The 57,671-nt window shown below is 43.3% G+C and carries 30 protein-coding genes, 5 pseudogenes and 2 riboswitches (1 of these 37 running past the window's edge); of the genes and pseudogenes, 10 read left to right on the top strand and 25 right to left on the bottom strand.

Features of this window, described 5'->3' with window-relative positions; translation table 11 throughout:
- The 4 genes and pseudogenes from J5A55_RS08460 to J5A55_RS08450 all read right to left on the bottom strand — a co-directional run.
- Positions 1-521 carry the 5' portion of a hypothetical protein gene (locus J5A55_RS08460; RefSeq protein WP_004384688.1) on the bottom strand. Its footprint begins 172 nt before the window's first position, so the window shows 521 of its 693 coding nt (coding positions 1-521); the start codon lies at positions 519-521; its stop codon lies beyond the left edge, outside the window.
- 195 nt (positions 522-716) lie between these two features.
- A riboswitch (FMN riboswitch) is annotated at positions 717-840 on the bottom strand.
- Between the two features lie 64 nt (positions 841-904).
- A riboswitch (FMN riboswitch) is annotated at positions 905-1,028 on the bottom strand.
- Positions 1,029-1,307: 279 nt separating this feature from the next.
- Positions 1,308-1,959: pseudogene (locus J5A55_RS08455) on the bottom strand (transposase family protein); the annotation flags it as partial.
- Between the two features lie 134 nt (positions 1,960-2,093).
- Positions 2,094-2,402: pseudogene (locus J5A55_RS12355) on the bottom strand (radical SAM protein); the annotation flags it as partial.
- Positions 2,403-2,467: 65 nt separating this feature from the next.
- Positions 2,468-2,923, bottom strand: coding sequence for a T9SS type A sorting domain-containing protein (locus tag J5A55_RS08450; RefSeq protein ID WP_004384683.1), 456 nt, complete (start codon positions 2,921-2,923; stop codon positions 2,468-2,470).
- A 269-nt stretch (positions 2,924-3,192) separates the two neighbouring features.
- On the opposite strand from J5A55_RS08450, the gene J5A55_RS08445 reads away from it, so the two are divergent.
- The 9 genes and pseudogenes from J5A55_RS08445 to J5A55_RS08405 all read left to right on the top strand — a co-directional run bounded on the left by J5A55_RS08445 (position 3,193) and on the right by J5A55_RS08405 (position 16,449).
- Positions 3,193-4,596, top strand: a complete 1,404-nt coding sequence (locus J5A55_RS08445) for a DUF3945 domain-containing protein (protein WP_004384682.1) — start codon at positions 3,193-3,195, stop codon at positions 4,594-4,596.
- Between the two features lie 21 nt (positions 4,597-4,617).
- A complete protein-coding gene (locus J5A55_RS08440; protein ID WP_004384681.1) occupies positions 4,618-6,699 on the top strand; it encodes a type IA DNA topoisomerase in 2,082 nt (693 codons plus the stop codon).
- Between the two features lie 93 nt (positions 6,700-6,792).
- Positions 6,793-11,337, top strand: a complete 4,545-nt coding sequence (locus tag J5A55_RS08435) for a DUF2958 domain-containing protein (RefSeq protein WP_004384680.1) — start codon at positions 6,793-6,795, stop codon at positions 11,335-11,337.
- Between the two features lie 257 nt (positions 11,338-11,594).
- On the top strand, positions 11,595-12,848 hold the full coding sequence (locus tag J5A55_RS08430; RefSeq protein ID WP_004384679.1) for a site-specific integrase: 1,254 nt from the start codon (positions 11,595-11,597) through the stop codon (positions 12,846-12,848).
- 13 nt (positions 12,849-12,861) lie between these two features.
- A complete protein-coding gene (locus J5A55_RS08425; protein ID WP_039851611.1) occupies positions 12,862-14,181 on the top strand; it encodes a site-specific integrase in 1,320 nt (439 codons plus the stop codon).
- Between the two features lie 14 nt (positions 14,182-14,195).
- Positions 14,196-14,681 (top strand): annotated as a pseudogene (locus J5A55_RS08420) (DUF1896 domain-containing protein).
- A gap of 666 nt (positions 14,682-15,347) precedes the next feature.
- Positions 15,348-15,617 carry a helix-turn-helix domain-containing protein gene (locus J5A55_RS08415; protein ID WP_004384674.1) on the top strand — a complete coding sequence of 90 codons (270 nt, stop codon included), beginning with the start codon at positions 15,348-15,350 and terminating at the stop codon, positions 15,615-15,617.
- A 20-nt stretch (positions 15,618-15,637) separates the two neighbouring features.
- Positions 15,638-15,952 (top strand): annotated as a pseudogene (locus J5A55_RS08410) (helix-turn-helix domain-containing protein).
- Positions 15,940-16,449, top strand: a complete 510-nt coding sequence (locus J5A55_RS08405) for a DUF3408 domain-containing protein (RefSeq protein ID WP_004384671.1) — start codon at positions 15,940-15,942, stop codon at positions 16,447-16,449. Before J5A55_RS08410 ends, J5A55_RS08405 begins: the two are co-directional and overlap by 13 nt.
- A gap of 572 nt (positions 16,450-17,021) precedes the next feature.
- Here the strand turns inward: J5A55_RS08405 and J5A55_RS08400 are convergent.
- The 9 genes and pseudogenes from J5A55_RS08400 to J5A55_RS08360 all read right to left on the bottom strand — a co-directional run bounded on the left by J5A55_RS08400 (position 17,022) and on the right by J5A55_RS08360 (position 37,253).
- Complete coding sequence (locus J5A55_RS08400; protein WP_004384668.1) at positions 17,022-17,417, bottom strand: lysozyme; 396 nt, start codon at positions 17,415-17,417, stop codon at positions 17,022-17,024.
- Between the two features lie 33 nt (positions 17,418-17,450).
- Positions 17,451-18,427 (bottom strand): annotated as a pseudogene (locus J5A55_RS08395) (RHS repeat domain-containing protein); the annotation flags it as partial.
- A gap of 134 nt (positions 18,428-18,561) precedes the next feature.
- Positions 18,562-19,119 carry a hypothetical protein gene (locus J5A55_RS08390; protein ID WP_004384665.1) on the bottom strand — a complete coding sequence of 186 codons (558 nt, stop codon included), beginning with the start codon at positions 19,117-19,119 and terminating at the stop codon, positions 18,562-18,564.
- 10 nt (positions 19,120-19,129) lie between these two features.
- Positions 19,130-22,504: an RHS repeat-associated core domain-containing protein gene (locus J5A55_RS08385; RefSeq protein ID WP_249118614.1), complete on the bottom strand. Its 3,375-nt coding sequence runs from the start codon at positions 22,502-22,504 to the stop codon at positions 19,130-19,132.
- Between the two features lie 1,527 nt (positions 22,505-24,031).
- Complete coding sequence (locus tag J5A55_RS08380) at positions 24,032-24,394, bottom strand: hypothetical protein (protein ID WP_004381947.1); 363 nt, start codon at positions 24,392-24,394, stop codon at positions 24,032-24,034.
- A 7-nt stretch (positions 24,395-24,401) separates the two neighbouring features.
- Positions 24,402-33,629: a SpvB/TcaC N-terminal domain-containing protein gene (locus J5A55_RS08375; RefSeq protein ID WP_211802949.1), complete on the bottom strand. Its 9,228-nt coding sequence runs from the start codon at positions 33,627-33,629 to the stop codon at positions 24,402-24,404.
- Positions 33,630-33,715: 86 nt separating this feature from the next.
- A complete protein-coding gene (locus J5A55_RS08370; protein ID WP_004381949.1) occupies positions 33,716-35,275 on the bottom strand; it encodes a T9SS type A sorting domain-containing protein in 1,560 nt (519 codons plus the stop codon).
- 35 nt (positions 35,276-35,310) lie between these two features.
- The gene (locus tag J5A55_RS08365) at positions 35,311-36,513 is read right to left on the bottom strand and encodes a porin family protein (protein WP_004381950.1); all 1,203 of its coding nucleotides are present in this window, start codon (positions 36,511-36,513) and stop codon (positions 35,311-35,313) included.
- A gap of 17 nt (positions 36,514-36,530) precedes the next feature.
- Positions 36,531-37,253, bottom strand: a complete 723-nt coding sequence (locus J5A55_RS08360) for an outer membrane beta-barrel protein (protein WP_082239084.1) — start codon at positions 37,251-37,253, stop codon at positions 36,531-36,533.
- Between the two features lie 412 nt (positions 37,254-37,665).
- Here J5A55_RS08360 and J5A55_RS08355 point away from each other — a divergent pair, with 412 nt between their 5' ends.
- Positions 37,666-39,264, top strand: coding sequence for a helicase C-terminal domain-containing protein (locus J5A55_RS08355; RefSeq protein WP_004381953.1), 1,599 nt, complete (start codon positions 37,666-37,668; stop codon positions 39,262-39,264).
- A 129-nt stretch (positions 39,265-39,393) separates the two neighbouring features.
- On the opposite strand, the gene J5A55_RS08350 is transcribed toward J5A55_RS08355, so the two are convergent.
- From J5A55_RS08350 to J5A55_RS08295, 12 genes are all read right to left on the bottom strand, one after another.
- The gene (locus J5A55_RS08350) at positions 39,394-40,320 is read right to left on the bottom strand and encodes an Abi family protein (protein WP_004381954.1); all 927 of its coding nucleotides are present in this window, start codon (positions 40,318-40,320) and stop codon (positions 39,394-39,396) included.
- Positions 40,321-40,484: 164 nt separating this feature from the next.
- On the bottom strand, positions 40,485-40,793 hold the full coding sequence (locus J5A55_RS08345; RefSeq protein ID WP_004381955.1) for a helix-turn-helix domain-containing protein: 309 nt from the start codon (positions 40,791-40,793) through the stop codon (positions 40,485-40,487).
- A complete protein-coding gene (locus tag J5A55_RS08340) occupies positions 40,781-42,844 on the bottom strand; it encodes a bifunctional DNA primase/helicase (RefSeq protein ID WP_004381956.1) in 2,064 nt (687 codons plus the stop codon). The genes J5A55_RS08345 and J5A55_RS08340 overlap by 13 nt, the downstream gene beginning before the upstream one ends.
- On the bottom strand, positions 42,841-43,239 hold the full coding sequence (locus J5A55_RS08335) for a hypothetical protein (RefSeq protein WP_004381957.1): 399 nt from the start codon (positions 43,237-43,239) through the stop codon (positions 42,841-42,843). The genes J5A55_RS08340 and J5A55_RS08335 overlap by 4 nt, the downstream gene beginning before the upstream one ends.
- 51 nt (positions 43,240-43,290) lie before the next feature.
- Complete coding sequence (locus J5A55_RS08330) at positions 43,291-43,707, bottom strand: hypothetical protein (protein ID WP_004381958.1); 417 nt, start codon at positions 43,705-43,707, stop codon at positions 43,291-43,293.
- Positions 43,708-44,322: 615 nt separating this feature from the next.
- Positions 44,323-45,735, bottom strand: a complete 1,413-nt coding sequence (locus J5A55_RS08325) for a site-specific integrase (RefSeq protein WP_211802948.1) — start codon at positions 45,733-45,735, stop codon at positions 44,323-44,325.
- A 51-nt stretch (positions 45,736-45,786) separates the two neighbouring features.
- Positions 45,787-47,016, bottom strand: a complete 1,230-nt coding sequence (locus tag J5A55_RS08320) for a site-specific integrase (protein WP_004381960.1) — start codon at positions 47,014-47,016, stop codon at positions 45,787-45,789.
- A gap of 478 nt (positions 47,017-47,494) precedes the next feature.
- Positions 47,495-48,919 (bottom strand): sialate O-acetylesterase, encoded by a 1,425-nt coding sequence (locus J5A55_RS08315; protein ID WP_004381961.1) that lies wholly within the window; start codon positions 48,917-48,919, stop codon positions 47,495-47,497.
- A gap of 86 nt (positions 48,920-49,005) precedes the next feature.
- Positions 49,006-50,679: a glycoside hydrolase family 26 protein gene (locus tag J5A55_RS08310; protein WP_004381966.1), complete on the bottom strand. Its 1,674-nt coding sequence runs from the start codon at positions 50,677-50,679 to the stop codon at positions 49,006-49,008.
- Between the two features lie 93 nt (positions 50,680-50,772).
- On the bottom strand, positions 50,773-52,059 hold the full coding sequence (locus J5A55_RS08305; RefSeq protein WP_004381967.1) for a glycan-binding surface protein: 1,287 nt from the start codon (positions 52,057-52,059) through the stop codon (positions 50,773-50,775).
- Between the two features lie 34 nt (positions 52,060-52,093).
- Positions 52,094-53,854 (bottom strand): RagB/SusD family nutrient uptake outer membrane protein, encoded by a 1,761-nt coding sequence (locus J5A55_RS08300; RefSeq protein WP_004381968.1) that lies wholly within the window; start codon positions 53,852-53,854, stop codon positions 52,094-52,096.
- A gap of 18 nt (positions 53,855-53,872) precedes the next feature.
- Positions 53,873-57,157 carry a SusC/RagA family TonB-linked outer membrane protein gene (locus J5A55_RS08295; RefSeq protein ID WP_004381969.1) on the bottom strand — a complete coding sequence of 1,095 codons (3,285 nt, stop codon included), beginning with the start codon at positions 57,155-57,157 and terminating at the stop codon, positions 53,873-53,875.
- Positions 57,158-57,671 lie beyond the last annotated feature (514 nt).

Raw genomic sequence — 57,671 nt, 5'->3', positions numbered from 1 at the left:
ATTTTATCCGTTCCAACCTTCAAAGTAGCAGATACAAAAAAGGGGGTTATATCAGAATCTAAATGTAAGTTTACCCATAGAGAAAGTACCAATCTTAAAATAGAAGAAATGTTATTTTTCTGCCTCTGTTCAGGAGCAACCGTCCAAGATGAGTCGTAAAGAATATCGTTCCCATGTTCCAAAAGTTTTTTAGCTGATTTTTGAATTTCTGAAGATAGAACATGGTTTCCACCTGTCATCGTTAATTCTATGGGTGGAAACGATATTTTGAATTCTTTACAAGTACTATACCGTAATGTTTCAAACATTGCTATTGGGTTCAAGTCCCCATTCGACTCTTTAGTACATATAGCAATGTGATCGCTAAGAAAATCATATGCGCCTATAGGCATAATGGAATTACCATATTCATGTTGGTATCCCATAATTTTCAACTTGATCAGCTTGTTAAACATTCCATAGACTTTTGAGTCATTGATGTTTAAAACTGGGTTTTTAATCTCAACTACTTGATAATCCATCTTATTTCTTTGTATTTGTATTATTTAATTCAAGTATTATATACTTACACATAAGCAATATCTTAATTCCAAGAAATGGAAAAGGCTTATTTTTTTAATATTTGTCAATTGCCATTTTACAACAAATTTATAAAAGGGCTTCATAGAGAGGGTATATGCGAATATATCAGCAAACATAAAAATGTTTGCATTAGATAATTCTTCATACCATCCAGACTATAACTGTCGGTTTTGGAATTTCACCAAATCAGTTCTATTAAAAATAGAAGTCGCGGACTATACCGCCGGTAAGGAATTTCACCCTGCCCCTGAAGAATCCAATTATTTTTTTAATAAAACATAGGGAAAGATACAAGAAAATACATGGCAAGAATTGCAATGTATAAAACCTCGTACCATCCAGACTATAACTGTCGGTTTTGGAATTTCACCAAATCAGTTCTATTAAAAATAGAAGTCGCGGACTATACCGCCGATAGGGAATTTCACCCTGCCCCCGAAGTTCTTTGCAAAGATATATATAAAGTATAATACCACCAAAAAAAACGCATAAATTTTACACTACCCTCAAATCCGTAACTAAGCCCTTGAACGTCCTTATTGCGTTTACACGTCCTCTCATTACTGAATTTGCAGATAATTTGAACTTGAAGCACCCACTTCTGCCTACAATATCCCCTTACCCCACAATGTGACTTGAGGCAATACACAATATCATTCCCATAAGTTGTAGGCATTATCCAAAATCAGTCTGGAAAACATCTGCGTAAGCATTATTACAGGTATATCAGCTCTGAAGCGATTGATAGTGAGCCCATTCTGTTCAAATCTCTCAAAGAACCTCTTCAGCGTGTCCTTCTGATGGAAACGAACATTTGTGTTACCATCGCTATTCTCTATACCGACTATCAAATCGCCAATAACCGCCACGCCCGGTCGATAACCAAGGAACTTCTTGTATGTAGGCTTTGCATCATACTTCTCTGTCTCTATGAACTGATGGTCGAAATCAACATCATACATCTCACCCTCTTTCAGTTGGCCAGATGCAAATATACAATTGAGCAATAAAGTATTGAGAGTGTCAGCCGTATTGAAATCGTAGGTCTTGCCCATATCTGATGTGTATGAAATGTTTTCTCGCGTCAACTCCTTTATCGCTCTGAGGATAGTATCAGAGCTACAAGTGCGAAGTGTCGGATGAAGCGAGAGGTGGTTCATCAAATGAGTAGTGACATCCTGGGGTACATGAACCACCACAGAAGTAGATACTCATGAGAGAACGGATGATTTCGCTGTACTGATAACCGAACGATCTACACCTTAGACCGAGGGTTGAGTCGATTACAGATGATAATCTGGAGTCAAATTGCTCCATGATTGAAAATAATCCCCCAAAAGGAGTGAGTCTCTCAGATTTAATTTGTATCTTCGCCATGTCTATCGTCAGATTCTCTTGTTTTTTTTGCAACACTAATATAAGTGAAAATTCTGACATGGCAGAATCCTGAGCAACTTTTTGTTGCTCAGGTACTTAAAAAGTTTAATTTATAATAGTGTTGCGGAATTAAGGTTCTTATGGTTTTCATGAAACCAGTTTAGTATAGCATCTGCTTCTGGATGTAATATAAATTCTCCTCCTTCCAAATCTATAGTTGTCCTTTTCGTCACACATTTGCTTGACATTATCCTAATAATATCATTTAATGACAAATGTTCTACAGGTCTCTTTTTCCAAATAGAACAGTGTTTACAACGAGACTGACAAAGTGGAGTTGAATAAATCATAAGCGATGTCAATTCCTTGTGATGTGTGCAAGTTATATTTTTGAGGAATGTTATTCCGTTTAAAAGGTAATCTTTTATGTTATACTTTGAAATTAATGTGTGAATACAAAGCAGGAGGGCATTTAGAAAATGCCCTCCTGCTTAACTGTTGAATTAATTTAGTCCTTTATAATCTGCTTTGAATCATAAACTTTCCCAGAGACAATGAGAGACGCGATGTGTAGTCCAGAGTTCAATGGAGATAAATCTACTTGAATAGAGGACTGATTGTATGGTATCTCAATCCGTTTTTCTTGAACACCTGATAAATTGCAAATGACAAGATATACATCAGATTTATTCTCTTCCACACTAATCGTAAAAGTCATCATTCCTTTTGTGGGATTTGGAGTGTAATTCAAAATCCGATTCCTTTTTGCTTTTTTAGCTAAAAAAGAAATATCTGTAGTATTTTCATTCATACTTAATTCTGCAATTAAAGATTTTTGCTCTTCTATTTGTAATGTTAAATCTTGTACGGATTGAACTAAAAGAGGAATAAGGACAGTATAATTAATCATTTTATGTCCCTCTTCATCAGTCTTTACAGCATCAGGTATAAAACCTTTTTTCATCGTACATCAACTTTTATTAGTTTCATAATAGGGTTCTTAGTTTTGCAAAATAGCCTATTTCTTTTGAACTTGCAAAAAATCTGCTAAAAAAAATGATAAAACCACTTTTTTTTATTCCTGCGGGGTGATTTCTGTAAATTAAAGTTCATATTGCAATAAATTTCTGTCTTTATCTTAGTATATCCTGATTTATCCCTCATAGTTAATTAGGAAGATTTTTCACTATAATTTTGTTGTTCGAAACTAAATACATATAAAAGTAACAAATTATGGAATCGAACAGCAATGACAATTATGTGCTGGTCTTGGAAGACCGCACGGAAGTGAAGAATGCTAACGAAACGGGAAAACTCTCCGTAGTTTCAGGTATTGACGACAAAGGAAAGCTCCAAACAACGGAAGCCAAGGATGTGCATCAGGCTGCCTTCTTGAAGTTCAATAACAAAGATGGCTTGCTGAAGAACTTCATGACTAATTTCCTCAAGCAGTTCAACGAGCCCACTCGTTTCGGACTCTACAAGGTAGTGGCTAACAATGTGGAGCAAGGTGTGGCATCGCTCCATACCATGCTTCAGAACCGTGAGAAGCCGGAGAACAAGCAGCAGTTGGCAGATAGTCAGGTGCGCTTTGACGACTTCCTACCCAAGCAGAAGAATGCCACCGCCATTGACGAGTCGAAGATTGATTGGAAGCAGCTCGACAACCTCGGACTTACCCGTGAGCGATTGGAGCAGAGTGGAGAGTTGGCAAAAATGCTCAACTGGCAGAAGAGCAATCTTGTAACCATCGCCATCCCGATGGGTGATACTACCATCTATACCGATGCCCGTTTGGCATTTCGTACCGATGGCGAGGGTAATATTGGCTTGGCAGTTCACCCGCTTCGCAAAGAGCCACAGCTCGACTTTCCCTACATGGGACACAAGTTCTCTCCAGAGGAGAAAGAACAGCTCCTTGCAACAGGCAACCTTGGCAAGACCATCGAGATTACGCCCAAGAATGGTGAGCCGTTCGCAGCCTACGTATCCATCGATCCGCAGACCAACGAGCTCATCGCCCTTCGTGCCGACCGTGTGAACATTCCTAGGGAAATCAAAGGTATTACCCTTTCCGATGCACAGTACAAAAGCCTCGTGGAAGGTAAGGCTGTGAAAGTGGAGAGCATGACCGCCAAGAGTGGCAAAACATTTAATGCTGTATTGCAAGTCAATGCAGAGAAGAAAGGCATTGAATTTATCTTTGACAATAATCGTGGATTTAAGGAGCACCAGCAGCAGACACTGCAGCAAGGCGTCCCACATAAGCTTTGCGGCTTAGAGTTATCAGATAAACAGCGTGAAGCATTGGATAGCGGTCGCACACTATATTTAAAGAATATGGTGGATAAACAGGGACAACCTTTCAACGCATACGTCCGCATGGATAAGGAACAGAATAGACCACGTTTTTACAAGTGGAATCCCGATAAGAAGCAGGAAACTGGCAAAGAAAAGGTGGTTGCCGTAGCCGAAGAACACAAAACACAGGTAGCCGTGAATAACCACGGTAAGACTAACGAAGCCACCAAGGATGTGAAAGAGCCACTCAAAACGGGACAGACACAACCTACTGCCGAGCAGAGGCAAAAGAAGGACGAAAACAAGCAGAAGAAGTCCCGTGGACGTAAGATGTAACCCTTAATTCTATTATCGACTATGACAACTTGTATTATCGCCGAGAAACCCTCGGTAGCCAGAGATATTGCCCGCATCGTTGGGGCAAACAGCAAGCAGGACGGATACATGGATGGCAACGGTTACCTCGTTACGTGGGCAATGGGACACCTCATCGCCCTTGCCATGCCCGAAACCTACGGTTTTTCTGCCTACAAAGCCGAGGACTTGCCCATCCGTCCCAATCCATTTCAGTTAATGGTACGACAAGTACACAAGGACAAGGAGTATATATCAGACCCTGCAGCATTGAAGCAACTCAAGGTGTTACGTTCCTGCTTTGACAAGGCAGACCGTATCATCGTTGCCACAGATGCAGGGCGTGAAGGTGAACTCATCTTCCGCTATATCTATCAATATCTTGATTGCAGAAAACCTTTTGACCGCCTTTGGATAAGTTCTCTCACAAACAAAGCTATCCGTGAGGGACTTTCCAATCTCAAACTAGGAAGCCATTACGACAACCTCTATCATTCTGCCAAGGCAAGAAGCGAAGCCGACTGGCTCGTGGGTATTAATGCCAGCCGAGCCCTTTCCATTGCCCGCAGGGGTGGCTATTCCTTGGGACGGGTACAGACCCCGATACTTGCTATGGTCTGCCGTCGGTACATAGAGAACCGTGATTTTTCTTCCGTACCCTATTGGAAATTATCCGTTCACACAGAGAAAGAGGGCGTGCCGCTGAAAACCGTTGGCTGTAAAGACTATGAGAGTGAAGCATCGGCACAGACTGCTCTCGCTGTACTTCGCAGTCAGAGCCAGCTTACAGTGGAATCGGTCGTAAGAAAGGTGGCTGGTACACCGCCACCACTCTTGTACGACCTTACTGCCTTGCAAAAAGATGCCAACAGACGCCACGGCTTTTCTGCAGACAAAACCCTCTCAATAGCCCAAAGCCTCTATGAGAAGAAAATCACGACCTATCCCCGCACAGGCAGCCGATACATCAGCGAGGATATTTTCGAGGAAGTACCCGCCCTGCTGCGCAAGATAGGCAAGACACTTTCAAATCCACTTAACCGCCATTCGGTGGACAACGCAAAAGTAACCGACCACCACGCCATCATCCCCACGGGGGAGACGCCAACGGGCTTATCTACGGACGAAGCAAACATATATAATATGGTAGTAACTCGCTTTTCCGAAGCCTTTTCTTCTGATTCCGAGGAAGAGCGTATGCAGGTGCGGTTTACGGACGGCACCAACACCTTTACTTGGAAAGCATGTAGGCAGATTTCCTTGGGTTGGAAAGCCGTACAGAAAAGTAAAGAAGCGGAAGCAGATAAGAAAGAAGATGGTGATGAACATATTTTGTCTTCATTGCCGAACTTAACAGAAGGTGAAGTCCTGCCACTTGTCAATGCAGACATCACCGAGCATAAGACCAAACCTAAACCTCTCTACGCAGAAGCGACACTGCTTTCTGCTATGGAGAACGCTGGAAAAGAGGTTGAAGATGCTGAAAGTAAGAAAGCGATGGCAGAATGTGGTATCGGCACACCAGCCACCCGTGCCAACATCATCGAGACGCTTATTCTCCGTGATTATATCCGAAGGGACAAGAAAGCCATCATTCCTACCGAGAAAGGCCTGGCTGTCTATGAGATTGTCAAGGACAAGAAAATTGCCAATGCGGAGATGACAGGCAGTTGGGAACTTGCCCTTGCCGCTATTGAAGCAGGAAAGATACCATCTAAAAGGTTCGCGCAGGGCATTAATTCATACGTGGGGACTATTTGCGAGGAACTCCTCTCGCTTTCTTCAGAGCAGAAGTCCTATCCTGTCTACCGCTGTCCAAAGTGTGGACAGCAGAGTGTCGGCATATATGCCAAGGTAGCTAAGTGCAGGCATGAAACCTGTGGATTTCACGTGTTTCGTGAAGTCTGCGGCATACTTCTCTCTGAAGATAATATCCGTGACTTGATAAGCTCTGGTCGTACGCCTATCCTTAAAGGGCTGACCAGCAAGGCAGGAAAGAAATTCAATGCCCGACTTGTTCTGGGTGAAGACTACGCCACTTCCTTTGAATTTGAGAACAAGAAAGGAAAACAAAGAGGGAGATAATTCCGACAGAAACAGAGAGGAGCAGATATAGGTCGGGAGATACAAGTATTACCTCCCGACCTTTTTACCTCCACTTTATTAAAAGAAAACACTATGGCATACAATAAGAAAGAAGTCCTGCAAGCCAATACGGAAGCTATCCGTGTGGTCTTGCGATTAGAAAAAGAACGCCGCGAAGCCACCGAAGCTGAGAAAAGTATCTTACGGAACTATCAGGGCTTCGGTGGCTTGAAATGTGTACTCAACCGCACAGATAACCCCGATGACATACGCTATTGGAGCAAGTCTGAGCAGAATCTCTTTGAGCCGACACAGCAGCTCAAGCAGATGATTTATCGTGAAGCCTTAGATGCCAATACCGCCAAGCGGTATTGGGAAAGCATCAAGGCAAGCGTACTGACCTCCTTCTATACCGATACCCGTATCGTTTCTGCCATCTCTGATACTCTCACTTCTGTAAATGTACCCATACGTCGATGTTTGGATCCTTCGGCTGGCATGGGTGCCTTTGCAGAGACCTTTGCAAGGCAAGCTGGAGTTGTAGATGCAATGGAAAAGGACCTGCTCACTGCCCGCATCAGCCAAGCCCTGCACCCCTATGGTAAAGGCAATGTGTTCGTTCGCAACGAGCCTTTTGAAGCTATTGGAGAACTGGAAGACAAGGACAAGTACGACCTTATTACAAGTAACATTCCTTTTGGAGATTTCATGATCTATGACCGAGAGTATAGCAAAGGCAAGGACACTCTTAAACGTGAGTCCACACGTGCCATTCACAATTACTTCTTCGTGAAAGGTCTGGACTGCATCAAGGAAGGTGGAATTTTGGCATTCATCACCTCACAGGGCGTATTAGACAGTCCCCGCAATGAAGCCATACGCCGTTACCTCATGCAGAACAGCCGCCTTATCTCCGCTCTCCGCCTACCATCGGGTATGTTTTCAGACAATGCAGGAACTGACGTAGGCAGTGACCTCATTGTCCTGCAGAAGCAAACAGGTAAAGAAATCAGCAAGGGGATTGAGCAGCAGTTTGTAGAAGCCGTTTCCGTTCCTAAGGAAGAAGGCTCTTCAGTCGTCTTCAAGCATAACTCTCTTTTTGTAGGAGATTGGAAAGACATATCTCATCGCACCATTGCTACAGAGCGCATAATGGGTACAGACCCTTATGGAAGACCTGCATGGGAGTATCGGTTCACAGGAGGAATTGAGGAAATGGCAGAAAGTCTCCGAACACAACTCTCCCTTGAAATGGGACAACGTATCGACCGTAAGCTATATGAAACAGGTATACCGATGACAGAGGTAGAACGAGAGGCTGAAGCAGAGAAACAGCTTCGCAAGTTGGGTATTACCATAAGTCGGGAAGAAGAGACAGAGAGGACAAAGACTGAAGACAAGGGTATAAACGATGCCTATAACCTCATGCCCGACAGTATCAAGAAGCAACTGCCAAAACTTTACAGCACGGAAAAGGAACTCATTGGCGATAAGGTTGCCTATGCACGCTATTTCTTCCCTATGGGAGCATACACAGCCTACCTTCTGGAATATGACCCTAAGAGCCGCATTGGCTTCGGTGCCGTGACAATGGGTTATGGTTGGGAGCTTGGCAATATGTCCCTTGATGAGATGGAAGGCGTGAAGGTAAGAGGACTGGGGATTGAACGCGACCTGTATTTCTCTCCTAAGAAATTGCATGAGATAGCCGAACTGGAAGAAATAGTCAGGGGACAATATACCAAAGAAGAAGTGGTAGCAGAGGAAATCAAGGAAGAAGTGATAACAAAGGCAGAAACAGAGAATAAGGTTAAGGAGACTGTAACCATTGCTTCTGAGAACGATACGCAGATAATGGAAAATATCGTTCCTAACGGCGAGACAATTCCATTACAGCCGTCATCATCAGAGTCCGCCCCACAACAATTAGTATCAGAACAGCCTTCCATAACTGTTGAACCTGCGCCCGAAGGCGTACCCGCCTTGACACTTCATCATCAATACGAGCAAGAACCACAGGAAATCCGTACGGATATTGAAGCCCCAAGAGAGATGAATGGGCAGACAATATTCTTTGACGACGATCATCATCCAGTGGTGGATAATAATATGGAAGACATCGGACAACCGGAGCAGCTGTCACTGTTTGCCCCGGAGGAATACAGTCTTTGGACAAGAGAAGTTACCCGTGTGAACCATGAAATCAAGGATAATCCAGGAACTTCACAGGCACGCCGTCCTATAACACAAACTGCTCCCCCAAAAACATCGGTCAGCAAGGTACAAAAGGCAGCGATCATTCCTCAACGCCGTACCCGTAGTAGCAGGAAAAATGCTTCTTCCTCTTCACGTGAGCCGTCGCTTTTCGACTTCATGAACGAAGCCGAAGAGCGCAAGCCAAAACCTATAGCGGAAGTCAGAAAAGAGTTTGACGCTTCCCCGCGCCCTTTTCTCTCTTCGCCGGACTCTCACCTGAGAGACGGCTCCATTGTCGTACAGAAGGGACAGATAGGCTTTCTTTCTGACTTAAAGCGACATCCAACCTTTAACCCGATGGACTTGCCGTATGCGCAGCTTTCCCGTCTCAAAGCCTATATCGAGATACGGGAGTGCTATCATCGTCTCTATGACTACGAGGCTGAGAACCATGCAGAAGACAGGGAAGACCGCAGCAGACTCAATCACCTTTATAATGACTATGTTGCACGCTGGGGCTACTTCAACCAGAAGACAAACATCGATGTGATAAAAATGGATGCCACGGGTGTGGAAATGCTCTTCTTGGAACGCTCCGAAAACGGCAGGTACGTCAAGGCGGACATCTTCGACCATCCCACGGCATTTTCTACCACGGAACTGACCGTTGCCACAGACTCGATGGAAGCACTGGGTGCATCGCTCAACAAGTACGGCGCGGTGGAACTTGACTACATGAGTTCACTTTTACCTGATATGGAGGAAAGCGACATCATTTCTTCCTTGGAAGGTCGCATCTATTACAATCCCGAAGAGAATGCTTACGAAGTGGCGGATAAGTTCATTTCGGGCAATGTAATAGAAAAGGCGGAGCGCATCGAATCGTGGCTCTTGGACCATCCTGGACACGAGGAAGCAAAACAGAGCCTTGCTGTCCTGCGTGCAGCCACGCCAACACCCATTCCTTTTGCGGACCTTGACTTCAACCTCGGTGAACGCTGGATACCTGCTAAAGTCTATGGCAGGTTCGCTTCGGAATTCTTCGGGACAGACATTAGCGTATCCTACCATTCCAACATGGACGAGTACAGCATTGTCTGCGACCACAAAAATGCCAATATCTGGCACAAGTATGCTGTACAGGGAGAGTTCCGCCGTTATGACGGCATCAACCTGATGAAGCACGCCCTGCACAATACCATTCCCGACATCAACAAGAGCAAGGAAGTGACGGATAAGGTTACGGGAGAAACCAAGACCATTAAAGTAAGAGATGGACATGCCATACAGATGGCGAATGCCAAGATTGAGGAAATCAGACAGGGCTTTGTTGATTGGCTCGGACGGACACCTGACACGTTCAAGCAGCAGTTATCCGACCGTTACAACCGCCTTTTCAATTGCTTTGTGCGACCCAACTTTGACGGCACGCATCAGACTTTTCCCGACCTTGACCTCAGACGATTGGGCATTGCCGACCTTTACAAGAGCCAGAAGGACGCCGTGTGGATGCTCAAAACCAACGGTGGCGGCATCTGCGACCACGAGGTGGGAGCGGGAAAGACACTCATCATGTGTACGGCTGCCTACGAGATGAAGCGATTGGGACTTGCAAACAAGCCGATGATTATCGGACTAAAGGCAAACGTCTTCGATATTGCCGATACGTTCCACAAGGCTTATCCCAATGCCAAGGTGCTCTATCCGGGCAAGAACGATTTTAATAAGCAGAACCGCCAGCGTATTTTCAACGACATCAAGAACAACGATTGGGACTGTATTATACTTACACATGAACAGTTCGGTATGATACCGCAAGCATTGGAGATACAGGAAGCGATTATGCAAAAGGAACTGGACTCTGTGGAAGAAAATCTCGAAGTGTTGCGACAACAAGGAAGAGACATCTCCCGTGGGATGCTCAAAGGACTGGAAAAACGCAAACAGACGCTTGAAGCCAAGTTACAGAACATACAGGACAGCATCGCCGAAAGAAAGGACGATGCCGTGGACTTCAAGATGATGGGTATTGACCACCTCTTTGTAGATGAATCGCACCAATTCAAGAACCTGATGTTCAACACCCGCCATGACCGTGTATCAGGCTTGGGCAATCCTGATGGTTCACAGCGTGCCTTAAACATGCTCTTTGCCATACGCACGATACAGGAACGTTCGGGTAAGGACTTGGGAGCAACTTTTCTTTCGGGAACGACTATTTCCAACAGTCTGACAGAATTGTATTTGCTCTTCAAATACCTCCGTCCGCAAGCATTAGAAAAGCAGGGTATCAATAGTTTTGATGCTTGGGCAGCAGTCTTTGCAAAGAAGTCTACCGACTATGAGTTCTCCATCACAAACGATATCATTCAGAAAGAGCGGTTTAGGACGTTCATCAAGGTACCTGAACTTGCCTCGTTCTATGCGGAAGTATGGGAGTAGAAAGCAGAAAATGGCATAAAAGTCATATCTGACTGAAATACAGCGGATATTGCTTGTTTCTTCTTAGGGTTGCATCATAGAAAACAGGCAGAAAAGGGAGCGAAAAGGAGGGAGTTCAGTTACCAAATCGTTCGAAAAACGATGAAAGGAAAAGGAGGGCTGAAAGTGGTAACTAAAATGGTATTTTCTCTTTCATTATCAATGTTTTGCATCGCTCAAAGTTCCTCGAAGAAGTGTAATTTTGCAAGCAAAAAACAATGGAAAAAGAAAAATTCAAGCTGCTTTTCTACCTCAAGAGAGGTACGCAGGACAAAAACGGAAAAAGTCCCATCATGGGACGCATCAGTATCGGTCACTCGATGGTCCAGTTCAGTTGCAAGTGCGCCTGTACCCCAAAGCTTTGGGATAGTCGCAAACAGCGACTTGTGGGTAAAAGTGCCGAAGCTGTGTCGGTAAACAAGGAACTTGACCGACTGCAAGTATGCATTCATCAAGTTTATGAATCGCTTTCGGGCAAGTTAGGCAACACAGTTACAGCAGGGCAAGTAAGGGAACTTGTATTCGGGTTAAATAGCGAATTGCAGGGGCTACTCCATTTCTTGGACGAGTATATAGACCGTTTCCGTGATCGTGTCGGCATAGACCGCAGCGAACGCAGACTGAAATGCCTGCTACTCTTTCGTAGACACCTGTCTGAATTTGTAAGATACCGCTACCATGTGGAAGATATTCCCGTGCAGAAAGCCGACATCGCCTTTATCAAAGACTTAGAGGACTATTTTGCCAAAGAAAAGGGTTTTAAGCTCAATACATCGGCAGGCTATCTCACTATGCTGGCATCTCTGCTCAAAGACCTGCACAAGCGACACATCATAGACACCTATTCTTTTATTGGTCATTCCATTCGCTGGGACGTGGGAACACCTCGATACATCACAAGGGAGGAAGTAAGTCGAATAGCTGCGTTAAGCGATAATGAACTGCAAGGCTACGAGCAGGTGTCAAGGGATATGTTTCTCTTTTCGTGCTATACCGGTCTGTCTTATACGGACGTGTACCACCTCACGGCAGAACATATCATCCACGAGTCCGATATGGATTGGATACGTAAGCCGAGAGTAAAGACGGGCAATATATGCTACATTCCGCTATTGCCCGAAGCGTTTGCCATCATTGAGCGGTACAAAGGTATTCATACAAGGGCATTCCGTCACGAACCGCCCAAAGGGTATCTGCTACCCATACCAGGCTGCGATACAGTGAACATACACCTCAAAAAGATAGCTCGGCTTTGTGACATCAAAAAGATATTGACCTTTCACATGGCTCGCCATACCTTTGCATCTCAGATGACCCTTTCAGAAGGCGTGTCTATCGAAAGCGTATCGAAAATGCTCGGACATAGCCAAATAAAGACCACACAAGTGTATGCAGAGACTTCTCCAGAGCGTGTCTTTCGGGATGTGGAGAAGATTCTCCCTCTCATCGCACAATATCGTTTAATCAACTAAAAGTCCAAGAACAATGAAAAGTACATTTTCAATACTATTCTATATAGACAGAAGCAAGACAAGCGAAAGGAATGAATGCATTATCCGCTGCCGTATCACCTGCAATGGTGCGTCTTCTTCATTCTCAACAGGTTTGTACACCTCTCCCGATGATTGGCAATCAAAGAAAGGGCGCATGAAAGTGGTGGCAAACAGAGCGAATGCCGTCAATCTGCAACTGAACTCAATAGAAGAGTGCTTGCATTCACTCTATGAACGTACATTAAGGGAAGAAAACTATATCACGGCGGAATACCTCAAGGAGCGTTATATGCAGCAAAGTCGCCCCATGCCAACACTTACGGAGCTATATCAATCCGTTTGTGAATACAAGGAGGAATTGCAGGGCAGAACATTAAGCAAGGCAACTGTCAGGGCTTTTAAGGATAGCTACAAGAGTTTTGTTCATTTCCTGCAAGTAAGGGACAGGGCAGACTGTATGCCCACGGAGGTGGACAAGACTTTGCTTGAGGACTATCGCCTTTTTATGCTTCGGGACTTGGAAAACAAGGAAAGCAGTGTCGGCAACCGCCTACGCCACTTGCATCAGGTCATTCGCAAGGCATTGCAGGAGCGATACGTTCGTGAAGACCCTTTTGAACTCATAGACATAGAAACGCCTACCTACGAGCGCAATTCACTTACGGTGGACGACCTGCAAAAACTTTTGGCTTACCGTCCGCACCGCTCGACAGACAACCATTGCAGACTTATTTTCCTCTTGGGATGTTTCACGGGGCTGGCATTCTCAGACTTAAAGAAACTCCGAATGGACGATGTTTATACATTCGGGGATGGGCGTAGGTACATATCGCTCTGTCGCACAAAGACACAGAACAGGAGCATTGTCCCCTTGTTGCCCATTGCCGAAGAGATACTCACCATTGTCAGTGACGGACGAAAGGAGGGTTTGCTCTTTCGTGAGTTCCCCACGAATAGCCATTTCAACCGCAAGATAAGGGACATCATCATCAAGGCAGGACTCCCACCTCATACCGAAGCCAACTCGCACACGGCACGACATACTTTTGCGACAACTATCTGCTTGGAGAACGGTCTGCCGATAGAAACCGTCAGTAAGATGCTCGGACACCGTTTCATTTCTACCACCGAACTTTACGCAAAGGTCAGCAAGGGTAAGATTGCCCGTGAGATGCAGCCACTCATGGGCAGCAATATCACAATGGAACTGCGAAAGGCTTTGCGTGTCTGCCCGCCCAAAAAGCCAAGCGGAGAGCAAGCAGTTTTTCTTTTGGCTGCAAAGCAACCATCATTGGATATCAACGCTAAATGAAGATGAAGATAAAGATGAAACAGCACAACAAACAGGAACTTTCCTATTTTCGATTGAAATTAAGAAGTTACATGAGTGAACATCACCCCGAGTGATTGGGAGACAAGGAGTTTATCACGGCAAGAGCCGACATGGCACTGACCGCCTACTGCAATGCTGTGGCGCAAGGTTTTAATCATTTAGAAGCAGAAAGAATAGCAAGTGAAGTGCTTTTCTGTGGACTGCATTTCTCAAAGTACGATACCCTTGTTTCTGTCTTAGAGGACGAGTTTGAGAGGGAACTTCCTGCACCGCTCCCAGAGAAACTCGTACCTATACTGTTGTCGAACAAGGCTATTCAAGCCACATTCGACAAATTCGGTTTGACGGACACATTGGCTTCTGACGAGCAATACGGCCGTCTTTACACCGAACTCACAGGCACGATAGTGCTGCTCATTGAGAGCAATAATCTGCCAACGGTCAGACTGACGGAGGAAGCAAGCCCGAAGGCGTTGTAAGCAAAGGCGCACGCAAAGTCCCTGATGCCGTTTCTTATCGTGCAAAGGTACAACGGCAGCCTATCTGCCCTGACAAGGTCGAGTCTTGCAGATGGAGAGAAGAATCTCCACCGCAGGATTTTTCTGTTTCAAGGCGGTATTGCCATTTTCTGTATTCGTGCGGTCGTATTCATCTCTCCCAACCTTGCAGGGCTGGGCCGCCGTAGAGAGTATAGGCACGACAAGAATACGGCATACTCAGACTCTTTGGACGCAAGGCGTAACAACCAACAACAGATAGGACTGACGATAATACGGACAATCTGTTGTTTGTACAATTTGTTGTCATGACTATCTGTTGTCAAAACTATATATCGTCAAAATAATCTATCGATAAAACTATCTATCGACACTTCGACTTCTCAATTTGTCGAACTATCGAACTGTCGATAGACCAACAAATATGCAATAAAAGGAAAGAGCCGGCACCTCATCTCATTACCGCAATAATGCTGAGGAATTTCCTCGTGAGCTTTTCTCTTGTTTTCCTAACATTTCTCTGCTTTTCCTCATTCCTTGCAGCGATGCTCTTGACCACTTACTTTTGCACCCGATAAGTACGGCAACGGGCAGCATAACAGCTCCATTGCCGAATAACAATAAAGTAACCAAAACAGAATTAAGGCAATGAAACTCATTATCATCGACCGCAAAGCGTGGGAGCGGCACCGCTCTGAATTTGCAGACTTTATCCACCACGTGGAAAAACTCATCGGCAATCCGCCTGAGACCGAGCAATGGCTCGACAACGAAGCCGTGTGCAAGCGTTTAGGCATCAGCAAGCGTACCCTACAATCATACCGAGATACGGGCAAAATCCCTTTCTCCATGATTGGACACAAGTGTTATTACAAACAGACCGACATCAGTGAAATGCTGAATGCAGTCAAGGATTGAAATCAAAGAATGAATGAATTATGGCAGAGAATGAAATCATTACGCGGGAAGACCCTCAGATGCAGTTGTTTTCACAACTGATGGAGGGCATCTTAAAGAAACTGGAGCGTTATTGCGCCACAGCTCGTCCGATGTTAGATGGCGAGGTTTACCTTTCGAGCGAGGAAGTGTGCAGCCACTTATGACTCAGCACACGCACGCTCCAAGAGTACAGAAATGCAAGAATACTTCCTTTCTACAAAATCGGAGGGAAGATACTCTACAAGCAGAGCGACATACAAGCCATGCTTGAAAAACACTATAACCCGATACCCAAGAAATTATGGCAAGAATAGATGAAAAAAGGAAACAACGCTTGGAACAAGCCATTAGAGATATGGGAAATTATGGCGTTAAGCTCCGCAAGCCCGAAGAGTTACCCGATTTTGACCAGCCCTCCGATTATGAAGAGGGAAAGAGAAGGTTTGAGCCTGTTTATAAAGTTGAGGAACAAAATGACAAGGAGAGTAACAAGGATTTTTCTCAACCGTCCTATCAAGAAACAGCGTTGTCGCCAACAGAAAGGGCTACTTCTACCGAAGAATTTCATCAAAGAATGGGAAAAACAAAGGACAGAAAGCAATTATCCGAGTTTCAGGGGAAATATCTCCAGCCCTTTCGCAACAGCCACCGCAAAGCCGTGTATGTATCAGAGGAAACCCAACGAAAGTTAGACTTCGTGGTGCGGAGAATCGGTGAGCATGGAGCGAGCGTTTCGGGATATGTCGAACAGGTACTGCGGGAACACCTCGACCAATACAAGGAAGATGTGGAAAGATGGAGGAAACTCTGAATTACTGCATTCCTCGAATGCAAGCCTACGCCGAGTTACTGTATTCAATGAATGCAGTAACACAGCAGGGGCTTATAATCCCATTTTCTACATCAGCAAGGTGTGTCTTTGTACCACAAATTACCATTTGTACCACAAAGACCCTTGCCCCGAAAGGGAATTAAATCACTCCGAAGTCGTGACTTATTGTTTTACAAAATAGTACTTTCCTTTTCTAATATAACGCTCGTCCTCGTATCTGCCAAAGTGATAGATAAACTTCTGTTGAGGTCTATCAGTATATCTAAGTGTAAGTTGATCATTATTTAATACATATATACCTTTTAAAATCTCTATAGAATCTTTGATTGAGTTATAATCATGAAACTCAAAAGTAGAGTCATTTTTGAAAACAATTCGTATATCAGCTGCATGTGGTATTATCCAAATACCTTGTAAATACTTGAATGCTGTAGATTTCTCTGTTTTTATGACTCTTACTTGATTTTTTTGTACAATACACTTCTTGTTAGGTGCTGATGTACAACTTACGGTGATGAAGCCAATTAGAATTAACATTTTCATTCTCATTTCTAGTATACTCCATGATTAAACAATTCAACCTCTTTTTTCCTTCTCCCTATTATTTCGCTTGGACGTCTCCAACGGAGCATCAGTGTCCCATCATAGTGCCCTTTATTTAGTTCTTTCAAAAACTCGGAAGAAGGAAATCCTCTTCCAACTCCGATATTAAATGCAAATGAGCAAATGGCATCATATTCATTTTGTGATAGAGGTACTTTTACTAAAGCGCGAATTTTAGGCTCAAATGTTTCTTTTAAATCTTTCATTAAAAGTTTTTTTGCATCGTTTTTCGTAAATCTTGTCCATGCCCTTCTATCAGCATCTGTTACTTTGCTTTTATGAAGTAAGTGTCCAACTCCAATTGTTGCAAATCCTTTAGAGTCATTATATGGATGCGTTATCATTCCTTCTCTTGCTATCAAGAAATTTATGCCTTGTTAACTAATAGACAATTCAGAAACATTTCTCCTTTGTGAAGAATTTGGAATGCTTTGTGAAGATTTACTTTTGCCATAAACAACGACATCTGACAAATGAAACGTTCCGTCGAAAATTTCTTGCCCTTCCTTTAAAGACAGAATTCCATTGGAATTTATTGTCACACCATTAGCAAGTAATATAGCAAGTGCTTGATCGGTAGAATACCCTGTGTATTTGGCATATGAAGCAGCATTATCACCTCTTTGGGCTACTAAATTGCCATTGCTGTTTCTTTCCCAATTTCCATCAGGATCTATTAATAAAATGGGATTACCTAGACAGTAAGTGTAGCTTGAAACAAATGGTTTCGCTTCTATTAATGCATCAGGAGTATTCCATATACTTATCACAGGATTCATGTATCTTGCACCATAATAATACAAGCCTGTATCAGAATCCATCTCCTTGCCATTGAACTTGTAAGGCATGTCCTCGCTACTACTATGTTCATCGACAAGTAGCTCGCCATACGGCAGGTAAGCGTCATATTGTGTGATGTTACCCTTGTCATCAGTGATGTAAGAAGTTGATCCAAGATGATCGCTGTGATAGAAGAAGGTTTCCTCCTTGGTTGTGTCATTAGGGATATAACCATAGCCTGCCTGCGGGTCATCGGGGTTGTCGGGTCGTTCCAAGAGATGGGTGCGCCCAGCTCGATGTTGGGCGTGTCGTTGTGTTTCGGTATCTGCACCCAGCCTTCGGGCACAGTGTGGTCGCCAAGGTTGGTGATGACCGTGTTATAGCCCACACCTGTGTTTTCAGGGTCTCCGTAGGCACCTTTCTCGATAGGTACGCCCGGAGCAACGCCCAGCTGCTTGTAGTATTCCTCCTTCTGCGCCTCTATCTGGTTCATGCGCTCGGCATAGTCCTTTTCACCAGCTGTTACATAGCTGCCGCTTCTGCCATAGACATTGTTGAACAATCCATTACCGATACAGATGTATGAGCAAAGATAGTCCTGCATATACTTATAACGTACTGTTAATGATTATATTGCACATAGCTCAAAAAAATGATAGTGGAGGTAAACCGCCACTATCAAGTTCGGTTTATGATTTTAGTTCTATTTTATTTTAAAGAGTAGCATTTCCCCTTTACCATCCTTATCTTAAATTTTCCTTTACAAGATTCTATAGTAGATATTTTGTCTGATTCGATTTCTACACTAAGCCTTAAAGGTTTGTATAGAGTCTTATCCAAGGATGATATTATCTTTATTGGCTGATTATTGTAAAAGAACAAATAGTACTCTACGGAGCTGTTTCTATTTGAGCATAATTCCATTTCGTACACACCTTTTCTAATTTTACAACCATTCAACTCATAAACCGTTAGACGACGATAATTAACTGATTCTCCATTAATAAATATTAAGCTCTTCTTATATCGGCCAAAATATTTTGGTAAATACTTTGAATATGGAACACCTTCCACAAATAAGAATGAATCTTTATACGCATGACCGTTAATTGACACGGTCATTACTAAAGTAGAATCATTCCGCTTATTATATTTTACATTACATGTTTTATCCAATAATATATTATTGGGTATATTATCTTGTGCAAACGTTTCTGCAAAGAACAAGCTAAGAAGAAACACTATTACAAAAAACTTACTATTCATATTGATAAACTTAGTATGTATGTTTGTATGTCTCTATTTTTCCAGCGACTTTTCTTGTCGCATTTAAATTGGCCTTCCAAAACATAGTCCTACCATAAGCAGCCGAAGATGAATATAGTACATACCCTTTATTCGATCCATATGTTGCAGGATGACTTCCTGAATGGAAATTAGAAGAGAAACTCGTATACTTTCCAGCACTATAGGCCTTAATGAGCTTTGCTGGCCACGCGGCCTTAAAATGCATAAAATCTGCAGGACTAATTTCTACACCAGCAGTTTTAGGCTTAGGATGATTAAAACCTTTCGCAGCAAGATCAAAGCCATCCCACCTAATTGCGCCATTAGAGTAATCCTTACCATTAGTTAAGGCATTTATTACAGCCTCCATACTGTATTTGGCATTACCTTCATAATCCGTTTTGTATCCACCATCTCTAAACCCGTAAATACCTTCGGTTTTTAATGTTGCAAGAATGCTCTTTTTCTTATATTTAGATAAATTAGATATGGCACTTGCCAAGGCATACGACTCCTGTTTATTACCTGACGATTCTTGTGCCACTGTATTCGCGTACTGATTTAAGACATCATTAGTAACGGGTAATAAACTTTTATCCGTTGCACTTGTGACAACACCCTTTTTATCTATTAGAACGGAAGTGGCAAGATAAGCTTTATTATTTTTCACTCCATCATTTCCTAGCAACTTTCCACTTTTATTGTAATAATCGCCTTCACCTGTAGGATCTATCAACATAATAGGAGAGCTATGACAATAAATGTAACTACCAATGTTAACGTATTTCTCCGTCAACGGATCCACCCCATACCAAATACTTGTCACAGGATTCATATACCTTGCACCGTAATAGTACAGACCTGTTTCTTCATCCATCTCCTTGCCGTTGAACTTATACGGTAGTTCTTCACTGCTGCTGTGCTCGTCAACCAACAGTTCACCGTATGGCAGGTAAGCATCATACTGAGTGATGTTAGCTTTGTCGTCTGTGATGTAAGACGTTGAACCAAGGTGGTCACTGTGATAGAAGAAGGTTTCCTCTTTCGTTGTGTCATTAGGAATGTAACCATAACCAGCCTGTGGGTCATCAGGGTTGCTTGGGTCATTCCAGCTTACAGGTGGACCGGGGTTAGTATTCGGTGTGGTGTTGGGGCGTGGAGTCTGAATCCAACCCTGTGGCACATCGTGGTTGCCGAGTGTGTCAATGATAGAGTTATACCCTCGTTTTGTATTCTCTGGGTCACCATACGCACCCTTCATTGTAGGAACACCAGGGGCAATGCCCTGCTGCTTGTAGTATGCCTCTTTCTGCTTCTGAATCTGATTCATACGTTCAGCATAGTCCTGCTGACCAGCGGTTACGTATGATCCATTGCGTCCATAGACGTTGTTAAACAGACCCGTTCCTATCCTTGAAGCAACTCGTTTGTCACCAAGGAAGTAATGCTTTGTGAAGCGGTTCTTGTTGATGCTGATTATCGAAGCAGGGTAGAGCGTGAAGTTATCCGTCTCGTGGAACGTGATTCCCTGCGGCGCACCATTGATATACACACCTTCCATCGTTCCGTAACTCTTCATAATGCGTTCACCAGCAGCATTGTAAGTATAACGACTCGTCTTCCCGTTATCAGAGAGTACCATCAGGCGGTTATCTTCATCCCAATACATCTCACGAGTAGTATTCGTAGAGTCGTTCGTTACCAGTGTTGGATTACCGTTGGCATCGTAGGTGTAATGGTCATGACCAATCTGCGTCGGAGCCGTCGGATGGTTACTGTCCTCATACTTATAAGCAAAGTTATAAGACTTAGCTGTTGTCGTTGAGTCCACCTTCTGCACCTTCGTCAGCGGTTCACTCATCCGTCCGAACGACATCACCATATCATACGATGCACGCTTAGCCTTGCCGCTTGCATGAATAAGGCGGTTCAGCTCATCATATTCATACGTATGCGAACTCCTTCCTCCCAGCTTCGCCCTATTGAGTTTTGTCAGCGACGTTGGGTTGGCGGCATTCGTAATACCGAGGATATTGTCCACGGCATCATAACGATACCTGTTCTCCATGACAGTCTGACCGTCCGCTGTAAGGTTCATCACCTGCAGACGTTCACGCTGCTTGTCGTAGGTATAGGTAGTCTCCGTGCCATTACCGAGTTTCGTATAGACCGTATGACCCTCCTTGTCGTAACCTATCCTGTCAACAATAACGCTCTGACGTCCCTGTTTATTGCTCGTAAGACTCTCCACCTGTCCTGCAGCATTGTAGTGATAAGTAACCACTTCACCGTCAGGATAAGTCATCGTCTGCACCCGGTTCCAGCTGTCATACGTAGCACCATAGACATAAGTCCTGATATCCGCCACGCTCGCCATGACCGTACGGACGGTCTTCGTCACCTCACCCTGCTTGCCATAGTAATAGGCTTCACCGCCACTCGCATCCTCTACGAGGGCAAGACGAACGGCACGGTTATACTTATCGCCAGCCTTACCATAGGTGTAGGTAACACGATTGAAGAGATTTTCAGGATAAAGCACCTCATGGAGCCGTTCGAAGTCGTAAGTGTAAGAGATATAACCCTTGTCAGATATCGACTTCCTAAGCTCTGCCGTGAGCTTCGTCAGGAGGTTACCCGCTGCATCATAGGTCATATCCGTCTCACCTGCATCAGGATGATTCACCATCAGCTTCCGACCAAGCAAGTCGTAGGCATACTTCGTCTCCTTACCGTTAGGATGCTGAACCGTCATCACCTGTCCAACAGGGTCATAGCTGTACTTCACCGTGATATCCTCACCACGGGCATGCTGCACCGTCTCACGGTTGCGTCCCTTGGCATCGGTATAGCTCTCCGCATGTCGTCCCAGTGCATCCGTGACCGTTGTCTGGAGCATTGGTTCACCGTCATGGCTACTGATAGTATAAGCCGTACGTGTCACACTACCGTCAGCAAGCGTAACACTCGTGGTACGGTCGTGTGTATCATACTCCGTCTTTGCCTGCAGATCACCCGTAGCGTGGTTGTAAGTTCCGATGTTACCATAGCTCTCCGTCATTGGGTAATAAGCTGTAATGTTACGTCCGAAGGCATCGATGACAGCCCTTCCACTGACGATAGAGACTTTCTGATTACTACCACCAGACCACACCACACCCGTCTGCTTCGTCTGAACGGCACGCATCAGCGAGTCGGCGAAGGTATAGGTGTCAATGTTTCCGTCCTTAGAATAATGGATAGTATGTGCCTTACGCTCTGCAGGGAAGTACTCAAAACGGATAGTAAACGGCTGACCACTTTCTATCTCATACGGAGCACGAATCGTCTGCTGACGTCCTAAGGCATCGTAGGTGTATTCCATCTTCTGCCCGTTGAGGTCGGTCGTTACAGAGGGAGCATTCCAAAGACCATCATAAGCCGTGCTGGAGCTATAGCCGTATGCATCCTTGACACTTGTCACAAGACTATGATAGCGGTCGTCATACGTATAAGCATAGAACATACGCTGATGATTGTAGTTCTCCGGCTTCGTCATCCGTGTGATGTTACCATAACCATCGTAAGTCATGTTATAGACAGAAGGCTTGTCACCGTTATACGTTGTTAAACGGAAGTGTACAACTGCAAATATACAACTTTATTTTGTAAATGGAGCTTTAGAGTATGGGAAAACAGGAGAAAGATGAAGGGCGTTGTGTGCGTAAATGTAACCAAGAGAAAAGCATCAAAACCCCCAATTAAGTTTTGTTTTTAGTTGCTGTCACTTTTAACACTTCGTGTAATTGGCTTATATTCAGACCATTAAAGATACAAACGGAGTGACAGAAATGACAGCAAAATCAAAAATGGTATACGGTAGGCTTTTGTCGTTGGGAGGGAGAGGGGAACTGGTAGTTATAAGATACGCCTGTTTGTGGCAAAACGCTCCGGCGCAGATCCTTGTAAACTTATCCGTCTTGACGCATATCACCGCACCATTACGGTCTAATCAGAAATATGTTTACAGTGATTTGAAGCTGCATGTTCGCAAAATCAAAAGAAATGCACAGTATTCAGACTTGTATACCATTCTCTATCAAAGACTTACAAATGCCTTTCTAAAAGGTGCCCTTTTACCGTGCAAAAGGGCGTCTTTCACACCTCAAAAGAGCATCTTTTACCATGCGAAAGGGCATCTTTTGCCGTGTCAAAGTCCATCTACTATTCTCAATTTATGAATCTTTATTACAATCCTTCTTACGCCTTGTTCCTTTTCATAACAAGCAAGTACCTCTCCCCTTGCATTATTATAACAACACCATAAAAACGACCACCTCTCAATTTTCCTGTCACTCCCTGTCACTCCTCCCCACATCACAACGCATTGACAACAAGACTTTTACACAAAATGTTAAAAGTGACAGCAACTAAAAACAAAAACTATGTTAGGGTTTTAGAGTAACTATGAACTATGCAATACCAAAAACTGCATCCGAGGAAATGGGTATCTTCCTCATGATTCTAGGCGTTCTTTACATTGAAACAAAGAGAATAAAAAGACTGAACCCCTATTAAGGAGTTCAGCCTTAAATAATATCTAATAAAAAGATTTAGCGGACAACGATTTTATTTCATCCTATTGCGGTTATACGTCCACTCCAGCGTGTCAAGGTCCTATAGGGTTTGCTTATCCTCACTAATATTATATCTGGGGGTATGTGTCTAATTATCTTTTCTTATTAACTTCAAAGTATCAGCATTATCTGTCATAGCAGAATATTCTTGCTCTGTAGATAATCCATAATCTGACAGTAGCTTAGCACCTATTTTTGTTTTTACAAATTTATATTGTACATTCTGAATATTGTGTATAATATATTGTTTATTCTTTGCACTTAACCCAATAAAATTACTTTATGAATTTTAATCTACCGACTTTATTATTTCTCTCAAGTAACATTTCTTTATTTGTAATACGTTTTATTATAAACTTATGACCACCTATAAAGATAACACTATCTCCTATTAACTTCCATTTCTCGTATAATATATTATCACCAGTGTCTAATTTCCTAAAGTTCCCATCTATATCCTTATAAAGTATAAACCAACTTCCATTTGACCAAAAACTATAATAATAGCCTTCTGGAGACATATTCTCACAACACTCCCATACTTTATATTTGGTACCAGAAATCTTTTTATTCAAGTCTTGCTTACAAGCTGACAATAACAAGAGGCAACTAATTAAAATAGCATTTAAATACTTCATTATTTAATTATCTTTTTCTCGATTCTACATATCTTCCAGCCACTAATTTATAAGGAGTATTTCGTATAGCTGTATTAATTTTTTTTATTGCCTCTGGAACTTGCCCCCTTGTATTACTATCGCGTAAAGCTGCTGTCAGATAATCTGCAGCCTTATCAATAATTGCATGTTGGAAATCTTGTGTTGCTGATTTAAAATGTTCATTCTCAAACTGCTTAATATGAACTTTCAGCACATGCCCCAAAGAAGTATTATCACTATAGTCACCTCTCAAGCTGAAAAACTTATGAATACTTTCATGATATAATGAGCTTTGAAGATTTTCATAATCATTCATGAATCTTGAAACATGCCCCTTATATACACTTATAGTAATATTTGCACCGCGTGTTGCTGCTAATTCAGTTTCATCTTTTGTATCAGCAATTCCTACCATACCTTGTGGATTCCGTCCGACAGCCATTTTTCCCTTTCCCCAATATGAGATACCAACTGCTGTGGCATAATGTCCAACAATGTTTGCCATTACTTGCCTATTACGCTTTATCTTTAAATCTAGTTGAGACGGTAGAATATTCTTACCATTAATTGAGATATAAATATTGTTTGTTTTTGTCTCAGTCCTCCGAATAAACTTTCCTTTACTATTAAAATAATCATCTCTCCCGTCCGGGTCTATCCTCATAATAGGATTATTTGAACAAACTACATAAGAAGAAATATGAGAATTTTTCTCTGCCAACGGATCCACCCCATACCATAAACTCGTGATTGGGTTCATATACCTTGCACCGTAATAGTACAAACCTGTCTCTTCATCGAACTGCTTGCCGTTGAACTTATAAGGCAGGTCTTCACTGCTGCTATGCTCGTCAACTAACAGTTCACCATACGGTAGGTAAGCATCATACTGTGTGATGTTACCTTTGTCGTCTGTGATGTAAGATGTGCTACCGAGGTGGTCACTATGATAGAAGAAGGTTTCTTCTTTCGTAGTGTCATTAGGAATATAACCGTATCCAGCCTGTGGATCATCAGGGTTGCTCGGGTCATTCCATGAGACAGGAGCACCGGGGTTGGTACCTGGTGTCGTGTTAGGATGTGGAGTCTGAATCCAACCCTGTGGCACATCGTGGTTGCCGAGAGTGTAGAGGATAGAGTTGTAACCCCTACCTGTGTTCTCGGGATCACCATACGCACCCTTCATTGTTGGAACACCCGGTGCAATGCCCTGCTGCTTATAATACGCTTCCTTCTGCTTCTGAATCTGATTCATGCGTTCAGCATAGTCCTGCTGACCAGCGGTTACGTATGAACCGTTTCTTCCGTAAACGTTGTTAAACAGTCCCGTTCCTATCCTTGAAGCAACTCGTTTTTCACCGATAAAGTAATGTTTTGTAAAGCGGTTTTTGTTGACAGAGAGGATACTTGCTGGATAAAGCGTGAAGTTATCAGTCTCGTGGAATGTGATACCCTGTGGTGCACCATTGATATACACACCCTCCATCGTACCGTAACTCTTCATGATACGTTCGCCGGCAGCGTTATAAGTGTAACGACTTGTCTTGCCGTTGTCAGAGAGTACCATGAGTCGGTTATCCTCGTCCCAATACATCTCGCGGGTAGTATTCGTTGAGTCGTTCGTTACCAGCGTTGGATTACCGTTGGCATCATACGTGTAATGATCGTGACCAATCTGTGTTGGAGCCGTCGGGTGCTTACTGTCCTCATACTTATAAGCGAAGTTATAAGACTTAGCTGTTGTCGTTGAGTCCACCTTCTGAACCTTTGTCAGCGGTTCACTCATCTGTCCGAACGACATCACCATATCATACGAAGCACGCTTAGCCTTACCGTTTGCATGAATAAGGCGGTTCAGCTCATCATACTCATACGTATGCATACTCTTTCCTCCCAGCTTCGCCCTGTTGAGTTTTGTCAGCGACGTTGGGTTGGCAGCATTCGTGATACCGAGGATATTATCCACTGCATCATAACGATACCTGTTCTCCATCACAGTCTGACCGTCCGCTGTAAGGTTCATCACCTGCAGACGTTCACGCTGCCTGTCGTAGGTATAGGTAGTCTCCGTGCCATTACCGAGCTTCGTATAGACCGTATGACCCTCCTTGTCGTAACCTATCCTGTCAACAATAACGCTCTGACGTCCCTGTTTATTGCTCGTAAGACTCTCCACCTGTCCTGCAGCATTGTAGTGATAAGTCACCACCTCACCGTCAGGATAAGTCATCGTCTGCACCCGGTTCCAGCTGTCATACGTAGCACCATAGACATAAGTCCTGATATCCGCCACGCTCGCCATGACCGTACGGACGGTTTTCGTCACCTCACCCTGTCTGCCGTAGTAATACGCTTCACCACCCGAAGCATCCTCTACAAGGGCAAGACGACCGGCACGGTTGTACTTATCGCCAGCCTTACCATAGGTATAGGTGACACGGTTGAAGAGATTTTCAGGATAAAGCACCTCATGCAGCCGTTCGAAGTCGTAGGTGTAAGAGATATAACCCTTATCAGATATCGACTTCCTAAGCTCTGCCGTGAGCTTCGTCAGGAGGTTACCCGCCGCATCATAGGTCATATCCGTCTCACCTGCATCAGGATGATTCACCATCAGTTTCCGACCAAGCAAGTCATAGGCATACTTCGTCTCCTTGCCGTTAGGATGCTGAACCGTCATCACCTGTCCGACAGGGTCATAGCTGTACTTCACCGTGATATCCTCACCACGGGCATGCTGCACCGTCTCCCGGTTGCGTCCCTTGGCATCGGTATAGCTCTCCGCATGTCGTCCCAGTGCATCCGTGATCGTTGTCTGGAGCATAGGTTCTCCGTCATGGCTACTGATAGTATAAGCCGTACGTGTCACACTACCGTCAGCAAGCGTCACACTCGTGGTACGGTCGTGCGTATCATACTCCGTCTTTGCCTGCAGATCACCCGTAGCGTGGTTGTAAGTTCCAATGTTACCATAACTCTCCGTCATTGGGTAATAAGCTGTAATGTTACGTCCGAAGGCATCGATGACAGCCCTTCCACTGACGATAGAGACTTTCTGATTACTACCACCAGACCACACCACACCCGTCTGCTTCGTCTGAACGGCACGCATCAGCGAGTCGGCGAAGGTATAGGTGTCAATGTTTCCGTCCTTAGAATAATGGATAGTATGTGCCTTACGCTCTGCAGGGAAGTACTCAAAACGGATAGTAAACGGCTGACCACTTTCTATCTCATACGGAGCACGAATCGTCTGCTGACGTCCTAAGGCATCGTAGGTGTATTCCATCTTCTGCCCATTGAGGTCGGTCGTTACAGACGGAGCATTCCAAAGACCATCATAAGCCGTGCTGGAGCTATAGCCGTATGCATCCTTGACACTTGTCACAAGACTATGATAGCGGTCGTCATACGTATAAGCATAGAACATACGCTGATGGTTATAGTTCTCCGGCTTCGTCATCCGTGTGATGTTACCATAACCATCGTAAGTCATGTTATAGACTGATGGCTTGTCACCGTTATGGAGCATGATCTCCGTTATCTCACCGTTGCCGTCCACTTTCGTTGAGCGTTCACGGTAAGTCTTACCGCCACTGCTGACAGTGATATGGCTCGGAACACTGACAATATACTTATCGGCAATCTTATGATAGTTAATGTTTGCCTCTAAGCTATAGGCTGTTGTCGTCTCCTTATATCCCTGTAGGTTACCATAGTCATCGTAAGTATTATTGACCGCAATCGCCAGGCTATCCCCACTATTTACATCAAAGTTACTCTGAACGAGTGTCTTTAGGGCAGGGAAGACAACAGCGTCAGCCGTGTTATGACCAACGGCAAGTGTCTTCAGGTCGTAGTCATATAGAGATCCCTGCAGCTTCTTTCCATCAGCGGTATAGAGATACTCACTCGTAACAAGCCCATGCGTATAGTAATCCCTGTTCTTACCATAGGTCTGGACGGAGTAACGATAGAGTCTGTCACCGTTCTCGGTGTCTATCTGATTGGTACGTACCTGCTTGAAACCATAGAAGTCACGTTCACGACGGTCACGATAGCCACCACTATATTCGAAGGTATTCCTGCTTCGTATTGCTCCGTTCTCCTTGTATCCACCCGTCGTCTCAACAGATGACATCACCCAGCGACGTCCCGGCAGGTCGTAGCTTGGAGTTGTCTGCTCATAGCTGATATGGATATGTCCGCCGAAAGGAAGTGTCACAGAGCGTAGCATGTTCGTTCTGCCCGTAAGGTTACGGTAGACGATAAGCTGCTTTGCCCCGTCAGAAACGATAAGGTCAGGACGACCGTCACCATCAATATCTCTCAAGGCTGCACTTGTGAAACTAACACCACTTGACCAAGATTTAGTAGCCTTAGCTGTAAATCTCAGTTTTAAAAACAGAATGTGTATTGGAATGGAAACAGCAAAATTACCATATTGAGAAACAGACGTTGCCAATGACTCATTGAAACGACCTTGTTGCTCTTCGGAATAAGGAATAAATCCAGATCCCGTATTCAACATTATGGTGAACTTGTCAGCATTACGAGTTACCATATCAGGTAAACCGTCGCCATTAACATCTATAAAAGACACATTGTACTTTGTTGTTGTCTTCGTTCCATTGACACCGAAAGAAATATCAGCATTACCAAGTACCCCAATGGATGTACCAAGTCCTGCACCCCATGTGCTATTTTCAGAAGACTCCAACGACGTTACCCCACTACTCTCTTCATTTGTAAAGTTATATCCAAGACCAAACTTCACCTTGTCGCCCAAGAGCATATCAGGTAGTCCGTCACCATTGAGATCTATCCAATCACTCTCTGTATGAGACGTTCCTGATGTAAAGTTTCCGCTAGCGCTCACAGACACACTGGAGATAGCATTACCATTGGATGAATTATGTGTATCACTACCGCCTGGAGTTTCATCGTCTTGTGGTTTAGGGTTGATACTGATAGCTAAAGCACTCTTTGACGAAGCCTGTTTTGATAGACTTGCATCTGCACCAATAGTAGAGGAACTTGCTTTAAATTTTGGGTGCGTGACATTTAGTTTCATGCGATCTTCCCCAAGTGTACCCGTTGCTTTTGTGTATTGAGTAACAATATTGCCATCTACCTCTTCTAACCAATCAGGATAGCCATTACCATTGATATCCATTAGAGACACCTTGCTATAAGAAGTTTGTGTACTCTTGCTGCCACTGAGTCCTGCATAGGAGATTCCACCGCTTACACCATAGCCATTACTCTTTGACTCACTCATAAGTACAGGTGCAGACAATTCACCCGCATTTTTAGCATAATGCACACTGTCTATTATAATAGCATCCTCGCCGATACGAGAACTACAGATTGTATCTAAAGAGATAAAGACATGTTCAGAGCCGCCAACATACATCCTCTTGTTAGTGTCATAGCCCATCACAAAGAAACGCTGCTCATTGACAGGAGTAAGACTCTTTGCAAGTTGATTGCCATCGTGTGTGGATTTATAATGCTCAGCTATATTCTTATATTTGTCCCTGTCAATGGTCAGTGCTGATACTTCTATTGGCTGGGAGGCATAAGCTTTATTGCCGTTATAAGCAAATTGTCCCCATCCTCGGTAGAGCCTCCCATAATCAATAGAGTTATACCCAGAGAACACACAAGCCTCTAATGTATCAACAAGTACACGTTGTTCACCTGTTACTACCATTGATGTTGCACTCTGATAAGAGAGACTGTCTCGAAGGAAGTTTACTTTAGCCTGTCTCACACTTGCCAATTCATTCTCTATGGCAAAGGTTGCCGTTATCTTGCCTAAACTCAATCGTTTGATCAGTGTGGTATCTGTAATAGTGATGGTATCTGGCTTGAGCGTATTGGATGCGTTCAACCTACAGGTATGATGCAACACAGGAGTTCCATCCTTATCGTGTAAGGTCAGATAGACAGTAGCTGTATCTATATCATTTCTATTGTCCTTGCGTACGACAGAGAGCATAGGAACAATAGAAAGCGTTGGTCTATACTTTCTACTCCGTACCGTTACATCCTGTTTTAGGTCTTTACGCTCTGCGATGCTGACAGGCTTGTTGAACATCCTACGAGATGCCACAAAACGTACACTGTCTTGGTCCGTCTCATAGAAATAGTTACCTGCCCATTGTACCTTAGTCCAATCGAGGGGAGAAGTGGTCTTGATTTCGAAGAAGAATGAAACAGAATCTTTCTCATCTATGTTACCGGTATAGTCATAGGAGTCATTGACGATACTGTCAGCAGGAAGTTTAAGTCGTTTTACAATCGTTTCACCATGATGATCCAATCGTGTGACGATAAGTGTAACATCATCAGAAGTCTTTCCTTTCATATAAGGAGCATGGAGCGTTACCTTGCCAGTACGATTAAAGATAACTACATTGTTTTCACCCTCTATATAATCAGCCTTACTATTATATGTTTTTAAGTCTTCCGACAGATACCTATCCTTGCCGACAGGCAAAGAGGTATAAGTAATTATAGGATTCCAAAGAACCCTGTCGTCCTCACCATCATATCGAGACTGAAGACGGAAGAAAATTCTGTCTCCTACGTTTACATCACAATTAAGATTGTTGGTTTTGCTACCAGCTTGTAATAAAGAGTCGCGGACCATGAAGCCATCACTCTCATGTTGAATGCTGTAGATGATGCCATCACCTTGATTGCTAAGCTTCTTTATAGTACTTTGTATGTTGACCCTGCCAGCAAAAGGTGCGCACCACATACGGACGGCATCATTCAGGGGATATTCCTTTTCCAAGGAGTCACGAATAACCTTATAGTCTGGAATAAAATGTTTATCAATAGGAGCCCCCTCACCAATAATAGGATTGGCAGTTACACTACTTGCTGGACTAAATACAGGTTTCCCGTCTACAATATGATTGAAATATACCTGACCATTGACGGCTATATCTGTAAGTCCATCACTGTTGAAATCATAAAGATAGGTAGTTGTCTTGTCCTGATCCTTTGAATGGGTATAGGAAATTCCAACAGAAGCACCAAGTTTATTTGTAATACCAACTTCAACAGCAGCATCTGCATTAAGAGAACGACTGATGCTATTACCTTCAGAGAAAGAGTTTACTCCTGGTATCAGTAACGCTTTACCAAAGAGTAAATCCTTTCCATCTGCACTCATGTTTTTACGATAGAAAAGTTTGTTACCTCGTTTGAAAAGCTTATCAGGTAGTCCATCACCATCAATATCTACAAAAGCAACTTTACCTGTATTTGAACTTTTGCTAGTAGAGAAAGATGGACCGACGTTTACTGTTCCACCAGTGAAACCTACACCTATCATTGTTCCCCTTCCCGTAGTACGGCTTTTCGAAGCTCCACCACCAAGGAGACTAAGATAGTCGTCACACCCATGAACCGAATGGCTGAGGAATGACTCATAGTCGTCAGATTGAGCCTTCCACAGTTCTGCCTTAGAAGAAAAAAGACCATTTTTGAGGTCATTGTAATAGTCAAAGGATTGTGTAGCAACCTTACCATCCCTGCTGTCATTCTGATTAATGCTCTTTAGCAGCATTTTACCAAACGGTCCTTCTTCATAGTTTAAGGTATAGCTGCGGAGCTGCTGACCATTATTCTTCACCGTGACCTTACGGAGTAGCCCTTTGTCCTTTTGCATAATGCCAAGTCTTCCGCTACTCGTCACATCTTTTCGGTCTGTGGCTATAGAGTCAATATTGAATTCAATGCTATACAGTCCTTCCGTCTCCCCGAATCCTGTCCATGTATAACGTTCAGGATAAAGGTTATTGCCAGACTTCATGTAATGGAATGCGGCAAAGTTTCCGTGGACATCGGTAACACGATCAAGTGCCCATTTGACACGGTTACCATTGGTATCTGTAAGAGAAGTAGCATCACTGACATGACCACCATGACCACCATAACTGTAGACTGTACCATCCTTGCCAGTCACTTCCCAGTAATAGTTCTTCGGGCTGTTACCCTTTCGGATAATCCTACTGAAACCACCTTCAGTCATTGGATAGAACTGCTTGTCAGTCTGACGTGACAAAGAATCAGTCCTACGATAGAGTCGGTCACTGAGCTGCTGTCCCATGAGAAGATAGCTCTCAGTCTCTGACTTATCATCAAAACGTGGTACACCCCATCGGGTCTCTATGTCAATGCTCTGTACAGGAAGACTCCATCCATAGCCTACAAAGCTACTACCGCCCTCACTGCTGTACTGTAAGCCGGCACTTACACCAATATCATTACGCCCTGCAGGAACTTCGAAAGGATAGGACAGTGACGCCGTACCATTCTGATTAGCTGATGGGGCTTCGATCTGCTGAATACCCGCAGCTGGGTCAGCAGCCTTCAGTTCACTGATACCTGTAGGGACATAATTCTGTGTTTCGGGACTCTCTGGAACCTTGATGATACCGTTGATGACATCCGTAAAGTGTGATGTCTCTGCCATTGCCACCTCACGTTTAGTATCAATACCTTTTGACTGGAGCATTGTCCAGCGTTGGTGCAGTTCATCATAATAATAGGTGTGAATATCATCTACAGTATAGCCTTTCGGTATCAACGTGCTGTCGTAAGGTACTGCGATACTTGCCAGATGATGGACGAAATGATTGCCATGAGGTAAGAAGCGATAACCTGACACCGTATCTGTTCTTGCCATCAATGTATCACAGCCACCTGTAACGTTTACCATACCAGTAGGCAAGGTTGGTAATTCACCTTTTCTAAGTGGTGTAATACTAAGAACTTTACCCTTTGCCATAGCCTCACGTGGTACGGCAAGCTGGGCTCGTCCAACATTGAGCGTATCGCTGTCGGAGTTAGCAAAGAACTTGCTGACGGTATGTTTGCCTAAGTCTGCAAAAAGTCTTGCAGGTTTCTTGTTCGGCTTGTGAGTATCTACACGATTCAACTTTTGATTTCTTGCGATTTCTTTGGAGAATCTCTTCACAGGTGAGTTCTGTACACTGTCCTTGACTTGTTTTCGTAAGGAAGTAGCCTTTCGGAAAATGCTATCTTTTTGGACAGAAGAGACTGTACCAGTACATGTAGAATCACTGATTACTGTTTCTTTAGCAGAACGACTACTCCCACCATTACAGGAGTTTAGTATGATTCCTGAAAGCAACAGGAACGGAAGGAGGAGTGAATGTGTAGAATACTTCATTATTCTTGCTATTTTGTTTCAGACCTAAAGGTCCTCAATATATATATACTTGCGTTGGAAAATTTTATAAAAGATAAAAATGAGATTTACTTCCTCACCAGTTTAAATGTCTTTTCTTTGCTACCACTTTGCAGTGTCAATAAGTAGACACCTGTCTGTGGAAGATAGACTTTGGTAGAGAAATATATATCAGGCATATTGGTCTGACGACTGACAAGAGCTCCACCCGTCGTATAGAGTGCCATATCCAATGGAGCTACTTCGCTCAGTTCCACCTGCACACTGACATATCCATTCACTGTTGGATTAGGACTTACACTTACATTTGCAAAGAAGTCACTGTTTCCGTCAGAAGGGTTCATGGAAGGAATCTCTGTGATACCTGTCTTCGAAATCTGAAACTCATTCTCAGCCTTGTTACCCACATGGTCTGTCGTCGTAAGAAGGTATTTTCCTTCTATGAGTCCATCAGCAGACTGTATGCTGTCGCTTGTAGTACGATTGAAAACAGACATGTGTTCTCTCTGTAGAGTCATCTTGTAAGGGGCAATACCGCCTGTTACTCTAACAGAAAGTGTTCCTGTGCTGCCGCTCTTCTCCTTTGGCTGCACTACTTCTATCGTTGTAAACATATCTTTGGCAGCTCGTAGCGTGAAGACATCACGTTTACCTAACGGTATATTCTTAAAGACAATACTGTCACCAACTGTCATGTTTGCCTTATGATAGCTCAGAGTTTTGACAGGAAAGTCACCCGTTCCTGTAGGATCAACGGCAAGATAGTAGCTCTCACCTTCTGCAAGAGGCTGTATCTGGCGTAGTTGCTTACCATCAGCTACAACATCAACATTAGGCTTGTCAATCCGTGTTGCTGTATCCATCCATCTTCTACCGAGCCACTTGCCGTAAGCCTTACTCTGATGGAAAGAAAGTTTACCATTGTTGTCACCCCAAAGAAGACTCTCACCATCTTCAAGAGGCTTGCTCATACTGATTGTAAGAAAACCGTCTTCCTCACAGCTCTTGGCTCTTGTCTTATGTAAGGCAGAAGCCTTGTCTGAGATAAGGCCAGCTATACGGTGACTATAGGCTTTGTTGGTATAACCATTCCAAATAACCTCACTTCTTGAATTAAGGTAACTGCTGCGAAGGCTAACGTCATATTTCAATGCAAGATAGCTTTCCACACGGCACCGTTCAGTATCAGAAAGGCGACGATCGAAGACGGTATACTCAACAGTTCTACCATCAAGGTTCTTTACAGGCAACTTAGCGTTCCCATTCCGGCCGATATGCAAAGTCTGACCATTACCCATATTGGAAGAAGTAGTATAGCTGTAAAGTCGCATTTCAGGCAGCGAGTCCTTGGCATAATTCATGAAAGTACCATTGCCAAGGTTTGCAGCACGCTCAGTTGTCTGCATACGAGTAATAGCTTTTCCGCTGCCGAGACTCCAGATGGCCTGTTCCTTCTCGCCATATACCTTACTTACGCCTATATAGGTAAGTCCAGCACCAGCAGAGACACGGACGGAGACAGAATCGTGTGACCAGACCATTGGCTTATCTACACCACCAGGAGTCTGGGCTGTGGCAGAAAGAGCGGATATAAAGAAGGAAACTGCTGTGAGGTATTTATGTTTCATACAGAGACTGTTTTAATAGGATTGCAGGATGCTGTTTATTTGGCTTTTCCGAGAGGAAGACTGTACCCGATGGTAAGGCTGACGGTCTGCAGATTGTTCGTACGTTCCTGATACCCGTAGTCATTGGCGCAGGTGCGGAGCATGTCATTGAATCCGAAACCGTATTCCAGTCCTGCCTCCAGACCGTTCTTTGCATCAACATAGCCGATCTTTATGGCAGGAACGAACGCCACCCGTGCCTTGACGGATTCCCTCAGGTGGTCCTGCGTACGTTCAGCCTGCTGCCGGTACACCTCTCCAATGTGGTCATTGGTGAAGTCGATGTTACGGCTGCCGAACGGAATGGCGGCACTGATGCCGGCCCCCATATAGAACTTTGGGAAAGCATAGAAACGAAGCAAGATTTGTGGAGTAATGAAATTATAATGAAATCGTGTAGCCTCGGTTACTTTATCCGGTATCTTGCGCTCCGTCAGCTTGCTGAGAATACGGGTGTAATCAATGCCAAGCTCAGCACCTAACCTGCGATATTGCCATGTTCCAAAGACACCAATACGAGGACTGATGCCACCACGTTCACTCATAGTGAAAGTAGGACGTATATCATAGTTCTCAATAATACTGCTTAATCCTGTAATGCTAGAACAACCTACTCCTGCTCTGAGTCCTATCCGAAAAAGATGATGGTGAGGAAAAGAATAAGTTATCAAAGATGGTGTATCTTTCGGAATTTCCTCTACTATGGTGGGCTGGTTATTCATAGAGTTGTCAAGAACATGTTCACCTGTTTTCTGATTAGTAGGTTCATTGTCTGGTTCTTTCGTCTCGTGTTTTATACTGGCTGTTTTATCGTTTAAAGATGAAACGTCAGTTGATAATGATGGAGAAAGGATTGGCTGCTCTGACGAAAAATGTTTGCCATTAGCGGTTTTCCTTGTCATGCTTGATTTTTTAATTCTCCTTGTATTGATACTTGTAACGTTTCGGGACACATTCCCCAGCTTATTATATACACAATCTGAACGTCCCGAATCCTTCTGCACTTTTGTCTTGTCTAAAGAAGAAGAGACATGCGGTGTAGTAGATTGTGATGGTGCCTTGTCTGCTTTCTTTTGTTCTATACGCTGCTCAGCCTCTGGCTCGTCATTAACACAGCGTTCTATACCCAAAAGAGCAGCTATGCCAAGAAAGATTCCTGCCAGAATATAACGTTTTTTTCTGTTGCTCTTGTCCTTCATAGATAAACTCATAAGGGTTAAAGTTTAAAAAGATAGCTGATACTAAGCTCTATGTTCTGTCCATGGGTTGAGTGTTCTGCCCAGTTATAGTCATTATGCTCTGTCTTGATAGTAGAGTTTAAACCATAAAAATAACGTAGGTCCACAGCCCAATGATGGTCTATTTCATATCCGAAGCCACCTCCAACAGCAATGTCTGGCTGTCCTGTCAGCTTCTCTTTCATCAGACGTTCCGTCTCAGCGACAGTGGCAAAATGATAGTTTGCAAACTTACTTTCTTCTTGATTACTCTCGTAAGATATGTCCTTACCATTAAGATTAGCTCCCGCACGTCCACCAATAGAGATATTGAAGCCTTTGCGCCAAGGATAAATCTTCAACAGAGCAGATACACCAATGTAATTATAACGAGGTGTTACCTTATAGTTTAACTCCTTATTATCATTATAGACAAGCTGTGATGCCTTCTGCCAATAGCTAAATCCACCTTCAACACCTATGATGGAACCATCAACATGATACTGAGCAAATACACCAACTGTTGGAGTAAACTGCCACTTGTCTTTGAAACTGTAATTGGAATAATAGTCTTCTGGAACAAGAATCTTATCCAGACCAGTAGTGACAGACATGCCACAACCTAAACGGACACCTAACCGGATAGGTGAAACCTGCGCTGACAAGTTTCCCCCAGAAAGGAATAATACTGAAAATATTGCTGCTTTCAAGACTGTCTTCATCATACTCATACACTGTGGTTATATATTGTTAAGATGGGGCAAAAATACAAAAAAAGAAAGAAAACAAATCCGAAAATGCACAGATTTAACACTTCCTGTGGTAAAATAATACCGAGGATATTGTAATATTCAGTTTTTATCTTAACTTTGCAATGGGATTAAGTGTTCTTTGAAGTAATGCAGAATAAAGAATGGAAAAGAAACTCGCTCGTTTCCAAATCGTTCACCTTTTATTATTCTATATTATGTTTTCCTTTTGTAATCAGCCGATTACATTCGCTCCTATTACTTTTATGCGGAGATATGTGACTTCCGTACAGCCAAGGACATCGGTATCGACCGCCCCGAGAAGAATGAGATACTGCACAACATACCACCGACACCCGAGCAGGAGGTTTTTATCGGCAAGCTGATGGAGTTCGCCAAGAGCGGCGATGCCACAATCTTAGGACGTGCACCTCTGAGTGAGAGTGAGGAAAGGGCGAAGATGCTCATTGCCACAGACTACGCTCGCAAGATGAGCCTTGATTTACGCATGATTGATGAAAATGCGTACTCAGATCATATTGACAACAAGGCAAGCCATTGTGCCAAGCTGCTCAATGACTATTACCAAAAGTACGATGCACAGAAAGGTACACAATTTGTTTTCTCTGACTTAGGTACTTACAAGCCTGGCGAATGGAACGTCTATTCGGAAATCAAGAAAAAGCTGGTGGAGGACTATCATATCCCCGCATACGAGATACGCTTCATTCAGGAATGTAAGAACGAGAAGGCAAAGAAAGCGATGGTCGATGCTATGAATCGTGGAGACATCCGTATTATCTTCGGTTCTACCTCTATGTTGGGTACTGGTGTGAATGCCCAGCAACGTGCCGTGGCGGTCCATCATTTGGATACGCCCTGGCGACCATCTGACTTGGAGCAGCGCAATGGACGAGCTGTGCGCAAGGGAAATCTTATTGCCAAGGAGTTTGCGGACAACAAGGTCGATGTGATTATCTATGCCGTCGAACGGTCACTGGATAGTTACAAGTTCAACCTGCTGCATAACAAGCAGCTCTTCATTAATCAGCTAAAGACAAACACGCTTGGTAGTCGTACCATTGATGAGGGTTCGATGGATGAGGACAGCGGCATGAACTTTTCAGAATATGTAGCAGTGCTTTCAGGCAATACCGACCTTTTGGAGAAAGCGAGACTTGACAAGAAGATTACCACCTTAGAATCAGAGCGCAAGAATTTCCTCCGTGAACGTGATGCAGCAAACGGCAAGTTGGCAGAGATAGATAGTTCCGTGTCTTTCCATTCGGACAAAATCAAAGAGGCACAGTCAGACTTAGCTCTATTTGAGCAGCGTGTAGAACGTGATACCGATGGGCAGCCCATTAACAAACTGACTATCAAGGGCGTGGAAGACTGTACGGACATCAAGGTCATTGCCGCACGCCTGCAAGAAATTAACGACAAGGCACGTACCAAAGGCGAGTACAATAAAATCGGTGAGATTTATGGTTTTTCCATCATGGTGAAGACGGAGAGTACCTCAAAAGATCTGTTTGACTGCTCCGTGAACCGTTTCTTTGTTAAAGGGCATGAGAGTATTTACTACACCTATAATAATGGTAAGTTGGCTGCGGACCCGAAACTTGCGTGTGAGAACTTCTTGGGTGCGCTGGGGCGTATCCCCAAGGTGATAGAATCGCACGAGAAGGAGAAAGAAAAGGTTGCAACCAATAAGGAAATCTATACTGCTATTGCTAATGGAACGTGGAAGAAAGAGGACGAGCTTCGTTCGCTCAAAGGGCAGTCGGCAGAGCTGGACAGAAAGATTGCCCTTACACTTGCACCATCGGAAGAGGAAAAGGAAGAAACGGAGGGTATGAAACAAGAAGAGGCTTTATCCGGCAATAGTCATTCTGTCAAGGTAAGCAATGAGCCTTCTCCTGTTCAAAATAAAGAAGAGGATAGCCATTCACAGAGTTTCAGACCCAAATGGAGACACTAAATATGTATTGGTTATCCAAATGAAAGTCAAGCACTTGTTCTTGTGCTTGACTTTCTATTTTTGAAAAATTTTTATCTTTGCATTCTTATATTGTGTATGATAATTGGTTGAATTATCTCCATAAATTCATTATTGCCAGATAGGTTCTTTATTCCAATGGTTAGGGAAGCCAATCTTGTAAATTGGAATATCCGGACGTTCTTCTATCAATGAGATAATTTTCTTTTTGTAAGTGTCTCCGGCATTGATAGCATTGCACAGGTACAACATAGAGGTAATTATCAGATATGGCTTTTTCTTGGCAAACTCCGAAAGAGGATTTCTCAGCCATATACCTTTGGGATTGTTGATGTCCATAGGTCGTTTTACCATATTCCGACTCCAAACTCTGGAATGATGGGCTACAATATTCCTCAAATAGGATATAGCTTCGAGCCAGCTTGAGAGTTCCGTGTGTATGTTAAGCCCGAAGTCATTGGCAATTCTCGCCTTTTCCGGTAACTGATGACAGAGATTCTTGTATATCTTTGAAAGGGTACCGAAAGTTGCCACCTCAAAAATCACCCACGCATCAGGCTGCTGGGTAAATGATGTACATTTCCCGTCTCGCCACACTCCGTATTTGCGTTTGTATTCTTTTATAAAGACTTCACCACTGCGCATAAATTCGCTCATCAAATCCTCTATATGCTGTTGATGGAAAGATTCATTTACAAAGAGTTTTTTGTCTGTATAGAATAGCCCGCCAAAAGATTGTGAGAGATGATAAATCATTTTTGTTCGCAACGCTATCTCTATCGTTTCAATGGCATCAAACAGTATCAGGCGTAATTCCTTGTCGAAGAAATAACGTGAGATAACATCCTCAAATCTGGACTCCTCCATAAATATATGCCGGTCTTTGTCCTTTTGCATATCCCACCAGTACCCCTTTAATCGGTAGTAGCTGACATGATTCAAGTGAAGACGGGCAAACTCCTCGTCTTCTATAATCATGCCCCTATCTTTCAGTAAATCGATTTGTTCCTGAATGGAACGTGATTTTTTATTTGCCATAGTATATATAAAAAAATGACTCGCCGGCAGATCTTACGGTATGCCAAGCGAGTACTGTTATCTTCATGTGCGGTAAAGCCGCAACCAACTTTCTGCTTGCAAAGGTAAGTATTATTTTTGTTCCAGCAAAATAATTGCGGATAAAAAAATATAAGCAACAATAATTACCATCCCTCCCGCTTTCGGAGCATCTCATCTATCTCTTCTCTGAGAAAGAGTAATCGTCCATTGGCTTTGAGATAAGGGATTTTTCCTGCCCAAACCCAGTTATAGATGGTCTTCTGCTCCACTTTGAGTATCTTGGAAACGTCGATAATGTCCAAGTATTCAGGTTTCAATGGAGGGTGTACGGTCGTGTCGATGGATTGTTCCTGTAAAACCAGCAAGCGATCAAGTTTGTCCTCGACATTCATTAGCTTGTCAAACAGGCGTTTTTGCCAAATATCTTCAGTTTTATAATCTATGTACGGCATAGTTCTCCTTTTTGATAGTTACCATTGGTATCTTGTGCCAAGATACGTTGTTCTTTCATATAGGCGATGTATTTCTTTGCGGTCCTGTCCTTGATTTCCATCTCTCGCATCAGAACCTCACAAAGCTCTTGGTAAGTGAGCTTGAAAGAACTTCGGAAAGCTTCCTTGACAACGCCAATCAGTTCATCGGTCTTGCGCTTTTCCTTGTCCTCCTTTGACTTCTCACCACGGTAGACGTGCATGTCCTCAGCCTTATCCCAGCCGAAAAGCATCATCGGAACGTCCAACGGACTTCCGTCACGGACTTTCAAAGCCTTGACGACCGAGTATTCTGGATTGTCATCTTTCTCGATGGAGAGAATGCCCGCAGCCTTGCGTTGCAGTTCCGACCCGATGTGTCCCCTTAGTTTGATACCATTAGGTACAAAATGGAGTACACAAATGATACAAGTATTGTAAATGCCTGCCAAGCGGTAGAGTTCATCCACAATGGCTATACTCTCCGTTTCGTCGTTGGCGGAGCGTATTAAGTCTGCTATACCATCAATGACCACAAGGTGTATTCCCCCGTGCTTGTGATGGAACAAGTCCATACTTTCACGAATAATCTTCAGTCTGTCCTTGCGTGATAGCGATGCCAGATAGAGGGAATGATAAAACTCTGGCACGGACTTGACACCAGCCCTGCGAAGTGTCTTCTCCAAGTTCTTATAGAGTTGTGCCTCCGATTGCTCTGTATCGTAGTGAAAAACTGCCAAACCTTTGGAGTTGGCGGTTACCTCCAATCCCAAGGTTTGCTCTGCCTGTAATCTTTCTGAACCAAGTGTGCCAGCAAGGATAGCAGCAATATAGTTACTCTTTCCTGTTCCTTCTCCACCTGTGATACAAAACAGATTGTCCTGCGTACCGAGCGGAACACCATTTACTGCCACCACCGACTTTGAAGCGTCTGGCGGATTATCGTAGTCGATTTCACAAGATTGCAATATCATCATCGTCTGTGCATACATATTGGTGAACATATCATTAAGAAGCACTTTCAAGTCCTTTGCTTCATTGCCCAAGGCAAAGAAGTCCGATATATCCTTCTCCGACTTACCCCCTTGCAATGGTAAGGTTAGACTCAACACCTTGTATTGAGCAAGTGCATCTGTCTGCCGTTTAGCTTCTCTTATGCCTGTCTCATCAGAGTCGTACAATATAATAATGTGGCGAAAGCGGAGCTGTAACCCTTCGATGATATTCTCAGGAATCTGTGCCGTCTCGCTGTTGAAACAGATGGCGTTGAAACCATGAGCCGAAAGTGAAAGCACGTCTTTCTCCCCACCTGTGATGAAAACAACATCCCCTTTGCTGGGCAGCTGCTGGAAGCCAAAGACATAGTCGTTCACTTTCTCACCCCCATAAAGAAAGCGCAGCTTACTCTTAGGGCGATAGACTTTTACAAACTTCCCCATACTGTATGCAAACATCGGATCTTCATGTGTTGAACCAAGTGTAAACGGCTTACCCTGATTGGAGACAGACTCATAGCGAGCAAGCGACTTTACATGAAAACGTTGCAGAGTCTTAGTATCAATACCATATTGCTCCCAATAGTCTAGTTCTTTGACATTGAAAGATTGCTCAATTAGCTTGTACCACTTTTTACCTTCCATCTTCTTGAGCTGGTTAGGTGGTTGTACTAAGGTTGGTTTGCAAGGCTTCATCATCATTGTGTGGGGATTACTATGTTCTTTCCTTTCAATGCAAATATTCAGCTGCAAGTCCCGATTTATGGTTTCAAGCACATTAACAAAGTCTTTCCTCACGTCCAGTCCGAGCATTGTGGCTGCAAACCAAAAGCAGTCGCCGGAGTAGGCATCGTTGCCAAAGTCCTTCATTCGGTAGCAGCCGGACTTGTTGTCAAGATAGATATTGCACGATGCACGCCTGTCGTCATACAACGGATTTCGGAAATTGCGCTTTGGCACAAAGTCGATGGGCATATAGAAGCAGAACACATCTAGTCCTTTGTTGGTTCGGCTCAGTATTTCTTCTTTGATGTTCATAGCTTCTCAAATAAAGTTTGACCATCACCCATATATCCTTTAAGGACACCATCCTTGTAGGCGTTGAGCCGTTGTAGGGCTTCCACTCGTCTGAAACCCTTGAATGAGGCACGTCCGCTCTTGACGGCGACGTAAAGTCCCTTGAACGGATAGGCAACGTGGTTGCATGACACATATCTGAACGGGATTGCGTTGGTGTCCCTCCATCGGGCAAGGGATGCCCGCGAAATGCCCAAGAGTCTGATGACGTCGGAGGAACTGAGTTCCATCTTATCCTCCAAAACGGAATAGTCGCGTCTCATTTCCACGATAAAGCCGGCTATCCGCTCCATGTCGTTCCTTAGTGAGCGTAACTCTGCAATTACCGTCTTTTGCAAATTGTCTTCTTCTGTCATATGTCACTTCTCTTTTCAGTTTAGGATTGAATTGTTGCTCTCCGTGGATTATCATCCGTCTGGAAATTCAGAGTCCTTCCCAAATTGGTGCAATAACTGCATAAGATGCTGCTTAAATCTTCTACTGTCTAGCTTGCACAGCCGATTGAGAATGACGATGAGATCTTCCTGCTCCATTGTGGAGAAGCGAAGGCTTTTATGGGGCGTGGTTGTTATCATGGACTCAATCATACCCTTGGGGAGATGTATCAGGAGCACGTCCATATCGAAGGCTGCCGCACATCTAGCATAGGTGTTGATGCGAAGGTCAGTCTGCATCTTACAATGTTTCATAAAGTTGGAATATTCCATGCCGGCATGATCTGCCCTAAGCTTGCAGTTGTTGCAGGCGGAGAGCAAACTCTCAAGTGTTGGAAGTACAATGTAGAATTTTGCGTTACTTCCGGAGTTTCGTTTGTTTGTCTTCATATGTATCCGTCTTTTTATTGGAAATAATGTCGCAAAGTTCCTAACAAATAAGGCTTTAGAAAGAATATTAAATTGCCAATGTTGGCATTATATTGTCATTTTGCTTTTTTTACATTATGCATTATTTGTGTAACTATTCAGCAATCGTCAGCATTGAACATCAGTAACTTACAATTGGGATATTAGCGAAAAACTCTTCTGAATGCCAGAATTTGTCTAAATTCACAGAGGTAGAAGACTGTAACTTATTGAAAACCAATGATGCTTGTTTTTCAGTATTGCAGAGTAGTTACTTATTTGTTGCCTTGATGCTCATTGCATAGACGAAAATATTGAGCCTGCCATATCAATCAATCACACCTTTGGGACTGTCAGTGAGGGTGTGTCAAAATGCAAATTAATAACTTGACAACTTTCAAACTATAAGTAATTTTTTTCTAAAGGCAAAGAAAAACCATTTCTTTACTCAAAATCGAGTACAGAAATGGTCTTTTTTAATGAATTGTTTCAAACTGTAAGATTATCAAAATGGTATTTGCATTTTGACACACCCTCACTGAAAATTGTAGCCAAAAGATTTCTAAAACATTTTCCCACAATAATTTGGAGAATGTTCTACTTTTTTGTACTTTTGAACCCAAGAAATGCAAGTGCGCATTTCGGGTAGCAGTATCTGCGTGTACTCTCAAAATACTCTGTTGTGGCTACAATATGGCTACAATTTAAAAGGATAAAAAAATAAAAGACTATGATACAAGGAGTTGCAGCGGAATGGTCATTTCCCTCTCTCTCCGCAGTTTCCTTTCCCTTTACCGTTTGTTTGGCTATGAGCCTGTCCATATCCTCAGAAATTTTCTTGTCCGTCACCTGTGCGTAAATCTGTGTGCTTGATATAGAAGCGTGTCCCATCATCTTGGCTATGCTCTCGATAGGTATTCCTGCACTAAGGCTCATCGTTCCGAAGGTGTGGCGAGCCATGTGAAACGACAACCGTTCCTTTATGCCGCAAGCCTTGCCTACAATACACAGGTTCTTGCCCATTACACTGCGACTGCAATCACGGGGGAATACAAGGCTGTCGCCTTTTTCTTTTATTGCTTGATGCGCTTTGTTCCCTTCTTGTTCATTCCTACAATAGTTGATAATGGCTTCCGCTATCGGATGCAGCGGCACAATGAACTCCCCCTTTGTCTTTTGGCGTTCTTTTCGGATATACTTCCTTCCGTCCGCTGCCGTTTGGATATGCTTATATAGCAAGTGTTCCATATCAGCGATTGCCAGTCCCGTAAGACAGGAAAAGACGAACATCAGCCTTGCCAATTCCGCCTCGCTGTCATTCATTTTCATTGTCGCAAGTTTAGCGACTTCACTCTTTTGCAGGAAGCGTATCTTCTTTTCTTCTTTTTCATACTTGGCATGCTCAAAAGGATTGTAGCGGATAATCCTTTGACTAACTGCACGGAACATCAACCTGCTCAGCCAGCAGAGATAGTTGTTGATAGTCGTTCCCTTCAATCCACGCTTTTTGAGAAAGAAGCGGTATTCCTCAAACAAGTCCTCCGTGATTGCCCCAATAGGTATATCCTGCACTCCTTTATCTTCCACAAACTCACGGAGATTTCTCTCAGAATGGGACAGGTTCAGATAAGTTCCCGCAGCTCTTGACCTTCCAACGCTTTCCTTGATTGCTCGCAGTTCCGCCTTGCTCATGGCAAGGAGAGTTGTCGGATTCTCTGATATGCCTTGCAGGTGATTCTTGATAAGTTCTGCACTTACCACTCCGTCTCTTGTCAGTATATCCCGATAGGTCTTTTCCACAAATTTCCTGTACTCATGGAGTCTTTGATTGATTTTCCTGTCTGTCGTCAAGCCCTGTTTGGCATTCCACTCGGAGGGCTTACACTCTTCGCCTGTGCTAATGGCTGCGCTTTTCCCGTCTATGGTGATACGGCAGAGAATGCCTGTCTTTCCGTCCGCCTTTGTTTTCTGTCTGTTAATATAGAACAGTATCTTGAATGTACTTCTCATTGTCTTGATATTTTGATTGAATGAATAAGGAATAAAGTAATTTGATAAGGCTTATATAGCCAACTGCATATCATCGGTGAAAGAACGGAAACGGTCAAATTCCTCAAAGAGTTTCTGTGGTGTTACCTTTGCGTAGCGTTCGGTCATGCTTATGTTGGAATGTCCCAGCATCTTGCTCACCGTCTCAATAGGCACGCCCTGTTCAAGCGTGATGAGCGTTGCGAAAGTATGCCTTGCCGTGTGCGTGGTAAAGGGAAACGAGATGCCAGCACGAAGCCGCAGGGCTTTCAGACAGGTCTGATAGTTCTTGTACTTGATATAGGGGAGCAATGTTTCCCTTTCACCGCTGTGGAGCTTCTCCATCAGCCTTATGGCTTCGGGTAATAGCTTGATACGGCAAAGTACACCGGTCTTCTGACGATTGAACTTCAGCCATAGGTTTCCATCATCATCACGGACAAGATGGGATTTCTTCAGTTCCATCAAGTCGCAATAGGCTGCACCTGTATAACAGGCGAAGAGAAAGATGTCTCTTGCCGTTTCCATTTCCTCCTCCAAATCATCAAAGCGGAGAGCCTTTAACTTGTCCAATGCTTCCCTGTCCAATGCTTTGGGCAGTTTGTTGTCGCCTTTGCTGATTTTGGCTTTGTCAAATAGTAGTACATCTGCCAATCCCTCACGGTATGCCAATCTGCATACCGTCTTTAAATGCGTGGCTACATTATAGAACGTGCTTTCCTGAAAACCGCACTCACCTAAGAAATACTGCCGGAACTCATTGATAAAATTCTCTGTGAGTTGCGAGAATGCCAAGTCCGAGACCTTGTACTTCCATTGAATAAATTTCTGTAAATGTATGCGGGCGGAGTGGTAGCCGTGTATGGCTCCTTCCTTGATGTCTATACCTACATGGCTTTCTTTTTCCTTGATGAGCATATCCAACCTCTCGATGAGCATGCACCGTGTCTGCACGCTGCCCTGAAACTGCTCTTTTATATCGGTTGCGTCAAATGGGCAGCCTTTGGAGAGCAAGGACTGATAAGCAGACTGAACGGACAACAACAGATTCTCCAACCTGCCGTTTATCTCCACTGCCTCACGGCTCTTTCCGTCCATTCGGCTCTCACGTGGGTTCCATAGGTCGGGATCGCAGGATAACTTGCAACTGAACTGTGCGATGGAATGCCCGACGGTGATGCGTCCCATAATCGGAGCTCTGCCCGACTTGTCAAGACCGCTCTTTTTAAGGTAGAGCAACACCTTCATTTTCTCTGTTTTCATACGCTTTAATATTTGTGGGCAAAGTTACCCGAATTAAAGCGTTCCTCACTTATGCAGAATACTGCCGACCGAAGCAACAGCCACACGAGCGAAAATAATTCAGTTACCCGTATCTTCTTCATTGTTACCTAAGTCATAATCGGGTAACGCTTTGGTAACTGAACTTCTGCCTAAATCTGCATAGTACTGCCTTTTACGAACGATGCAGTTTTACGCAAATTATTCCATTTCCTCCTCATTATCAGTTAGTTTACACCAACTTCGACCTTTCTTCATTTTCCTTGATTAGTTGCAAGCCAAAAGGGCGTCTTATGACGTGCAAAAGGGCGTATATTGCTGTTCAATATACGCCCTTTTGATAACATGAATGTAATGTGTTGAATTTCAAAATATTGCAGTGTACAATAAAGAAACTAAAAAGTGAAAAGTTTCGGGAGTCTAAATTTATGGATCATTCACACTATAAAGGCTACTTCAATCAGTTTGTTGAGAAAGGAAGTAGTGGTAATCCTGCTTGATTCTTGACCGTTCCCAACTGGAAATTATGGTAACAGTAACGTACATTAACGGGGTTTGTAATGCCAGGTGATGTCAGTACAAACTTACCATTATGGAGGTATTGTGCTTGGGCAGGATGGTAAATCCCATCGTTACCAGCTATCTCAAACCCTTCATACGAAGTTGCTGCAGCTATTCCGTTGTAAGTATCTTTGAGATATACATAGCAGCTGTCTTGATGTATCTCCACTTTGTCAAGGCTTGGACAACGATAGTAGATGTTCTCAAATCCATAATCACGTGCAGCCGCAGTCATGGCAAGACGCTCACCAATCTGTCGTTTCTGGCAGGGGTGTATCTGGTCAGTTTCACTTGGATAAACCAGGTCGTTTGTCCCTATAAGCACCGTGTTGCTGACGTTCTGTGCAACACGTTGTTGCTGCATACGGAGCAAAGCGGCTTCAGTACCATGAATATTACCAAAGCTATATGGCGTTATCTCGACAAAGTAAAATGGAAGATTAGGCGATCGGAATCCCTTGCGCCATTGACTGATGAGCTGTGTTAGTCGTTCGCCATAAACCTCTGTCATGTGACCAACGTTGCTTGATCCTTGGAAAAAGAGGATGCCTCGCACGGTGAAATTTAGAATGGGATGGAAGGTTCCATTGCCCCATAACAAAGGGCGTAACCACGCTGTAGGGTACTGTCTTACGATGTCAGCGGAATCAGTAGGCTCATTGGTATGCTGTTTGAGATAATCCTTTTCAAGCCAGCTCTCTACTCTTGTTCCCCCTTTATTGGCAAGAATAAGTCCGATGGGCATATCAATCATTTTATGCAAGCGGCAGGCAAAGAAATAACCTATAGCACTGCACTCATTAGCTGTATTTGGATTGACTATTTCCCAATGGCATTCTGCATCATCTTGAGGCATCGTGCGCATTGTAGCAGGGATTTTCGTATAACGTATTCCTTGAATGTCTCCTGATTCGGCAATTGCCTCTTGATAGCCTTCTACAGGGCAGTCATTGAAGCCTTTCAGTGGCATCTCCATATTGCTCTGTCCTCCACAAACCCATACTTCACCAGAGAGGATATTATGAAGTGTTATAGAGTTTCCCTCACTAAAAGTAATACTCAAGGGTGTATAACCACCTTTTGGAGTTCGCACACGAAGATTCCATCGTCCATTTTTGTCGGCTTTCACGACCTGCTTATTGCCCCATGATGGCTTAATACTCACACATGCTTGTGGAGTAGCCCACCCCCATAACTGTACGTCGGTTTGCTGTTGCAATACCATATTGTCACAAAGAATATGTGGCAATCGAACCTTGGCAGTAGCCGAGAAGCTTACCATTAACATAAGCAGAGAAATGAAAATACTCTTTTGCCTTATCATCCTTAATTCGTATTTTTATTGTTAAAGAGTTAGGGAGAAGCTAACAAGATTTACCTCATTAGAATCTCCCCAAACTATTATAGCTATTAGTTACGTGTTATAACATCTTCAGAGTTCATGGCAGCCTTCCACCAATCGTCAGTAGCATGTGTGCCTCCATACCATGGCATGAACCAACTCCACTGTGCATCACCCTTCCACTGTGCAGGAATATCGGTCACTGTACCACACTCCGTGAGCGAAATCATCTTCGTAGGATAACGGTAGGCGAGGGAGTTGAAGCGTTCAGCCATTTGTTCGGCAGAGACGGCAACGCCATCTTTCCCATATACATCAGAGCCAATGATATCAACATATTCATCGCCTGGATACCATGCTGCATCATTCCCTTCGGATGTCCATACCCAAATAAGGTTATTGACACCTTTCTGCTTAAAGAAGTCATACATGGTACGCCAGAGTTTCACATAGGATGCTGCAGAACCATTACCCCACCAGAACCATTTACCTGCTGCCTCATGTAGTGGACGCCATAAGACAGGGATTCCAGCCTGCTGCAACTGCAATAGATAAGGTGTTATCTTCTCTAAATCACTCTTCATAAAGCGATTTGCCCATGTTCCTTCAGTTACAGCATCATCAAGAGTGAAGTCATTCTTTGCTGCATAGAAGTCATATTTCACTGTTCCTGCAGCCTCAACAGTAATGCCTGTGACCGTATAGTCGTGACCACCTATGATAAAGCCGTTGGCACGCATCTCGTTAAGGGTAGTTTGGTCGAGTGTCATTGAGTAGCTATTGCCACTGATATCGAAGTAATCCCAATTCTTCCCGCTTTCGTCTATAAAGCCTACCCAGCTACTATTCTTAATAGAGCCTTGTGCTCCAGACTTCACATTGGTAATCTTTACTACCAACTTACTTCCTATAGATGCATTGGCTAAAATATCTTTTGTAGCCTGTGAGGTAAGTTGTATATTTCCGCTCCAGTCGGCTGGCATAACCTTGTTAGGACCACCATAAAGCACTACTGGTACGTTTGAGGCGTATGGATTAGACGTCGGAACGTTCCAGTGCCAACCAATGGTAACGATTCCACCTGCGTTATGCCAAGACTGTACTGGAGTAATATCTGCATAATCTATCCAACCACCATGATGACTTGATTGTAGGTGTATATAGTCGTATCCGTTGATAGTTGGATACTTACCTGTAAGCTGATGTACTCTTTCGGCATTCTTATTATTCCATGCTACATCAGCCATTGTTGCTGAGAAAGTCTTTTTCCCATAGTTATCAACAAGTTTCTGGTAGAGGGCTTGGGTTTCAGCTGTGGCATTGGTATTGACCGGAGCATTAGCAATGTGTTGTGTTTGAGCGACAAGGGTAGTCTTTACCATTGGTGCTGCTTTGTGATTAGGTCCAGTTACAACACCTTCTGGGATAACAAGCTCATAACTTTTACCACGACTGATATTTGCCATAATAAGTAATTGATGTGATGAGCCCAGTACATTGGCACTAACAACAGGTGATCCGTTGAGCGTAATCTTACTATAATCGGCTGATGAGAAGAACACATTCTTATCGTATGAAACGATAATAGAGTCAAGTCCCGCCTTGATGTTGGTTTCGGGATTGACACCTGTAAATGTAGGAGCATCGACATCGGCAATATAATGCTCTACACTATCACTGCACGCAGTAGCTGTCAAAGATAATAACGCTAAGGATGCGATATAGAGTTTGTTGGTAAACATAGTAACTTTTTCTTTTTAGTTTGATATATAAAAGGTAGTTAGGGAATATTGCCCTTATAGGAATCATTTATCCCCCAGCTACTTTCCTGTTCTTTATTTAATCGGAACTACTCTCACGTTATCAATATCTAATTCTGGCGTACAGTCGGTTCCTTCTATACCTCCATTCCATAGGAAGAAAGAGAAGCCTGTCATACGATTCTTCGCAACAGTCTTACCAGCAGGCTGCCCTTCATGGGTTTTATTAAAGGATGAGAGAGGAATCGTTACTGTAATCCAACCATCGTTTGTGTTGAATGTTCCAGTTCCTTGCCAAGGTGTCCATAAGCCACGAGGAAGGTCAGTATTGTTATTGTATTGACTGTTAGCTGTAAGGAAGGTTACGTCCTGATTGCCTGTAAAGATAAGCTGTAATGACGATGCGCTCCATGCAGCAGTAGTGGGTACACGGCATTCAAACTTTAAAGCAAGATCATTGATGTCGCACGTATCTAACATATTGGCAAAACTTGGAATAGAGGTCAATTCAGGGAACCCTGCTGATGGCTCTGGCCAATAATTCATTGAGAAGTCATCTTCATTCCATGTTGCACCAACCTTTCCCTGCATTGATGATCCACCAAGATAAAGGTAGCTACCATCAATACCGCCTGTGCGTATCTTACCAGAACGCCAGCCATGACCAGAGGTGAGACCACCATGTGAACCATCAAAGTCAAACAAAATGTTTCGAGAATCTTTATACACAAAGTTCGACTTACTATTGCCATATACTGATTCTACATATACTCTACCACTCTGTGCTCCTGAAGGTACGGTGAAAGTGATACTATTCTTAGATATTGATTTAATGTCACTTACTGGCAAAGTCCCATCATTAAACTTAATCTGCAATGGTTTATAAGGGTCTTGAATGAAGTAGTCACCAGTGATTGTTACCTCATCGCCAGCGGCAGCATATTCACAACTCATAGCTGAGACGGTTGGAGCTGGTACAATAACATGAAAGTTATATGTAGTAGTGTCACCTGACTCATTAATCATATAAATCTTATCGGTTACCGCAGAAGGAATATTCTTGGGAATATCAACCAGCAAGGTATTGTCAGTGATATAGCTTGAATTGAGCAATGCTTCTTGGTCATTAAAGAGAAGCTTACGAACACTGCGTAAGTTCTTACCTACGAGGCAGACCGTTGTTTGCATATAACTCTTCGTAATAACAGAGTCTGCACTAACAGGAAGTCGAACATACTGTACCTCTGGAGTCCCACTGGTTGGTTTGTATTCGTCTGGCTGGTCTTGACAGGAGAAGAGACCAAAGGTGGTCACAACAGACAATGCCATCAGCGTAAAACGCATATTATTGAGATATTTCATTATTACTTATGTTTAAGTTCGAAAGAATTGATAATTAGTAAGCATACGTTGAACGTACATCAACATGCACAGAACCCTTCTGTAAATTACCATTAAACACAATGTCTTGACTTGGGAATGGTAGTGTGAAAGTTTGTTCTGAAACGTTAGGAGCCTGTGTATCTGTTGCATAGTGCATTGTTGATGGGTCTACATTCCAAGCATGACTATCATAGTAGTTCTTGTAAAGAGTGTTCAAGCCATAGAAAGCACCACGCTTCTGTTGTTTCAACTCTCTTATACTGCCTGCTACATCATAATAGCTACGACGTACAAAGTCATACCAACGATCGCCTTCGATAGCCAACTCTAAACGACGTTCCTTCCAAACGTCCTCCCAAGATATGCTTGTTGGACGCCCTGCCGACCTAATAGCGCGACTGCGTACTTTATAGTAGGCGTCAATGGCACTGGCATCAGTAGTGCTACCATTATTACCTATGACAGCCTCTGCATAAATAAGATAAATGTCTGATAAACGGAGCACTGGTGTCGCCAAACTACTATGCATATTTGATGCAGATATACCATCTACAGCATAGGTCTTATGGTCATAAGCATCTCCATAGAGGTGCTTCACACAGTTTGCACCTGTTGCACTCTGCAACCTACCTGGTCCACCAGCACCATATCCATTAGCATTATAAAGGAACTCCAGATAGTTGAAGCCCTTACGCCCACGATTGTCAGTCTTATCTGTCCAGAAGTAATCGTAGAAGTCGCCAGCCATCATCATCGTTGCTTTACGACGAGTGTCTACATCGCTTCTTGTGGATGGGTCTTCTACAGGTGATACTCCAAAGGCTTCTTGCAAATCGATTGAAGGACCGTTGTAACCACCCCAACAATCACCAAACTCATCAAATCCTTGCATACCAAGATCGCTCTGAAGTGTGTTTTGTACGGTCCACATACTGGCATCAGCAGTCCACAACCATGAGAAGAGACACTCTCTATTGAGCGCATTTTGTAGGCGGAAGACATCAGAATAGTTCGACATCAGTTCGCGTCCACTATTATCTATAACGTCTTTGGCATACATGGCAGCCTTGTTCAAATCGCCTGCATCTCGCTGTCCATTACCATTCGCTTTAACACCACTCTTATAAAGATATACCTTAGCCAGAAGCCCCTCGGCAGAATAGTAATCGATTCGACCTGGATTACCCTTACGAGGTAACAGTTCCATAGCTTTTTCCAACGTCATGATAATATAATCATACACATCTGACTTTTGTACACGGCTCACACTACTATATGAGCCATCTGCCAACTTTTTTGAGTTGTCATGTATAATAGGAACATCACCAAACGAACGAACGAGGAAGAAGTAAGCCATTGCTTTCCATGCAAGACATTCACCCATACACTGGTTCTTGACTGCCTGAGATGCTGATGCGCCCTTCAGATTGTTGTAGACAGTATTGGCATGTGCAACAACCGACCAAAGAGAGTTCGACATATTTGTGAGGTCTTCATCTGTACTGTTGACCGTGAGTGTCATATACGGACTTGAACTCCAATAGTAGTTACCAGACATTACCTCACCCACCTTAATAAATCCTCTTTGGAAGTCATACCAAGGAGAGTTGTAAAGGTAGTTGACTCCTTGCACACACTGATTGTCATCCTTATAGAAGGTTCCTGCATTATAGGAGTCCTCTGCTGGGCGATCAAGAAAATCGTTGCATGACGACATTAGGACTGTTCCCGCAGTAAGAGCACATGCTATATATAGATATTTAATTGTTTTCATTTTGATAAGTTTGTTATGTTAGAAACTTAAACTCAGACCGAACGAATAGGTTGTTGGTGATGGATAACGGCCATTATCTACACCATAAGAGTAACCGTTTATATCGGCTGTACTTGCACCAATCTCTGGGTCATAACCATCGTAACCCGTGATGGTCAGCAGGTTCTGTATGTTCATATATACACGAACATTCTCCATTCCGAACTTTGTAATCCACTTCTTTGGGAGAGTGTAACCCAGAGAGATATTCTTTAAGCGAATATAGGAACCATCTTCTATGTAACGATCGCTGATAACATCATTATCATTAGGGTCAGTGATGGTAGCACGAGGGATATTCGTTCCAGGGTTTGCTACACGTATATTGCTAACATCGTTATACCAATAGCTACCTGCAGGATATGTCTTTGAAGGGTTGATTGGTTCTAAACGTGCGCGCCCTGTAACATCCTTGAACTGATTACTCCATAAAGTATTCATGTGGGTAAGCTTCATCTTCATGTAGTTATACACCTTGTTGCCATAGGAGCCATTGATAAAGATGTTAAGATCAAAGTTCTTATAGTGGAAAGTATTGGTCCAACCAAAAGTAAACTTTGGCATTGGCGAACCTAAATTGGTCTTGTCATAATCATCTATCTTACCATCTGGCTTACCATCAGGTCCACTAATATCCTTGAATTTCAAATCGCCTATCCATGGAGTTGTATTACGATCAAAGCTCTTGCCATCAGCAGGATACTTTGCCGTCTTAGGAGAGGTCTCTAAATCGGCTAAGTCTTTATAGACACCATCTGTAACAAAACCATAGAAGCTGTAGAGAGATTCTCCTACATTCGATAAACTTACAACATCATTCCATTGTCCATAACCAACGATAGCAGCATTCTGTGTACCCGAGAGAGCAACCAACTTATTCTTGTTCCATGATATCTGGAACTCTGAATCCCACTGGAAACGTCCTACTAATGGATGCGTATTCACTGTAAGCTCAAGACCTGTATTGCGAATGGTTCCATAATTTCCGTATGGAGGTGCTAAAACAGATGATACATTACCCGATGTACCCATGTAGGAAGGAAGCTGGAGCGGCATCAACATATCCTTTGACTCCTTACGATACCAGTCAAGCGTAAGATTTACTCGATTGTTCAGTAAACCTAGGTCGAGCCCGAGATTCCATTGTTCTTGGCTTTCCCATTGTATATCAAGATTCGGAATATTATCAGGACGATATGACTTACCCAATAATGTTGGCATAGCCTTCATAAGTGTACCCCACTTGTAAGAGCCAATAGCTGAGTTACCAGTTTGTCCCCATCCTGCCCTCAACTTACCATTTGTAATATATTGGTTAAGGAAACTCTTCTTGAAGAAACTCTCATTGGTAAAGCGCCATGATGCTGCAAACGAGTGAAATCCTGCCCATCGCTTGTTAGGACCGAAGTTGGAACTACCATCATAACGATAAGTATAAGTGGCATTATAACGATCGTTGAAAGCGTATGTAAGACGTGTGAATACTGATGCCATAGCTGAACTACCGAAGCCAACACCAATTGATGGAGTACCAGTACCTAAAGCTGGATTGTTTATAGTATTGGCAGGCAGATTAGTATTCTCGGTACGATTATTATCATATTTACTTTCCCACATTTCCTGACCAAGCATTGCAGAGAAGCTATGCTTACCTATTGTGTTTGAATAGGTTATATAGTTCTTTAACTGCCAGAATGTTCCTGTACCTTTCTGAACCGATGCAGAGTTGATGCTACGCTTCCAACTTCCTAAGTCAACTGTTGGGAAGAAACGAAGACCACGATCAGCACTAAGGTCATAGCCTAACTCGGCATGCCATACTAAATGCTTAATAGGTGTAACCTCAAAGAATAGGTTTCCATTAAGTTTTCGACGTTCAAGTTTTATTTGGTTTAACATAGCCATCGCAATAGGATTAGGATTGGTGAACCCTTCCTTTGAAACTGATGAATAGCTTCCGTCTAAATTATAAATAGGAATGTCAGGAGGGGTTGTTAACGAATAGTTGATAATACCTTGATCACTATCAGCCAACTTCAAATTGTCATTTGTGGAGGAGAAATTAGTACTCAAGCCCATCTTCAACCACGATTTCAGTTGTGCATCCAAGTTAACACGCATACCAAGACGATCGAACTCACTACCAATAATGGTTCCCTCTTGATTCATATAGTTGGCTGAAACATAGTACTGTATCTTGTCAGAACCTCCTTGCGCAGAAATCTGGTGTGAATGTTGGAAAGCTGTTCTGAAGATAGCATCTTGCCAGTTTGTTCCTTTTCCTAACAAGGATGGATCTGCATAATGCTTGTCTGCTTCATCTTTATTAATCTGACCTGTCGTAACAAAGTCGTTGTAATAATCAGCAAATTCACGAAGATTCATAATATCTAACCGACGGTTCTGACGACTCCATGCCATCATCCCATCGTATGAGAACTTTGCTTCACCCGCCTTTCCACGACGTGTTGTAATAAGAACGACACCATTGGCACCCTGTGCACCATAGATAGCTGTAGCAGAAGCATCCTTAAGAATCTCCATTGACACAATGTCATTTGGATTGATTGTGGAGAGAGGTGATATTGTTGACACCTTACCATTTCCCAAGGCATCACCTAAACCATAGGATGAACCGCTGGCACCACTACTCTGAATAATCACACCATCAATAACATAGAGTGGTTCAGCATTGGCGTTGATGGTGGCTTGTCCACGAACACGAATACTTGATGAGGTACCAGGAGCACCAGAAGTGCTCGTAGCGGTAACACCAGCAGCACGTCCCTGTAAAGTTTGGTCGAGTGAGGTAACGATGGAACCACGCAACTTCTTCTCATCCATCGTAACCGAAGCACCAGATACATCGCTCTTCTTCATAGAACCATAACCAACAACAACGACTTCATTAAGAGAGACCTTGTCTTCTGATAGTGTAACTTGATAAGTCGACTGTCCTGTGACCTTCACTTCTTTCGTCACATAACCTACGTACGAAATAACGAGCGTACTTCCAGCCTTCACCGAAAGCGAAAAGTTTCCGTCAAGGTCGGTAACCGTAGCATTGTTTGTTCCTTTCTCTTTTACTGTAGCACCAATAATAGCTTCCTTACCATCAGTAACTTGTCCTGTAATCTTTAGAGCCTGCTGTGTAATAGAACTCACAGCCCTCACACTTGCTGCTTGCACATGTGGCGAATGTCCAAGCATTGTAAGTGCTAAACAGCTTACAACTAATGTAGTCTTTTTGTTATTTAATTCCATTATAATTGGGGTTTAGATAGTTCCTCTTTAATTAACCATTATGACTTTCTTGCCTTATAGGGTAGAGACTCATATGTTAAATTGCTGTTACACAACGTTTTTAGTTTCTTATTTGTATTCATCTTTCCTCTGTATCCTTTGATTCCAGATGATAAACTTTTGTTCAATTTAGGTTATATATTCAATGCTATTTAGCAAAAGAATAACTTCGGTGCAAAGATATATTTAATTTAGAAATAGTTATTGTATTATTTTGTTGGTTACTGATACTATATTGATAACCTTTTATCAAGAGCAATTTTCTTATGAAAAAATGCTATATTATATGACAGTTTTTGTCTTTCATAGTGGTTGGAATGTAGAAAAACAGGGAAAAACAAGTACTTTTTCTCCAAGTCTTACAAGTTTTTTATTGGGAAATGATGCTCTTTGCATCATCAAACAAAGTGCTTTTTGAAGCATTGCAGAATAAAGAAAGGGGAAAAAACTCGCTCGTTTATAGCTCGTAACCCAT

Source organism: Prevotella veroralis, assembly GCF_018127765.1.
Taxonomy (GTDB): Bacteria; Bacteroidota; Bacteroidia; order Bacteroidales; family Bacteroidaceae; genus Prevotella; species Prevotella veroralis.
This window is presented reverse-complemented; position numbering and strand designations above follow the sequence as displayed.

Excerpts from the sequence above, each read along its gene's own strand:
- J5A55_RS08450 (WP_004384683.1), bottom strand. The coding sequence starts at position 2,923 with ATGAAAAAAGGTTTTATACCTGATGCTGTAAAGACTGATGAAGAGGGA.
- J5A55_RS08445 (WP_004384682.1), top strand. The coding sequence starts at position 3,193 with ATGGAATCGAACAGCAATGACAATTATGTGCTGGTCTTGGAAGACCGC.
- J5A55_RS08440 (WP_004384681.1), top strand. The coding sequence starts at position 4,618 with ATGACAACTTGTATTATCGCCGAGAAACCCTCGGTAGCCAGAGATATT.
- J5A55_RS08435 (WP_004384680.1), top strand. The coding sequence starts at position 6,793 with ATGGCATACAATAAGAAAGAAGTCCTGCAAGCCAATACGGAAGCTATC.
- J5A55_RS08430 (WP_004384679.1), top strand. The coding sequence starts at position 11,595 with ATGGAAAAAGAAAAATTCAAGCTGCTTTTCTACCTCAAGAGAGGTACG.
- J5A55_RS08425 (WP_039851611.1), top strand. The coding sequence starts at position 12,862 with ATGAAAAGTACATTTTCAATACTATTCTATATAGACAGAAGCAAGACA.
- J5A55_RS08415 (WP_004384674.1), top strand. The coding sequence starts at position 15,348 with ATGAAACTCATTATCATCGACCGCAAAGCGTGGGAGCGGCACCGCTCT.
- J5A55_RS08405 (WP_004384671.1), top strand. The coding sequence starts at position 15,940 with ATGGCAAGAATAGATGAAAAAAGGAAACAACGCTTGGAACAAGCCATT.
- J5A55_RS08400 (WP_004384668.1), bottom strand. The coding sequence starts at position 17,417 with ATGATAACGCATCCATATAATGACTCTAAAGGATTTGCAACAATTGGA.
- J5A55_RS08390 (WP_004384665.1), bottom strand. The coding sequence starts at position 19,119 with ATGAATAGTAAGTTTTTTGTAATAGTGTTTCTTCTTAGCTTGTTCTTT.
- J5A55_RS08385 (WP_249118614.1), bottom strand. The coding sequence starts at position 22,504 with ATGGAATACACCTACGATGCCTTAGGACGTCAGCAGACGATTCGTGCT.
- J5A55_RS08380 (WP_004381947.1), bottom strand. The coding sequence starts at position 24,394 with ATGAAGTATTTAAATGCTATTTTAATTAGTTGCCTCTTGTTATTGTCA.
- J5A55_RS08375 (WP_211802949.1), bottom strand. The coding sequence starts at position 33,629 with ATGAAGTATTCTACACATTCACTCCTCCTTCCGTTCCTGTTGCTTTCA.
- J5A55_RS08370 (WP_004381949.1), bottom strand. The coding sequence starts at position 35,275 with ATGAAACATAAATACCTCACAGCAGTTTCCTTCTTTATATCCGCTCTT.
- J5A55_RS08365 (WP_004381950.1), bottom strand. The coding sequence starts at position 36,513 with ATGAAGGACAAGAGCAACAGAAAAAAACGTTATATTCTGGCAGGAATC.
- J5A55_RS08360 (WP_082239084.1), bottom strand. The coding sequence starts at position 37,253 with ATGAAGACAGTCTTGAAAGCAGCAATATTTTCAGTATTATTCCTTTCT.
- J5A55_RS08355 (WP_004381953.1), top strand. The coding sequence starts at position 37,666 with ATGGAGTTCGCCAAGAGCGGCGATGCCACAATCTTAGGACGTGCACCT.
- J5A55_RS08350 (WP_004381954.1), bottom strand. The coding sequence starts at position 40,320 with ATGGCAAATAAAAAATCACGTTCCATTCAGGAACAAATCGATTTACTG.
- J5A55_RS08345 (WP_004381955.1), bottom strand. The coding sequence starts at position 40,793 with ATGCCGTACATAGATTATAAAACTGAAGATATTTGGCAAAAACGCCTG.
- J5A55_RS08340 (WP_004381956.1), bottom strand. The coding sequence starts at position 42,844 with ATGAACATCAAAGAAGAAATACTGAGCCGAACCAACAAAGGACTAGAT.
- J5A55_RS08335 (WP_004381957.1), bottom strand. The coding sequence starts at position 43,239 with ATGACAGAAGAAGACAATTTGCAAAAGACGGTAATTGCAGAGTTACGC.
- J5A55_RS08330 (WP_004381958.1), bottom strand. The coding sequence starts at position 43,707 with ATGAAGACAAACAAACGAAACTCCGGAAGTAACGCAAAATTCTACATT.
- J5A55_RS08325 (WP_211802948.1), bottom strand. The coding sequence starts at position 45,735 with ATGAGAAGTACATTCAAGATACTGTTCTATATTAACAGACAGAAAACA.
- J5A55_RS08320 (WP_004381960.1), bottom strand. The coding sequence starts at position 47,016 with ATGAAAACAGAGAAAATGAAGGTGTTGCTCTACCTTAAAAAGAGCGGT.
- J5A55_RS08315 (WP_004381961.1), bottom strand. The coding sequence starts at position 48,919 with ATGATAAGGCAAAAGAGTATTTTCATTTCTCTGCTTATGTTAATGGTA.
- J5A55_RS08310 (WP_004381966.1), bottom strand. The coding sequence starts at position 50,679 with ATGTTTACCAACAAACTCTATATCGCATCCTTAGCGTTATTATCTTTG.
- J5A55_RS08305 (WP_004381967.1), bottom strand. The coding sequence starts at position 52,059 with ATGAAATATCTCAATAATATGCGTTTTACGCTGATGGCATTGTCTGTT.
- J5A55_RS08300 (WP_004381968.1), bottom strand. The coding sequence starts at position 53,854 with ATGAAAACAATTAAATATCTATATATAGCATGTGCTCTTACTGCGGGA.
- J5A55_RS08295 (WP_004381969.1), bottom strand. The coding sequence starts at position 57,157 with ATGGAATTAAATAACAAAAAGACTACATTAGTTGTAAGCTGTTTAGCA.